This is a genomic window from Nocardioides sp. WJ219 (genome assembly GCF_058559815.1).
Genome location: NZ_JBZUJV010000001.1, coordinates 226207 through 281398, shown reverse-complemented (window position 1 = coordinate 281398; position 55192 = coordinate 226207). Strand labels below are relative to the sequence as shown.

General features: G+C 73.7%; 58 protein-coding genes (2 of these 58 running past the window's edge). 28 read left to right on the top strand and 30 right to left on the bottom strand.

Annotation, left to right across the window (positions count from 1 at the left end; all coding sequences use genetic code 11):
* The 6 genes from AC4MBH_RS01375 to dnaK all read right to left on the bottom strand — a co-directional run.
* Nucleotides 1–698, bottom strand: the 5' portion of a protein-coding gene (locus tag AC4MBH_RS01375) for a FecCD family ABC transporter permease (protein WP_491792536.1). It extends 400 nt beyond the left edge of the window; the window shows 698 of its 1098 coding nt (coding positions 1–698); the start codon lies at nt 696–698; its stop codon lies beyond the left edge, outside the window.
* Between the two features lie 81 nt (nt 699–779).
* The gene (locus AC4MBH_RS01370; RefSeq protein WP_491792535.1) at nt 780–1310 is read right to left on the bottom strand and encodes an arginase family protein; all 531 of its coding nucleotides are present in this window, start codon (nt 1308–1310) and stop codon (nt 780–782) included.
* Between the two features lie 55 nt (nt 1311–1365).
* Nucleotides 1366–1803, bottom strand: a complete 438-nt coding sequence (locus AC4MBH_RS01365; RefSeq protein WP_491792534.1) for a heat shock protein transcriptional repressor HspR — start codon at nt 1801–1803, stop codon at nt 1366–1368.
* Between the two features lie 17 nt (nt 1804–1820).
* Complete coding sequence (dnaJ, locus tag AC4MBH_RS01360) at nt 1821–2996, bottom strand: molecular chaperone DnaJ (RefSeq protein WP_491792533.1); 1176 nt, start codon at nt 2994–2996, stop codon at nt 1821–1823.
* A gap of 54 nt (nt 2997–3050) precedes the next feature.
* On the bottom strand, nt 3051–3635 hold the full coding sequence (grpE, locus tag AC4MBH_RS01355; protein WP_491792532.1) for a nucleotide exchange factor GrpE: 585 nt from the start codon (nt 3633–3635) through the stop codon (nt 3051–3053).
* The gene (gene dnaK / locus AC4MBH_RS01350; RefSeq protein ID WP_491792531.1) at nt 3632–5497 is read right to left on the bottom strand and encodes a molecular chaperone DnaK; all 1866 of its coding nucleotides are present in this window, start codon (nt 5495–5497) and stop codon (nt 3632–3634) included. Before dnaK ends, grpE begins: the two co-directional genes overlap by 4 nt.
* Nucleotides 5498–5639: 142 nt before the next feature.
* On the opposite strand from dnaK, the gene AC4MBH_RS01345 reads away from it, so the two are divergent.
* The 5 genes from AC4MBH_RS01345 to AC4MBH_RS01325 all read left to right on the top strand — a co-directional run bounded on the left by AC4MBH_RS01345 (nt 5640) and on the right by AC4MBH_RS01325 (nt 8778).
* Nucleotides 5640–6344, top strand: a complete 705-nt coding sequence (locus AC4MBH_RS01345; protein ID WP_491792530.1) for a GTP pyrophosphokinase — start codon at nt 5640–5642, stop codon at nt 6342–6344.
* 136 nt (nt 6345–6480) lie between these two features.
* Nucleotides 6481–7224, top strand: a complete 744-nt coding sequence (locus AC4MBH_RS01340; protein ID WP_491792529.1) for a YbaB/EbfC family nucleoid-associated protein — start codon at nt 6481–6483, stop codon at nt 7222–7224.
* A 39-nt stretch (nt 7225–7263) separates the two neighbouring features.
* Nucleotides 7264–7584, top strand: coding sequence for a hypothetical protein (locus AC4MBH_RS01335; RefSeq protein WP_491792528.1), 321 nt, complete (start codon nt 7264–7266; stop codon nt 7582–7584).
* Between the two features lie 40 nt (nt 7585–7624).
* Nucleotides 7625–8341 carry a WXG100 family type VII secretion target gene (locus AC4MBH_RS01330; protein WP_491792527.1) on the top strand — a complete coding sequence of 239 codons (717 nt, stop codon included), beginning with the start codon at nt 7625–7627 and terminating at the stop codon, nt 8339–8341.
* Complete coding sequence (locus AC4MBH_RS01325) at nt 8338–8778, top strand: hypothetical protein (RefSeq protein ID WP_491792526.1); 441 nt, start codon at nt 8338–8340, stop codon at nt 8776–8778. The genes AC4MBH_RS01330 and AC4MBH_RS01325 overlap by 4 nt, the downstream gene beginning before the upstream one ends.
* 13 nt (nt 8779–8791) lie before the next feature.
* On the opposite strand, the gene AC4MBH_RS01320 is transcribed toward AC4MBH_RS01325, so the two are convergent.
* A complete protein-coding gene (locus AC4MBH_RS01320; RefSeq protein ID WP_491792525.1) occupies nt 8792–9694 on the bottom strand; it encodes a LysR family transcriptional regulator in 903 nt (300 codons plus the stop codon).
* A 72-nt stretch (nt 9695–9766) separates the two neighbouring features.
* On the opposite strand from AC4MBH_RS01320, the gene AC4MBH_RS01315 reads away from it, so the two are divergent.
* From AC4MBH_RS01315 to AC4MBH_RS01295, 5 genes are all read left to right on the top strand, one after another.
* A complete protein-coding gene (locus AC4MBH_RS01315; protein WP_491792524.1) occupies nt 9767–10483 on the top strand; it encodes an aspartate/glutamate racemase family protein in 717 nt (238 codons plus the stop codon).
* A 14-nt stretch (nt 10484–10497) separates the two neighbouring features.
* Nucleotides 10498–11487 (top strand): M28 family metallopeptidase, encoded by a 990-nt coding sequence (locus AC4MBH_RS01310; protein ID WP_491792523.1) that lies wholly within the window; start codon nt 10498–10500, stop codon nt 11485–11487.
* Between the two features lie 96 nt (nt 11488–11583).
* On the top strand, nt 11584–12084 hold the full coding sequence (locus tag AC4MBH_RS01305) for a sigma-70 family RNA polymerase sigma factor (RefSeq protein WP_491792522.1): 501 nt from the start codon (nt 11584–11586) through the stop codon (nt 12082–12084).
* Nucleotides 12081–13067 carry a hypothetical protein gene (locus AC4MBH_RS01300; protein WP_491792521.1) on the top strand — a complete coding sequence of 329 codons (987 nt, stop codon included), beginning with the start codon at nt 12081–12083 and terminating at the stop codon, nt 13065–13067. Before AC4MBH_RS01305 ends, AC4MBH_RS01300 begins: the two co-directional genes overlap by 4 nt.
* 333 nt (nt 13068–13400) lie before the next feature.
* Nucleotides 13401–14249, top strand: coding sequence for an aldo/keto reductase (locus AC4MBH_RS01295; protein WP_491792520.1), 849 nt, complete (start codon nt 13401–13403; stop codon nt 14247–14249).
* Between the two features lie 9 nt (nt 14250–14258).
* Here the strand turns inward: AC4MBH_RS01295 and AC4MBH_RS01290 are convergent, their stop codons facing one another.
* Nucleotides 14259–14753, bottom strand: a complete 495-nt coding sequence (locus AC4MBH_RS01290) for a MarR family winged helix-turn-helix transcriptional regulator (protein WP_491792519.1) — start codon at nt 14751–14753, stop codon at nt 14259–14261.
* A 40-nt stretch (nt 14754–14793) separates the two neighbouring features.
* Between AC4MBH_RS01290 and AC4MBH_RS01285 the strand changes: the two genes are divergently transcribed.
* Genes AC4MBH_RS01285 through AC4MBH_RS01275 form a run of 3 tightly spaced genes read left to right on the top strand, consistent with a single transcriptional unit; the run spans nt 14794 to nt 17776 of the window.
* On the top strand, nt 14794–15738 hold the full coding sequence (locus tag AC4MBH_RS01285; protein WP_491792518.1) for a DMT family transporter: 945 nt from the start codon (nt 14794–14796) through the stop codon (nt 15736–15738).
* A complete protein-coding gene (locus AC4MBH_RS01280; protein ID WP_491792517.1) occupies nt 15699–16586 on the top strand; it encodes a hypothetical protein in 888 nt (295 codons plus the stop codon). The genes AC4MBH_RS01285 and AC4MBH_RS01280 overlap by 40 nt, the downstream gene beginning before the upstream one ends.
* Nucleotides 16583–17776, top strand: a complete 1194-nt coding sequence (locus tag AC4MBH_RS01275; RefSeq protein ID WP_491792516.1) for an MFS transporter — start codon at nt 16583–16585, stop codon at nt 17774–17776. The genes AC4MBH_RS01280 and AC4MBH_RS01275 overlap by 4 nt, the downstream gene beginning before the upstream one ends.
* Here AC4MBH_RS01275 and AC4MBH_RS01270 read toward each other — a convergent pair.
* Genes AC4MBH_RS01270 through AC4MBH_RS01260 form a run of 3 tightly spaced genes read right to left on the bottom strand, consistent with a single transcriptional unit; the run spans nt 17769 to nt 19319 of the window.
* The gene (locus AC4MBH_RS01270; RefSeq protein WP_491792515.1) at nt 17769–18344 is read right to left on the bottom strand and encodes a hypothetical protein; all 576 of its coding nucleotides are present in this window, start codon (nt 18342–18344) and stop codon (nt 17769–17771) included. The genes AC4MBH_RS01275 and AC4MBH_RS01270 overlap by 8 nt on opposite strands.
* 49 nt (nt 18345–18393) lie before the next feature.
* On the bottom strand, nt 18394–18891 hold the full coding sequence (locus tag AC4MBH_RS01265) for a nitroreductase family deazaflavin-dependent oxidoreductase (RefSeq protein ID WP_491792514.1): 498 nt from the start codon (nt 18889–18891) through the stop codon (nt 18394–18396).
* Nucleotides 18891–19319: a nuclear transport factor 2 family protein gene (locus tag AC4MBH_RS01260; RefSeq protein WP_491792513.1), complete on the bottom strand. Its 429-nt coding sequence runs from the start codon at nt 19317–19319 to the stop codon at nt 18891–18893. Before AC4MBH_RS01260 ends, AC4MBH_RS01265 begins: the two co-directional genes overlap by 1 nt.
* A 46-nt stretch (nt 19320–19365) precedes the next feature.
* Between AC4MBH_RS01260 and AC4MBH_RS01255 the strand changes: the two genes are divergently transcribed.
* From AC4MBH_RS01255 to AC4MBH_RS01240, 4 genes are all read left to right on the top strand, one after another.
* Nucleotides 19366–20241 (top strand): TIGR03619 family F420-dependent LLM class oxidoreductase, encoded by an 876-nt coding sequence (locus AC4MBH_RS01255; protein WP_491792512.1) that lies wholly within the window; start codon nt 19366–19368, stop codon nt 20239–20241.
* Nucleotides 20242–20244: 3 nt separating this feature from the next.
* On the top strand, nt 20245–21408 hold the full coding sequence (locus AC4MBH_RS01250; protein ID WP_491792511.1) for a hypothetical protein: 1164 nt from the start codon (nt 20245–20247) through the stop codon (nt 21406–21408).
* A gap of 161 nt (nt 21409–21569) precedes the next feature.
* Nucleotides 21570–22403, top strand: coding sequence for an SDR family oxidoreductase (locus AC4MBH_RS01245; protein ID WP_491792510.1), 834 nt, complete (start codon nt 21570–21572; stop codon nt 22401–22403).
* A gap of 7 nt (nt 22404–22410) precedes the next feature.
* The gene (locus AC4MBH_RS01240) at nt 22411–23568 is read left to right on the top strand and encodes a sulfotransferase family protein (protein ID WP_491792509.1); all 1158 of its coding nucleotides are present in this window, start codon (nt 22411–22413) and stop codon (nt 23566–23568) included.
* Between the two features lie 47 nt (nt 23569–23615).
* On the opposite strand, the gene AC4MBH_RS01235 is transcribed toward AC4MBH_RS01240, so the two are convergent.
* From AC4MBH_RS01235 to AC4MBH_RS01190, 10 genes are all read right to left on the bottom strand, one after another.
* Complete coding sequence (locus AC4MBH_RS01235) at nt 23616–25961, bottom strand: PQQ-dependent sugar dehydrogenase (protein WP_491792508.1); 2346 nt, start codon at nt 25959–25961, stop codon at nt 23616–23618.
* A gap of 115 nt (nt 25962–26076) precedes the next feature.
* The gene (locus AC4MBH_RS01230; protein ID WP_491792507.1) at nt 26077–26778 is read right to left on the bottom strand and encodes a hypothetical protein; all 702 of its coding nucleotides are present in this window, start codon (nt 26776–26778) and stop codon (nt 26077–26079) included.
* A 38-nt stretch (nt 26779–26816) separates the two neighbouring features.
* Nucleotides 26817–27659, bottom strand: coding sequence for a sugar phosphate isomerase/epimerase family protein (locus tag AC4MBH_RS01225; protein WP_491792506.1), 843 nt, complete (start codon nt 27657–27659; stop codon nt 26817–26819).
* Nucleotides 27656–28813, bottom strand: coding sequence for a dihydrodipicolinate synthase family protein (locus tag AC4MBH_RS01220; protein WP_491792505.1), 1158 nt, complete (start codon nt 28811–28813; stop codon nt 27656–27658). The genes AC4MBH_RS01225 and AC4MBH_RS01220 overlap by 4 nt, the downstream gene beginning before the upstream one ends.
* The gene (locus tag AC4MBH_RS01215; RefSeq protein ID WP_491792504.1) at nt 28807–29967 is read right to left on the bottom strand and encodes a Gfo/Idh/MocA family protein; all 1161 of its coding nucleotides are present in this window, start codon (nt 29965–29967) and stop codon (nt 28807–28809) included. Before AC4MBH_RS01215 ends, AC4MBH_RS01220 begins: the two co-directional genes overlap by 7 nt.
* Before the next feature lie 43 nt (nt 29968–30010).
* Entirely contained in the window at nt 30011–30769 is a 759-nt protein-coding gene (locus AC4MBH_RS01210) for an ABC transporter ATP-binding protein (RefSeq protein ID WP_491792503.1), read from the bottom strand.
* The gene (locus tag AC4MBH_RS01205) at nt 30759–31493 is read right to left on the bottom strand and encodes an ABC transporter ATP-binding protein (RefSeq protein ID WP_491792502.1); all 735 of its coding nucleotides are present in this window, start codon (nt 31491–31493) and stop codon (nt 30759–30761) included. The genes AC4MBH_RS01210 and AC4MBH_RS01205 overlap by 11 nt, the downstream gene beginning before the upstream one ends.
* Nucleotides 31490–32551, bottom strand: a complete 1062-nt coding sequence (locus AC4MBH_RS01200; RefSeq protein WP_491792501.1) for a branched-chain amino acid ABC transporter permease — start codon at nt 32549–32551, stop codon at nt 31490–31492. The genes AC4MBH_RS01205 and AC4MBH_RS01200 overlap by 4 nt, the downstream gene beginning before the upstream one ends.
* 49 nt (nt 32552–32600) lie before the next feature.
* Nucleotides 32601–33485, bottom strand: a complete 885-nt coding sequence (locus AC4MBH_RS01195) for a branched-chain amino acid ABC transporter permease (RefSeq protein WP_491792500.1) — start codon at nt 33483–33485, stop codon at nt 32601–32603.
* A 7-nt stretch (nt 33486–33492) separates the two neighbouring features.
* Complete coding sequence (locus AC4MBH_RS01190) at nt 33493–34734, bottom strand: amino acid ABC transporter substrate-binding protein (RefSeq protein WP_491792499.1); 1242 nt, start codon at nt 34732–34734, stop codon at nt 33493–33495.
* A 143-nt stretch (nt 34735–34877) separates the two neighbouring features.
* On the opposite strand from AC4MBH_RS01190, the gene AC4MBH_RS01185 reads away from it, so the two are divergent.
* The 3 genes from AC4MBH_RS01185 (at nt 34878) to AC4MBH_RS01175 (ending at nt 37611) form a co-directional block, all read left to right on the top strand.
* Nucleotides 34878–35921, top strand: a complete 1044-nt coding sequence (locus AC4MBH_RS01185; RefSeq protein WP_491792498.1) for a LacI family DNA-binding transcriptional regulator — start codon at nt 34878–34880, stop codon at nt 35919–35921.
* Entirely contained in the window at nt 35918–37048 is a 1131-nt protein-coding gene (locus tag AC4MBH_RS01180) for a glycerate kinase (protein WP_491792497.1), read from the top strand. The genes AC4MBH_RS01185 and AC4MBH_RS01180 overlap by 4 nt, the downstream gene beginning before the upstream one ends.
* A gap of 68 nt (nt 37049–37116) precedes the next feature.
* Complete coding sequence (locus AC4MBH_RS01175) at nt 37117–37611, top strand: hypothetical protein (protein WP_491792496.1); 495 nt, start codon at nt 37117–37119, stop codon at nt 37609–37611.
* Here AC4MBH_RS01175 and AC4MBH_RS01170 read toward each other — a convergent pair.
* Nucleotides 37493–38503: an AraC family transcriptional regulator gene (locus tag AC4MBH_RS01170; RefSeq protein WP_491792495.1), complete on the bottom strand. Its 1011-nt coding sequence runs from the start codon at nt 38501–38503 to the stop codon at nt 37493–37495. The genes AC4MBH_RS01175 and AC4MBH_RS01170 overlap by 119 nt on opposite strands.
* A gap of 81 nt (nt 38504–38584) precedes the next feature.
* On the opposite strand from AC4MBH_RS01170, the gene AC4MBH_RS01165 reads away from it, so the two are divergent.
* Nucleotides 38585–39067, top strand: a complete 483-nt coding sequence (locus AC4MBH_RS01165; RefSeq protein WP_491792494.1) for an anthrone oxygenase family protein — start codon at nt 38585–38587, stop codon at nt 39065–39067.
* Nucleotides 39068–39104: 37 nt separating this feature from the next.
* Nucleotides 39105–39692 carry a TIGR03086 family metal-binding protein gene (locus tag AC4MBH_RS01160; protein WP_491792493.1) on the top strand — a complete coding sequence of 196 codons (588 nt, stop codon included), beginning with the start codon at nt 39105–39107 and terminating at the stop codon, nt 39690–39692.
* Between the two features lie 23 nt (nt 39693–39715).
* Here AC4MBH_RS01160 and AC4MBH_RS01155 read toward each other — a convergent pair whose 3' ends face one another.
* The 6 genes from AC4MBH_RS01155 to AC4MBH_RS01130 form a co-directional block, all read right to left on the bottom strand.
* Complete coding sequence (locus AC4MBH_RS01155) at nt 39716–41122, bottom strand: cytochrome P450 (protein ID WP_491792492.1); 1407 nt, start codon at nt 41120–41122, stop codon at nt 39716–39718.
* A gap of 35 nt (nt 41123–41157) precedes the next feature.
* Nucleotides 41158–44106: a helix-turn-helix transcriptional regulator gene (locus AC4MBH_RS01150; RefSeq protein WP_491792491.1), complete on the bottom strand. Its 2949-nt coding sequence runs from the start codon at nt 44104–44106 to the stop codon at nt 41158–41160.
* 34 nt (nt 44107–44140) lie between these two features.
* Nucleotides 44141–44293: a hypothetical protein gene (locus tag AC4MBH_RS01145; RefSeq protein WP_491792490.1), complete on the bottom strand. Its 153-nt coding sequence runs from the start codon at nt 44291–44293 to the stop codon at nt 44141–44143.
* A 117-nt stretch (nt 44294–44410) separates the two neighbouring features.
* On the bottom strand, nt 44411–45592 hold the full coding sequence (hutI, locus tag AC4MBH_RS01140) for an imidazolonepropionase (RefSeq protein ID WP_491792489.1): 1182 nt from the start codon (nt 45590–45592) through the stop codon (nt 44411–44413).
* Nucleotides 45577–46929 carry a formimidoylglutamate deiminase gene (locus tag AC4MBH_RS01135; RefSeq protein WP_491792488.1) on the bottom strand — a complete coding sequence of 451 codons (1353 nt, stop codon included), beginning with the start codon at nt 46927–46929 and terminating at the stop codon, nt 45577–45579. Before AC4MBH_RS01135 ends, hutI begins: the two co-directional genes overlap by 16 nt.
* Nucleotides 46926–48173: an allantoate amidohydrolase gene (locus tag AC4MBH_RS01130; RefSeq protein ID WP_491792487.1), complete on the bottom strand. Its 1248-nt coding sequence runs from the start codon at nt 48171–48173 to the stop codon at nt 46926–46928. Before AC4MBH_RS01130 ends, AC4MBH_RS01135 begins: the two co-directional genes overlap by 4 nt.
* A 22-nt stretch (nt 48174–48195) precedes the next feature.
* On the opposite strand from AC4MBH_RS01130, the gene AC4MBH_RS01125 reads away from it, so the two are divergent.
* From AC4MBH_RS01125 to AC4MBH_RS01110, 4 genes are all read left to right on the top strand, one after another.
* Entirely contained in the window at nt 48196–48810 is a 615-nt protein-coding gene (locus tag AC4MBH_RS01125) for a nitroreductase family protein (protein ID WP_491792486.1), read from the top strand.
* 21 nt (nt 48811–48831) lie between these two features.
* Complete coding sequence (locus AC4MBH_RS01120; RefSeq protein WP_491792485.1) at nt 48832–49365, top strand: DnaJ family domain-containing protein; 534 nt, start codon at nt 48832–48834, stop codon at nt 49363–49365.
* 144 nt (nt 49366–49509) lie between these two features.
* The gene (locus AC4MBH_RS01115) at nt 49510–50610 is read left to right on the top strand and encodes an HpcH/HpaI aldolase/citrate lyase family protein (RefSeq protein WP_491792484.1); all 1101 of its coding nucleotides are present in this window, start codon (nt 49510–49512) and stop codon (nt 50608–50610) included.
* On the top strand, nt 50607–51476 hold the full coding sequence (locus AC4MBH_RS01110) for an HpcH/HpaI aldolase/citrate lyase family protein (protein WP_491792483.1): 870 nt from the start codon (nt 50607–50609) through the stop codon (nt 51474–51476). The genes AC4MBH_RS01115 and AC4MBH_RS01110 overlap by 4 nt, the downstream gene beginning before the upstream one ends.
* Nucleotides 51477–51609: 133 nt before the next feature.
* Here AC4MBH_RS01110 and AC4MBH_RS01105 read toward each other — a convergent pair whose 3' ends face one another.
* Nucleotides 51610–52752: an acyl-CoA dehydrogenase family protein gene (locus AC4MBH_RS01105; protein ID WP_491792482.1), complete on the bottom strand. Its 1143-nt coding sequence runs from the start codon at nt 52750–52752 to the stop codon at nt 51610–51612.
* A gap of 71 nt (nt 52753–52823) precedes the next feature.
* Between AC4MBH_RS01105 and AC4MBH_RS01100 the strand changes: the two genes are divergently transcribed.
* Nucleotides 52824–53495 carry a winged helix-turn-helix transcriptional regulator gene (locus AC4MBH_RS01100; RefSeq protein WP_491792481.1) on the top strand — a complete coding sequence of 224 codons (672 nt, stop codon included), beginning with the start codon at nt 52824–52826 and terminating at the stop codon, nt 53493–53495.
* A gap of 15 nt (nt 53496–53510) precedes the next feature.
* On the opposite strand, the gene AC4MBH_RS01095 is transcribed toward AC4MBH_RS01100, so the two are convergent.
* The gene (locus AC4MBH_RS01095) at nt 53511–54374 is read right to left on the bottom strand and encodes a patatin-like phospholipase family protein (protein WP_491792480.1); all 864 of its coding nucleotides are present in this window, start codon (nt 54372–54374) and stop codon (nt 53511–53513) included.
* A 405-nt stretch (nt 54375–54779) separates the two neighbouring features.
* Between AC4MBH_RS01095 and AC4MBH_RS01090 the strand changes: the two genes are divergently transcribed.
* On the top strand, nt 54780–55192 hold the 5' portion of the coding sequence (locus AC4MBH_RS01090; RefSeq protein ID WP_491792479.1) for an SDR family oxidoreductase. Its footprint extends 298 nt past the window's final position; only the first 413 of its 711 coding nucleotides appear in the window; it begins with the start codon at nt 54780–54782; the stop codon falls past the right edge of the window.

Sequence of the window (55192 nt, the reverse complement as noted above, 5' to 3'; positions counted from 1 at the left end):
ACGACCACCGCCACCACGGCGAGCGGGACGTTCCACTGGGCGAGCCCCAGCGAGCCGAGGAGCCAGAACATCACCGACCGCGCGCCCTCGGCCGAGCCCGAGGCGAAGATCAGGAAGCTGGTCAGGGCGTACAGCGCGTACCCGACCGCGACGCCGGCGAGCAGCAGCCGGATCGAGGTGACCCGGCCGGCGCTCCGGGCCACGACGTAGACCAGCAGGGACGCCGCCAGCGCCCCGAGGAACGCCGTCAGCTGCAGCGTGTACTCCACGAGCCCGGCGCCGACGCCGAAGAGGATCGCCGCGGCGGCACCGCTCGACGCGCCCGAGTTGACCCCGAGCAGGTAGGGGTCGGCCAGGACGTTGCGCACCATGGCCTGCAGGGCCACGCCACAGACCGCGAGCCCGGCGCCGACCAGGGCTCCCAGCAGCACCCGCGGCAGCCGGACCTGCCAGACGATGGAGTCGAGCGGGGCGCTCCAGGTCCGCTCGGCGGGCCAGCCGACCAGGTGGTGGCCGACGGCCTGGGCGACGGTGCCGACGGGCACCGAGAAGGCACCCACGCCGACGCCGACCAGCACGGTCGCGACCAGCCCCACGAGGAGGGCCGCGACCCAGGACGCCGTCCTCCGGCGACCGGCCGCCAGGCCGAGCGGGTCCCCGGACGGGAGAGCCGCGACCACCCGTGGGGCGTCGCTCACCTGGTCCACCCGTCCACCCGTCCACCCGTCCTCCCGGCTTCTTGCAAGTCACTTGCAACAGCAGGAAGGTAGCGGAAGCGGTCAGCCAGCGGCGTCCCGGGTGCCGTGGCCGAGCACGGAGGCCAGCACCTCGACGAGCCGGGCGAACGACGCCGCCTCGTCGGGGGCGTGGTCGGGGTTGACCTCGCAGAGCGTGAGGGCGCGCCACCGCGGCGACGCCACGAGCCGGGCGAGCACCGTCTGGAGCTCCTCGAGGGTCAGCCCGTCGCGGCGGCGGCTGTTCTCCGCGATCGGGAAGTCGACCCACCGCAGCACGTCGATGTCGACGTGCACGAGCACCTCGTCGTGGTCCGCGGCCCACGCCAGCGCCCGGTCGGCGGCCGTCGCCCGGGCCGCCGAGGCGACCGCGTCGACGTTCATCGCGTCGGGGCGGTCCCGGTCGGGCTGCCAGCGGGAGCCGGCGACGTCGCCCCGGTCGCGCACCTCACGGCCCGCCGCGCGCAGCGCCTCCACCAGTCCGTGCTCGCGGAACGCGGCCGGCGCCCGCTCCTGCCCCGGCGCGTAGGCACCGGCGCTGGACGGGACCCCGACGACGTGCAGGACGCGTGCCACGGACCCGATGCTCGCCAGCAGCGCCCTGGCCGGTCCTCACCCGCAAGGACGACCGTCAGCGGGAGCCGCGGCGCCAGACGACGACCGCCTGGCTGGGGGCGGGGTGGCGCAGGGCGGGGAGCCGGCTGGGGGGTGCCGGCGGGGTGTCGGCCGGGCGGGGGGTCGCGGCGAGGCGCAGGGCCTCGCGGGTGGCGTCGAGCTCGGCGCGCAGCTCGGCGTTGCGGGCCGTCAGGGCGTCGACCCGGTGCTCGAGCTCGAGGATCCGGCGTACCCCCTCGATGCCGATGCCGGCGGAGGTCAGCTCGGAGATCGAGCGCAGCAGCTCGAGGTCGCGGTGGCTGTAGCGCCGCCCGCCGCCGCCGGTGCGGCCGGGGGTGATCAGGCCGAGGCGCTCGTAGGTGCGCAGGGTCTGCGGGTGCAGGCCCGTGAGCTGGGCGGCGACGCTGATCACGTAGACCGGCGCGTCGGGTCCGGGCGGCTGCGTGAAGCTCATCGCGACTCCTCCCGCCCCTACGAGGCGTCCTCGAACAGCCCGGCCCGCAGCGGCTTGCCTGCGGTGGCGGTGCGGTAGGCCTCCACGGCCTCGCGCGCGGCCTGGTCGAGGACGGCCGGCACGTGGACCTCGACGGTGGCGAGCAGGTCGCCGCGGCTGCCGTCGGGCTTGGGCGCCCCGCGGCCGCGGACCCGGAACGTGCGCCCGTTGGGCGTGCCGGCCGGGATGCGGAGGGTGACCGGGGCGCCGCCCAGGGTCGGCACCTTGACCTCGGCACCGAGCGCGGCCTCGTCGAAGGAGACCGGGACGTCGAGGGTGAGGTTGTCGCCGGCGCGCCCGAAGACGCGGTGGGGCCGGACCTTGACGTCGACGTAGAGGTCGCCGGCCGGTCCGCCGTTCTCCCCCGCCGCGCCCTTGCCGCGCAGCCGGATCCGCTGGCCGTCCTTGACGCCGGCGGGGATGCGGGCCTGGATGGTGCGGGCCGAGGTGCCGCGGCCGCTGCCGCTGCAGGTGGGGCACTTCTCGTCGTAGACGAGCTGACGCCCACCGCAGGCCGGGCAGGTCTCGTTGATCGAGAACGCCCCGCCCACGCTCGAGACGACGTAGCCGGCGCCCTCGCACTCGGTGCAGATGCGCGGCCGGGTGCCGGGCTTGCCGCCCGTGCCGGAGCACGTGGGGCAGGCGGCGTCGGAGGTCAGCCGCAGCGAGATCGTGACGCCCTCGAGGGCGTCGTCGAAGGAGATCGTCGCGCTGGTCTCGACGTCGTGGCCCTTGGCCGGTCGGCGGGCCTGCTGCGTACGCCGGCCGCCGGCGGCGCCGCCGCCGAACATGTCGCCGAACATGTCGCCGAACCCACCGCCACCGCGGGCGCGGTCGCCGAGCAGGTCGTCGAGGTTGAACCCGCCCCCGGCACCCCCGCCGCCGCCGCCGAACCCGCCGCTGCCGTAGAGGCGGCGCATCTCGTCGTACTTGGTGCGCTTCTCGGCGTCGCCGACGACGTCGTAGGCCTCGGCGACGGCCTTGAACTTCTCGAGCTTGGCGGCGTCGTCGGGGTGGGCGTCGGGATGGTTGTCGCGGGCGAGCGACTTGTAGGCCTTCTTGATCTCGGCCGCGGTGGCGTCCTTGCCCACGCCGAGCACGGCGTAGAAGTCCTTCTGCGCCCAGTCGGGTCGGAAGCCGTCCTGGTCAGCCATCCTCGTTCCTCCTCTCCGTCGGTGCCGTCAGGGCCGTCATCGGTAGGTGCTCGCTCAGCCGTCGACCGGGTCGACCACGAGCACCTGCGCCGCACGCACCACCCGGTCGCCGATCTTGTAGCCGGCCTTGGCGATCACCTTGCAGGTGGTCACGGTGACCTCGGGGTCCTGGCCGATGTGGCTCAGGGCCTCGTGGACCGTCGGGTCGAACGGGTCACCGACCGCCCCGAACTTCTCGAGGCCGGCGGCGGCGACGACGCGCTCGAGTTGGTCGGCGACCGACTTGAATCCGCTGTCGAGCTCGCCGTGCTCCTTGGCGCGGTCGATGTTGTCGAGCACCTCGGTGATCGGCGCGAGCGCGGCGTACGTCGCGTTCTGCTTGACCAGGTCGCGGTCGCGCTCGACCCGCCGCTTGTAGTTGAGGTACTCCGCCTGCAGCCGCTGGAGGTCGACCAGCCGCTCCTCGGCGAGCCGCTCGGCGACGACGAGACGGTCACCGGGCGACTCGGGGACCTCGTCCTCGACGGCGTCGTCGAGGACACCGTCGGGCGCGGTGGCGGCGGCCTCGGCCGCCGCCACCTGCTCGTCCTCGAGCGAGCCCTGGACGACGTCCGGGTTCTCCTCGGGGACGTCCGTCACTTGTCGCCCTCGGGCTTCTCGTCGTCGACGACCTCGGCGTCGACCACGTCGGCGTCGACGATGTCGTCGTCGGCCTCACCCGTGGCGCCGGTGGACCCACCGGCCGCGGCCTGCTCGGCCTCGGCGGCGGCGTACATCGCGGCGCCCATCTTCTGGCTCGACTCGTTGAGCTTGGTGACGCCGGCCGTGATGGTCTCCGACGACGCCTCGGTGTCCTCGAGGGTGGCCTTGAGCGCGTCGACGTCGGCCTGGACCTCGCTCTGGACGTCCTCGGGGATCTTGTCGCCGTTGTCGGCCAGGAACTTCTCGGTCGTGTAGACGAGCTGGTCGGCCTGGTTGCGGGCCTCGACGGCCTCGCGACGCTTGGCGTCCTCCTCGGCGTACTGCTCGGCCTCCTTGACCATCCGGTCGATGTCGTCCTTGCCCAGCGCGGAACCACCGGAGATCGTCATCGACTGCTCCTTGCCGGAGCCCTGGTCCTTGGCCGAGACGTGCACGATGCCGTTGGCGTCGATGTCGAAGGTGACCTCGATCTTCGGGACGCCGCGGGGAGCCGGCGGGAGGCCGGTGAGCTCGAAGTTGCCGAGGGGCTGGTTCTGCGACCACATCTGGCGCTCGCCCTGGGCGACCTTGATCTCGACCGAGGGCTGGTTGTCGTCGGCGGTGGTGAAGATCTCCGAGCGCTTGGTCGGGATCGTGGTGTTGCGCTCGATGAGGTTGGTCATCACGCCGCCCTTGGTCTCGATGCCGAGGGAGAGCGGGGTGACGTCGAGCAGCAGCACGTCCTTGACCTCGCCCTTGAGGACGCCGGCCTGCAGGGCCGCGCCGATGGCGACGACCTCGTCGGGGTTGACGCCCTTGTTGGGCTCCTTGCCACCGAGCAGGTCCTTGACGACCTCGGCCACGGCGGGCATCCGGGTGGAGCCACCGACGAGGACGACGTGGTCGATCGCGGAGACCGCGACGCCGCCGTCCTTGAGCACCTGCTGGAACGGCACCTTGGTGCGGTCGAGCAGGTCTGCGGTGAGCTTCTGGAACTCGCTGCGGGTCAGCTTCTCCTCGAAGTGCAGCGGGCCGGACTCGCCGTGGGTGATGTAGGGCAGGTGGATCGTGGTCTCCGAGGACGACGACAGCTCGATCTTGGCCTTCTCGGCCGCCTCCTGCAGGCGCTGCTTGGCGATCTTGTCGGCCGCCAGGTCGACGCCGTTGGCGTTCTTGAACTTGGTGACCATCCACTCGACGACCTTGTTGTCCCAGTCGTCGCCACCGAGGTGGTTGTCGCCGGAGGTCGCCTTGACCTCCACGACGCCCTCGCCGATCTCGAGCAGGGACACGTCGAACGTGCCGCCACCGAGGTCGAAGACGAGGATGGTCTGGTCGTCGCCCTTGTCGAGGCCGTAGGCCAGCGCGGCCGCGGTGGGCTCGTTGACGATGCGGCTCACGTTGAGGCCCGCGATCTCGCCGGCCTCCTTGGTGGCCTGGCGCTGGGCGTCGGAGAAGTACGCCGGCACGGTGATGACGGCGTCGGTGACCGTCTCGCCGAGGTAGGCCTCGGCGTCGCGCTTGAGCTTCTGCAGCACGAAGGCGCTGATCTGCTGGGGGGTGAAGGACTTGTCGTCGATGTCGACCTTCCAGCTCTCGCCCATGTGGCGCTTGACCGAGCGGATCGTGCGGTCGACGTTGGTGACGGCCTGGCGCTTGGCGACCTCGCCGACGAGCACCTCGCCGGACTTGGCGAAGGCGACGACGGACGGGGTGGTGCGCGCGCCCTCGGCGTTGGCGATGACGGTGGGCTCGCCGCCCTCGAGGACGGCGACCACGCTGTTGGTGGTACCGAGGTCGATGCCGACAGCTCGTGCCATGGTGGGGTTCCTCCGTTGGTTCGTGGTGTGGTGTCAGACAAGTTGAGTCCGAATGGCTCAAGTCTGGCACAGGGTCCAACGGGGGTCCGGCCGGGGTTGTTCCCGAGGTCGCGACCGACCTGCGCTGGCTACGCTCGAGGACGTGACGCTCCAGGCCCCCGAGACCGGCTCCTACCTCGAGTTCCTCCGCGCCCTGGCCGGACCCGACCTCGCCGCCTGCGAGCCGGAGACGGTGCTCCGCGACCTGCGGCGGCGCCTGGCCGGCTTCCGCCAGGAGTACAAGTTCGGCATCGACGAGGTGCTGACCAAGATCACCATCCTGCGCGAGGAGTTCGAGGAGACCCACGACTACGGGCCGATCGAGCACGTGAAGACCCGCCTGAAGACGATGGACAGCCTGCTCGAGAAGATCGACCGGCTCGGGCTGCCCCCCGACCTGGACGCGATCCGCGACGGCGTCCGGGACATCGCCGGTATCCGGGTGACCTGCGCCTTCGTCGAGGACACCTACCGCTTCGCCGAGATGCTCACCCGCCAGCCCGACCTCACCGTGCTGCAGACCAAGGACTACATCCGCGAGCCCAAGGCCAACGGCTACCAGAGCCTGCACATCATCGTGGAGGTGCCGGTCTTCCTGTCCGACCGCACCGTCCAGGTGCCGGTCGAGCTGCAGATCCGGACGATCGCGATGGACTTCTGGGCCAGCGTCGAGCACCAGATCTACTACAAGTACGCCGGCACCGTGCCTGACCACCTGCGCGAGACGCTCCGGTCGGTGGCCAGCACCGCCACCGACCTCGACGAGCAGATGGGGCGGCTGCGCGCCGAGGTGCAGACGCTCACCTGACCCCCGTGTCGCCGACGGGACGTCGGTGGCGCGAGGACGGGCATGAACGCGAGGAGGGAGCGGGGTTTCCGCCGCTCCGGCGAGGGCATGCGTAACCACCGCAGTGACCCATCCGTGCTCGACCCAGGAGCGGTGCATGCAGGACCCACTCGACCGGATCGCCGACGCCCGCGACGGCCTCGACCGCGTCTCCCAGCGCTTCGAGAAGGCGCAGGCGTCGCTGCAGGAGGCGACGGCCTCCGACGAGAGCGGCGAGGTCACCGTGCGGCTCCTGCCGCAGGGCGAGATCACCGACCTCGTGGTCGGACCGAGGTGGAAGGCGAGCATCGCGCCCGAGGCCTTCGGGGCCGCGGTCGTCGAGGCCTACACCAAGGCCGGCGCGGTCGCCTCCGAGCAGTGGGCCGACTCCCTCGCCGCGGAGGTCGACGCCGACGAGCCGTCGACCCGCTCGATGGCCCCGTCGTCGGAGTCGGTGTACGCCAGGCTCGACGAGGTCACCCGGCCCGACGTGCTCGCCGCCCGTAGCGAGCAGTCGCTGGCCGCGATGGTCGAGATCCTCCGCGAGGCCAACCGCCAGTTCGACGGCGTCGTCGCGGAGGCGAAGAGCCTGGCCGCCGCCCAGCACGTCGGGAGGTCGAGCGGCCTCACGGTGACCCTGTCCGGCGTCGGCACCCTGGCCTCGGTGGAGGTCGAGCCCGCCTGGGCCGAGCGCACCAACGGCCCGGCGCTGAGCCAGCACTTCATGAAGGCCTACCGCGACGCCCTGCGCGAGGCACGCAGCCGGACCACCTCCGACGTGGTCGACCAGAGCATCTTCGGCGAGCTGAACCGACTGGCCGGCGACCCGGAGGCCCTCGCCGCCCGCCTCCGCATGACCTGAGACGAACCTGTTCCCCGACCGCCCACCCCGAGGAGAGACATGACCCTGCAGACCGACCTCCAGGCCCTCGAGACCGACGCCCAGACCTGGGACGACGTCTCCTCCACCCTCAGCACCGCCGCCACCAGCACCAGCGGGCTGGGCCTCACGGTCGGCGAGCTGTCGTGGGCTGCCCAGGTCACCGGGCTCACCACCACCTACGACACCTACGTGCAGTTCGTGAACGACCGGCTGACCGAGGGCACCGAGGAGACCTCCACCATCGCCGCCGGCCTGCGGCAGGTGAAGGCCGCGTTCGAGGGCGCCGAGGGCTCCAACATCAACCAGTTCGACGGCTTGTGGGACGCCGTCTCCGAGTGACCGACGCGACCCCGACCCGACCTCACGAGAGAAGGCACCAGTGAACGAGTTCATCGAGGAGATCAACCGCCTCGTCCAGCGGCTCCAGGACGGCTTCAACGACCTCGTCAACGCCATCAACGACGTGCTGAGCTGGGTGCCGTGGGGCCTCGGCTGGGCAGCCGACCGGGTCCGCGACGCGTTCGGCTACCTGGAGGAGAAGTGGAACGAGTTCTGGGACGCCGCCACCCTCATCTTCGGCAACATGGGTGATCTCGGCGCCGTGGAGCAAGCCGGTCAACAGTGGAGCAGCGACATCGGCTCGCCGGTGAGCGAGGAGGTCGGCACCGTCGACCGCGCGCTCCTGAAGGCCGACGACCACTGGAAGGGCCAGGCTGCCGAGGCGTACTTCCCCAAGGCGGCGCTGCACAAGAGCGCCATGGAGAAGCTGCAGACCTTCACCGACACCGCCGCCGACGCCCTCGACGGCGTCCGGGCCGGGCTCGTCAAGTTCTACGCCGGGCTGATCACCGCTCTCGTCGCGCTCGTGGGCGGTCTCGTCGCCGCCCTGGCCTCGACCGCGACCATCGTCGGCATCCCGGCCGGCATCTTCATCTTCGCCGCCGCGTGCCTGGTCGCGGAGGGGGCGTTCTTCACCGGTGGCATGTTCCTCAAGAGCGACTGCGACTCCGCGCAGAGCAAGCTCAACCGCAAGCTCGGCGAGCTCAGCGGCTTCCCCGACGGCGCCTGGCCCCCGGGCGCCGTGCTCACGGCGTGACCGGAACCCGCGCCCGCGCGGCGCTGCTCGCGGTCGGAGGAGCCACGCAGGCGCTCGCCGGCCTGGCCCTCCTCGTCCTGCTGCCCCAGGCGACCGACGACGACGCCGTCACGTGGTGGCTCCGCCTGGCGACCGCGCTCGTCATCCTCGCCGGGCTGGTCGTGGTGCTCGCCGCCGCCCGCTGGGCGGCCCGGCCGGGTCCGCAGCGCGGGCTGCCGGGGCTGGCCGTGGCACTCGGCGTCGTCGGCGTCCTCGTGGCGGTGCTGGGCGGCATCGCCTTCGTCGTCGACGGGGGACCCGACGGCGGCACGGCGTTCGTGCTCGGGATGATGCTGGTCGTGCCGCTCGGCCTGGGCATCCTGCTCGCCTCGCTCGTACGCCGTGAGAGTGCGGCCGCCGCGCGCACCGCGGGCCACCACGCCCCGGCGTCCCGGTAGTGGCGGACGCCGGTCACCCCGCTCCGGCCGCCCGACGAGCGGCGCCCTCCACCTCCGCCGCCAGCGCCGCGGTCGCCGGTACGGCGTCGGCGCCGGGCCGGTAGGCCAGCCCGACGTGGCGGCGTCCGAGGGAGGCCATCGGCACCACCCGCACGTCGGGGTGGCGGTACGCCGCCAGGGCCGAGGCCGGCAGGACCGTGACGCCCAGCCCCCGGGCCACGAGGTTCTGCACGACCACGTAGTCGTCGGTCGTGTGCCGGATGGTCGGCACGAAGCCGGCCTCGGCGCAGCAGTCGACCAGGTGGGTGCGGCAGTTGACGCACCCGCCGATCCAGTCGGCGTCGGCCAGCGCCGCCAGGCCGCGTCGCCCGGGGCCACGGCGCCCCGGCCCGACCACGAGGTGGACCGGCTCGTGCAGGACCGGTCGCCAGGTGAGGGCGCCGAGGCCGGTCGGCGGACCGTCGTAGCCGAAGACCAGGGCGAGGTCGGCGTCACCGGCCGCGACGGCGGCCACCGCCTCGGGCGGCTCGGCCTCGGCGAGCCCGACCTCGACCTCGGGGTGGGCGGCGGCCAGGGCGCCGATCGCCTCGGGCACCAGGGTGGCCGCGCCCGACGGGAACGCGACGAGCCGCACCCGGCCGGCCCGGAGCTCGGTGAGTGCGGCGACCTCCTCGGCGGCGGCGTGCAGCTCGGCGGCCACCACGTCGGCCCGCCGCAGGAGCGCGCGGCCGGCCTCGGTCGGGGTCACCCCGCCGGGGCCGCGCAGCAGCAGCGGACCGCCGGCCTCGCGCTCCAGCCGGGCGAGCTGCTGGCTGACCGCCGGCTGCGTCCACCCCAGCTCGCGGGCCGCCGCGCTGATCGACCCGGCGCGCGCGACGTCGCGCAGCACGAGCAGCCGGCGCGGGTCGAGAGCCATAGGCACAGGTTATGGCCTCCCCTAGGAGGTCGGGTCTTCCTTGGGGGCTCACTCCCGGGGGAGGGTGGAGCCATGAAGACCATCGGCCTCGTGGGCGGCATGTCCTGGCACTCCACCGCCACCTACTACCGACTGGTCAACGAGCAGGTCGCGGCCCGGCTCGGCGGGCACGCCTCGGCCAGGGTGTCCCTCCAGTCCCTCGACTTCGCCGAGGTCCGCGACTGCCAGGTCCGCGGCGACTGGGCCGGCTCGGCGGCCATCCTGGCCGCGGCCACCGAGCGGTGCGTGGCCGGCGGCGCCGACCTCGTCGGCCTCTGCACCAACCTGATGCACAAGAACTTCGCCGCGCTCGAGACCGCCGCGTCGGCCCACGGCGTCCGGGCGGTCCACATCGCCGACGCCGTCGCCGCGGTCGCCCGTCGCGAGGGCTGGACCACCCTCGGCCTGCTCGGCGCGCGCTGGGTGATGGAGGAGACCTTCTACGCCGACCGCCTCGCCACCCACGGCATCTCCGTGGTGGTGCCCGACGCCGCGGGCCGCGAGCTGGTCGACCGGGTGGTCTTCGACGAGATCACCCAGGGGATCTTCCGCGACGAGTCGCGCGCGGCGTACGTCGACGTGATGCACGACCTCGCGGCGCGCGGTGCCGACGCGGTGGTGCTCGCCTGCACCGAGATCGGCCTGCTCGTCGGCGCCGGCGACGCCCCGCTGCCGGTCGTCGACTCCGCGGTGGCGCACGCCGAGATGCTGGTCGAGCTCGCGCTCGAGCCCCAGGCCGCGGCGGTCTGAGGCACCATCGGGGCATGCGCCTCGCCGCCCTGCTCCTCGCGACCGGGCTGCTCGCGGCCGCCTGCACGTCCGAGTCCGACCCCGAGCCCGGCGCGCCGGAGCCGTCCCCGACCAGCACAGCGGCACCGTCGCCGACGACGCCCGCCCCGTCACCCACCAGCGCTCCCCCACCCGACCCGCCCGACCCGCCGCCGCTCCCCCGCGTCGGTCCCGACGACCTCCGGGTCGCCACCGCCGTGGGTGCCGTGGAGTTCCTGGCCGGCGAGGTGGGGCCGCGACCGGGCCACACCCCGGCGTACTTCCGTGCCGCCCGGTGGGCCGAGCGGCGACTGACGGCGTCCGGCTGGACCGTCGAGCGGCAGCGGTTCCCGACCCCGGCGGGCTTCTCCTGGGACACCCCGGTCGAGGCAGGACCCTCGGTCAACGTCGTGGCCACCCGCGGCGACGTCGAGCCAGGCGAGCCGTGGCTGCTGGTCGGCGCGCACCTCGACACCGTGCCGCGGGCACCGGGCGCCGAGGACAACGCCTCCGGGGTCGGGGTGGTGCTGGCGGTCGCCGAGGCGCTGCAGGAGCGGCGCACCCGGTTGCCGGTGGTGCTCGTCCTGTTCGGCTCGGAGGAGCCGCGCGGGCCCGGCGACGCGCACCACTACGGGTCCAAGGCCTACGTCGCCGCGCTCGGTCGGGCCGAGCGCCGCTCGCTGCGGGCGATGGTCTCGCTCGACCGGGTCGGCGTGGGGTCGGTGGTGCCGGTGCAGACCGTCGGCGAGGCCAACGGCGTCAGCGACGAGCTCGTCGCGGCGGCGCGCCGGGTCGGCGTACGGACCGACCTGCAGACGTTCGAGACCTCCAGCGACCACGAGTCCTTCACCGACGGCGGACTGCCCGCCGCCCGCCTCGGCAGCACGCCGTACGCCGCCTACCACGACCCGACGGACGTGCCGTCGGTCGTCGAGCGCGACCAGCTCGAGCGGGTGGGGCGGATCGTGCTGGCCTGGTTGCGCTGACCCGTCCGGCAGGAGGATCGCCGGGCGACTCAACCTCCGGACCGCCCGGCAGCGTCTCGTCGACGAGGGTCCCCGCGGGGACGGGACGGAGGCAGGGTGCCCGAGCAGGAGTTCAGCGAGGTCGTCGCCGCGGTCACGCCCGCGCTGCGACGGCTCGCCCTCGCCCTGACGGCCGACCCGCACCGCGGCGAGGACGCCGTGCAGGCCACGCTCGAGCGGCTCTACCTCGCGTGGCCGCGGCTGGCCGTGCGCGACCCGGCGGCCTACGCCCGGGCGGCGCTGGTGCGCCAGGTCGCGACCGAGCGCCGACGGGCGTGGTGGGTGCGCGAGGTCAGCGCGGCGCACGTGCCCGAGGTCCGGGCGCCGGTCGTCGACGCCGAGGACCGGCTCGTGCTGCTCGACCACCTCGCCCGACTCCCCGCGCGGCAGCGGCACACGATCGTGCTGCGCTACCTCGAGGACCTGCCGGTCGCCGAGGTCGCCTCCCTGCTCGGCTGTGCCGAGGGCACCGTCAAGCGGGCCGCCCACGACGGGCTGCGCACCCTCCGCGCGGCCCTGACCCCCGACCTCGGCAACGACCGCGAGGAGGCGACGTGACCGACCACGACGACGAGCTGGTCGACCGGCTCCGCGAGGGCTACGCCCGCCTCCCGGCCGGCACCGGACCCGTCGACGTCGACGGCGTGGCGCGGCGGGCGCGCCGGACTCGGCGCCGGCGACGGTTACGGGCGGCGGGGGCCGTCGGATGCGTGGCGGCGGTGGCGGCCATGACCGCCCTCGCGGTCCCCGCGGTGCTCGACGACGGCGACGACGGTGACCTCGCCACCGACGGGATCCCGCCGGCCGCGACGCCGTACGACGGCCCGCTCGACGCGACCGGCCGCTACGGCGCCGCCGGCCGCGCGATCGACTGCGTCCACCCGCCGACCGGCGGCAACAGCGCGGCGGAGGTCTACGAGGGCGGCGCCACCAGCGACAGCCCGCTCGCCGCGGTGGAGACGGCGTACTCGGAGGGGCTGTTCCTGGCGGTGCCGCCCGACCCCGACCTCGCGGTCGCGGCGAGCGAGCCCGACCGGGTGCTCCTCACCCGCGAGGTCGACGGCCGCGTGCTGCTGGCCCTCGTCGTGCGCGACGGCCCGGCGATCGACGGCGCCGGCGGCGCGGGCTGGTACGTCGAGTCGTGGGCCCGCTGCGACTTTGCCGAGTTCCCCGAGGAGGTCGAGATCGCCGGGTTCGCGCGCTACGGCGTCTGGACCGACGCCGACGGCCTGCCCGTCCCGGTCGCGGAGGTCTTCACGTCCCCCGGCCCCGAGCACTGCGGCTGGCAGACCATGCAGATGCTCTTCGTCGACGACGGCGGCCCCCGCGGCCGGGCCTACGTCGAGGCGCCAGACGCCGCGCTGCGCGGCTCCGTCGCCGGCCGCTACCGCACCGACGTGCCCCTGCCGGCCGGCGCGCGCGACACCGGCTGGGAGCGCGACGGGCAGCACCTGTGGCTCTCGGCCGACGGCCGGTTCGCCTACGTCGGCTCCCGCACCTCCGTCGCGACCTGGCCCCGGCTGGACACCGCCTGCGCCTGATGCGCCGTCGCCGGCGGCGCGTCGTACGACGGCCGGTCGCCGACGGTGGTTGAGGAGGTTGCGCTGGCAACCGTCTCGAAACCACGCAGGACGGGCACCTCACCGGGTCTCGACTCGGGCTCGCTGGCGCTCGCCCGGCTCGACCAGCGTGGCATGGTCTCGAGACGGTCGTGACCGACCTCCTCGACCACCGTCGGACCCCGACGCCGGCCTCCTCGACCGCCGTCGGACCCCGACGCCGGCCTCCTCGACCACCGTCGGACCCCGACGCGACGTATCTCTCATCCGGAGGGGTCTGGGAACAACGGGGCCACTCCTGGTGTGGTCCTGGGTATGGCTACGACCATCCCGTCCCTGACCCTCAACAACGGCACGACCATCCCGCAGCTCGGTTTCGGCGTCTACCAGGTGCCTCCGGCCCAGACCGCCGACACCGTGACCAAGGCCTTCGAGGCCGGCTACCGCCACATCGACACCGCCCAGATGTACGGCAACGAGCAGGAGACCGGGGTCGCGATCGCGGCGTCGGGCATCCCGCGCGACGAGCTGTTCGTGACCAGCAAGCTCAACAACGGCTTCCACCGCCCCGACGACGCCCGCCGGGAGTTCGACGCGACGCTGGCCAAGCTGGGCCTGGACCACATCGACCTGTTCCTCATCCACTGGCCGCTGCCCACGAAGTACGACGGCGACTACGTCTCGACCTGGCGGACGCTGACGTCGTTCGTCGAGGACGGCCGGGCCCGCGCGGTGGGCGTCTCCAACTTCCAGCCCGCGCACCTCGACCGGATCGTCGCCGAGACCGGCGTCGTCCCCGCCGTCAACCAGATCGAGGCGCACCCCTACCTCCTCAACGACGAGGCGCGCGCGGCCACCCACCGCCACGGCGCGCTCGTCGAGGCGTGGTCGCCGATCGCCCAGGGTGCGGTGCTCGACGACCCGGCGGTCGCCGGGATCGCCGAGGCCCACGGCAAGACGCCCTCGCAGGCGACCCTGCGCTGGCACGTCCAGCGCGGCGACATCGTCTTCCCGAAGACCATGTCGCCCGAGCGGATGGCGGAGAACTTCGCGATCTTCGACTTCGAGCTCACCGACGAGCAGATGGCGACGATCAGCGGGCTCGACCGCGGCGAGGCCGGGCGCACCGGACCCAACCCGGACACGTTCGACTACGTGCCCTGAGCCGCCTGCTCACGCGTCGAGGGCTCGCCCCCAGGCCTCCAGCAGGTGGGCGAGCCGGGACCTCTCGGCCTCGGTGAGGCCGGCGAGGAGCCGGTGCTCGTTGGCGACGTGCTGCTCGACCAGGCCGTCGACGAGCCGGAACCCCTCGTCGGTCAGCCGGATCAGGCGCGAGCGCGCGTCGTCGGCGCTCACGGTGCGCTCGACGTAGCCGGCCGAGACGAGCCGGTCGACGCGCTTGGTCACCGCGCCCGAGGTGACCATGGTGCTGGCCCCGAGCTGGCCCGGTGTCAGCTCGTACGGCGCCCCGCTGCGCCGTAGCGAGGCCAGCACGTCGAAGTCGCCACGGGCGAGGCCGGCCGCGGCGAACACGGTGCGCAGCTCGCCGTCGAGCCGGTCGGCGAGGCGGTGCAGTCGCCCGATGACGCCCATCGGGGACGTGTCGAGGTCGGGGCGCTCGGCCCGCCACTGCTGCAGGATCCGCCCGACGTGGTCCGGTTCGGTCATGGACTAGACGATATCTCACGCGGAAGATATATTCTCTTCCGTGGAAGACAACAGGCTCCGCGCCACCGCGATCGCCGCCGTCGCCCCCGTCGCCTGGGGCACGACGTACCTCACCACCGAGCAGTTCCTGCCACCCGACCGACCACTCTTCGCCGCCCTGATGCGGGCGCTCCCGGCGGGGCTGCTGCTGCTCGCCGTCGTCCGCCGGCTCCCGAGCGGCGAGTGGTGGTGGCGCGCCGCGCTGCTCGGCACCTGCAACATCGGGCTGTTCTTCCCGCTGATCTTCCTCTCCGCCTACCACCTTCCCGGTGGTCTGGCCTCCACGGTGCAGGCGGCGTCGCCGCTGGCGGTGATGGCGATCGCCTTCGTGCTGCTGCGCGAGCGTCCCGGCCTCCAGCGGGTCGTCGCGGCCCTCGTCGGCCTGGCCGGGGTGGGGCTGCTCGTGCTGCGCTCGCCCGGCGGCGTCTCCGCGCTCGGCCTGGCCGGCGCCTTCGGCTCGGTGGCGGTCTCGGGGCTCGGGTTCGTCCTGGTCAAGAAGTGGGGCCGTCCCGAGGGCGTCGGCCTGCTCACCATGGTGTCGTGGCAGCTGGTCGCCGGCGGCCTGCTGCTCCTGCCGCTCGCGCTCGTCGTCGAGGGCGCTCCCCCGGCCATCGACCTGCCGGCGGCAGGCGGGTTCCTGTGGATCGGCGGCGCGGGGACGATCCTGGCCTACACCTGCTGGTTCCACGGCCTGTCGCGGATGCCGGCCGGGGCGGTGGCGCTGGTCGGACTGCTCAACCCGGTCACCGGCACGGTCCTCGGCGTGGCCTTCGCCGCCGAGGCGTTCGGGCCCGTCCAGGCGATCGGCATGGCGCTGGTGCTCGGCGGCGTCCTCGCCGGGCAGCGTCGTACGACGCCCGCCCCGGCGACCGCTGCGCCCGCGGCCGGGGAGGGCAGGATGGACCCGTGCGCCACACCCGCGCCCTCCTCGTCGCCGCCACGCTGACCGCCGTGGCGGCAGCCGGCGGCTGCACCCACGAGAACGACGGCGACGAGCGCCCGAGCCGGGGTGGCGGCGCCGCGCCGCCGACCGGCGTGTCGCTGTCCTTCATCCAGCTGCGCGCCGACGAGGGCAGCAGCCGGGCCCAGCTGCGGGTGGTCAACGAGTCCGACCAGGCGCTCGAGGTGACCGGCGTCGGGCTCGACTGGCCCGGCTACGGCACCTTCGACACCGACTACGAGACCGTGGTCGAGGCGGGCCGCGTGCTCGACCTGCGCTTCGAGCTGCCGGCGCCCGACTGCTCGGCCCCCGAGACCGCGCTCGCCGAGCCGGTCGTCGGCCGGCTCGGGCTGGCCGACGACGTCGAGGTCACCGACGAGCTCGATGAGAGCGGCACCGGCTACGTCACCCGGATCCGCCAGCGCACCTGCGACGAGCAGCGCGTCGCACAGGCGGTGCAGCTGCGCTACGGCCCGGGCTGGCGGGTCGAGGGCACCGGTCGCCGGGCCGCGGTCGTCGGCACCGTCACCCTGCTGCGGCGCGCCGAGACCGGCCAGGTCACGGTCACCGGGATCCAGGGTTCCGTGCTGCTGCGACCGGTGCTCGACCGACCGCTCGTGCTGCCCGCCGGCCAGGCGTCGGCCAGCGTGCCGGTGCGGGTCGTCATCCCCCGCTGCGACGAGCACGCCCTCACCGAGAGCAGCCAGACCTTCCACCTCAAGCCGACGTTCCGCTTCGGCTCGGGCGCGGACGCCGAGACGGTCACCGTGCTGCGGATCCCCGACGCCGCCAGCCGCCAGGCCGGCCAGCGGCTGCTCGCCGGCGCGTGCGTCGTCGACGGATCGGCCACATGACGCAGGCCGCCGCCGACTTCCGGCTGCGCGACGTCGCACTCTCGGCGTACGGACCCACGATCGTCAGCTCGATCGGGCACGGCGCGGTGATGCCCGTGCTGGCGCTGCGGGCGCGCGACCTCGGCGCCGACGTGAGCACGGCCGCCGCGATCGTGGCCCTCCTCGGCCTCGGCATGCTCGTCGCGTCGCTGCCGGCGAGCGCCGCGGTCGCCCGGATCGGCGAGCGCCGCGCGCTCGTGTACGCCGGCGTCGTCGACGCGGCCGCGATGCTGCTGGGCGCGATGGCCGGGTCGGTGCTGCTGCTGGCGGTGTCGGTGGTGGTCAGCGGTGCGACCTGGACGACGTTCCTGATGGCGCGCCAGGGCTTCATGATCGACGCGGTGCCGCTGAGCCACCGGGCACGGGCGCTGTCGACGCTGGGCGGCTCGCACCGGGTCGGGGTGTTCGTCGGTCCGCTGCTCGGCGCCGGGCTGATCTCCCTCGGCGGCCTCGACGCGGTCTTCCTCCTCGCCGCCGTCGCGGCGCTGGCGGCCGCCGGCCTCGCCGCGCGGATGCCCGACCTCGGCCAGGAGCGCCGTGACGCCCAGCGCGAGCGCGGCCACCTCGGCGTGTGGCAGGTGCTGCGCCGGCACCGGCGCACGCTGCTCACCCTCGGCGTGGTCGTGGTGGTGATCTCGGCGTCACGGTCGGTGCGGACCGGCCTGCTGCCGCTGTGGGCCGACCACGTCGGCATCTCCCCCAGCACGACGTCGCTGATCTTCGCCCTCGCCGGCGCGATCGACATCGTCTTCATCTACCCCGGCGGCTGGCTGATGGACCGGTACGGCCGCACCGTCGTCGCCGTGCCCGTCGTGCTGACGGTGGCGGTCGGCGCCCTGCTGCTGCCGCTGGCGACTTCGGCCGTCGCGGTGGCCGCGGTGGTGGCGCTGATCGCCGCGGGCAACGGCCTCGGGTCGGGGATCGTGATGGTCCTGGGCGCCGACGCCGCGCCCGACGACGGCCGCGCCCAGTTCCTCGGCGGCTGGCGGCTGTGCGGCGACATCGGGCTGTCCGGCGGCCCGCTCGTGGTCAGCGCCGTCGCCGCCCTGGCGCCCCTGGCGGTGGCCTGCGTGGTGATCGGCGGGCTCGGGCTCGCCGGCACGGCGTGGACGGCGTACTGGGTGCGCCGCGAGGACCAGCGGGTCAGGTGACGGTGACCGCGACCTCGTTGGAGGCCTCACCGGTCTCGGTGTCGAGGACGCGGAACCGGTTCTCGCCGGCGGAGCCGGTCTGCACGAAGGTGGAGAACTGGTCGCCGTTGACCAGCACGGTGATCGCGGCGAAGTCACCCCACCTGCCGGCCTCGAACCGCTGCACCAGCAGCACGGCCCCGTCGCCCCCGGGGTAGGTGCCGGTGAGGTCGATCGGCTCCATCGGGCCGACCTCGGACTGCGCCGACTCGAGCGTGATCTCGTCGGCGGGGGCGTCGCTGAACGTCGACGTCGGCAGGTCGGGCTCGGGCACGTCGGAGAGCGTGACGTAGGACTGCGGCTCGTTGCTGTCGGTGGGCGAGGGCAGGAAGAGCGTCTCCTGGGCCGTCGCGTCGGCGGTGGCGGCACCGTCGTCGGACAACCCGGCGGCGCGGCTGGCCACGAGGGCGCCGACGGCGAGGACCCCGCCGACGATCACGGCCACCGCGACCAGGGAGAGCACCCCCCACAGCACGGCGAGCGTCGGGCGCTCCGCCCGGACGACGTCCTCGTGCTGGTCCTCGGTCACCGGGCCATTGTGAGCGACGGCCCGCTGCCGACCAAACCGCGTCGGTCGATCACCGCGGCTCGAGCACGACGACGGGGATCACCCGGTCGGTGGTGGCCTGGTAGGTCTCGAAGTCGGCGTACATCTCCACGAGCCGCGGCCACAGGGCCAGGCGCTCGTCGGGGGTCGCGACGTGGGCACGCACGGGGCGCGTCTCGCGGCGCAGGTGCACGGTGGTCTCGGGGTGGGCACGCAGGTTGGCGACCCACTGGGGGTCGGTGGGCAGCCCGCCCTGTGACCCGACGACGACCAGGTCGGGTCCGTGGGCGAGGTAGAGCAGCGGGGTCGTGTACGCCGTGCCGCTCTTGCGACCCACGTGGTCGAGCAGCAGCGTGGGGACCGGCTTGCGGAACCCCGCTCCGATCCGCCACCTGCTGCCGACCCGCCCGCCCGTCAGCCGGAAGACCCTGACCTGGGCGCGGGCCATCAGCTTGATCGCCCTGGCGGTGGCCGGCCTGGCCAGCGCCTCGCGGCGCTTGGCGAGCCGGTCGGGGGTGAGGTCGGGCATCACAGGCCCCGCTTCCAGACGACCTGCTCGTGCAGGCGGCGGCTCCGCCAGCCGTCCGGCGTCCGCACGACGTCGTGGTGGTACATCCCGCCGATCTCGACGATCCGGGTGCCGCCCTGCCCGTCGTCCATCGGCATCGGGTTGTCGAAGTAGGCCACCACGGCGGCGGCGTCGGGGCCGCCGAAGAGGATCTCGACCTGCCCGATGGTGTGCATGCGCTGCGGGAAGAACGCCGGCAGCATCTCGGCCAGCCACGGCTTGACCTCGGCGTACGACGCACGGATGCCGCCGGACTCGGTGTAGTCGACCTGCGCGTCGGCGGTGAACACGGTGTCCAGCCGATCCCAGTCGCCGGTGTCGATGGCCCGGGTGTAGCGGGTGATCACATCGGTGATCTCGAGGCGGTCGCTGATCTCCTGGAGGTCCACGGCGCCACCCTGGCAGATAACTGAAACACGTTCTAGTCTTCGCCCCGTGAGGTTCTCCTACGCCGAAGCCATGACGCACGCGACCTACTACGCCCCGCTCGCCCGGGCGGCGGAGGCGGCGGGCTACACGTCGATGACGGTCGCCGACTCGCTGATCTACCCGAAGGAGTCGGACAGCACCTACCCCTACACCGACACCGGCGACCGGGAGTTCCTCGAGGGCAAGGAGTTCATCGAGACGATGGTGCTGTGCGCGCACCTGTTCGCGGTGACGACGACCCTGCGGCTGACGCCGTTCGTGCTCAAGCTGCCGGTGCGGCCGCCGGTGCTGGTGGCCAAGCAGGCGTCGTCGCTGGCGTTCCTGTCCGGCAACCGGCTCGGCCTCGGGGTCGGCATCAGCCCGTGGCCCGAGGACTTCGCCAACCTGCAGGTCGACTGGGCCAGGCGCGGCAAGCGGATGGACGAGTGCCTCGACATCGTGCGCGGGCTGACGTCGGGTGAGTTCTTCGGCTACCAGGGCGACTTCTACGACATCGACGTGCTGCAGCAGAGCCCGGCGCCGACGGAGCCGATCCCGCTCCTGGTGGGCGGGCACGCCGACGCCGCGCTGCGCCGCGCCGTGCGCAAGGGCGACGGCTGGATGCACGCCGGCGGCGACGGCGAGGAGCTCGACCGGCTGCTCACCCGCCTGGCCGAGATCCGCGAGGAGGAGGGCGACACCCGCGACGACTTCGAGGTGCACGTCATCTCCTACGACGCCTACACCCTCGACGGGATCAAGCGCCTGGAGGACAAGGGCGTCACCGACTGCATCGTCGGCTTCCGGGTGCCCTACCTCAAGGGCCCCGACACCGAGCCGCTGGAGAAGAAGGTCGAGCACCTGGAGAAGTACGCCGAGAACATCATCGCGAAGGCCTCCTGACCCATGAGCGCCTCGCTCGACCTCACCCGGCCCCTGCAGGACGCGATCGCCGAGGCCGAGGAGCTGATCGCCAACGCGCCGTTCATCCGCACCGAGCAGGACCGGCTCGAGGGCTACGACTACCTCGCCGGCCGCATCCGGATGGCGATGCAGATGGCCTTCGACTACGACCTCGACCGGCCGCTGTTCGTCAACCCGACCCACCAGTTCAGCCGGCAGGGCCTCGACAACCCCGACGCGATCTACCTCAGCGCGTTCCTGCGCGAGGGGGTCGAGTACGTCGTCCGCGGCCGCCGCGGGACGTCGTCCGACCTGTCCTTCCAGGTGATGGGCGGCGCCTACAGTGCGACCTCGGCGGCGACGTCGCTGATGGCCTTTGACGACCGCGAGCTCGACGTCGCCGACGACGGCACCTTCGAGCTCACCTACGTCGCCGAGCCGGGCGCGAAGACGATGATCGTGCGGGAGGTGTTCTGCGACTGGGACACCGAGGAGCGCGGCACCCTCACCATCGAGCGCCCCGACACCCTGGGCCGGCCGGCCAGGTCACTGACCGAGGCGACGCTGCGCAAGAAGTACGAGGTGGCGGCCCGCTCGCTCACCGGCTCGATCCTGACCTGGTTCGAGTTCCCGAAGTGGTTCGAGCGCAAGGAGCCGGTCAACACGCTCACCGCGCCGCAGTCCACGCCCGGCGGCCTGGCCTCGCAGCGCTCCTCGATCGGGCACTACGAGCTCGACGAGGACCAGGCGCTGGTCATCAGCGTCCCGCGCTGCGACGACGGCAGCTACCAGGGCATCCAGATCGGCTCCGACTGGTACGCCTCGACCGACTACGAGACCCACCAGACCTCGCTCACCAAGGCCCAGGCCACCACCGACCCCGACGGGGTGATCCGGGTCGTCGTCTCCGAGCACCAGCCCCGGATCGGCGACGGCGTCCTGGCCAACTGGCTCGAGACCACCGGCCACCGCACCGGCTCGATGATGCTGCGCTGGCAGCGCCTGACCCGCGACCTCACCCAGGACGCCGACGGGCCCACCGTCCAGGTCGTCCCCCTCGCCGAGGTCGCCGAGCACCTCCCCCACGCCGTACCGATCACCCCCGAGCAGTACGCCGAGCGCATCGCCGCCCGCCAGCGCGCCGTCGCCCGCCGGATGATCAGCTGACGGGTCCGCGGGGATACTCCGTGACGCCATCAACGTCCAAAGACCCGTCTTAGGTTGATGACGTCTCGAACTATCCCGGCACCCTCGTAAAAAACTGGAACACGTTCTAGTGTGACCCCACCGCGGGCGACGAGGCCCGCCGACGTCCGGAGGACCCGCCGGTGAGCACCACCTCGATCCACCACAGCACGCCCGTCGCCGACGCCTACGAGGCGCAGCCGCTGCTGCGCGGCAAGGTCGTGGTCCTGTCCGGGGTCGGGCCCGGGCTCGGGCGGGCGCTGGGCGAGGAGGCGGCCCGGATGGGTGCCGACCTCGTGCTGGTCAGCCGGACCGAGAGGCGGCTGGAGAAGATGGCCGAGGTGGTCCGGTCGTACGGCGGCCGGGCGCTCGTCGTCCCGACCGACATCACCGACGAGGAGTCGCGCCGGGCGCTGGTCGACAGGGCCGTGCAGGAGCTCGGCCGCGTCGACTGCCTGGTCAACAACGCCTTCGGCATCCCGCCGATGTACCCGATCAGCACGATCGACGTCGAGGCCCTGCGGGCGGCCAACGAGACCAACGTGTTCGCGCCGCTGCGCCTCACCTCGCTGTTCGCCGACGCGCTGGAGAAGACCCACGGCTCGGTGATCATGCTCAACAGCGCGGTGCAGTTCAGCAGCCAGCCCGAGTACTCCGGCTACAAGCTCTCCAAGGGCGCGCTCGCCCACCTGGCCCACTCGCTGGCCACCGAGCTCGGCCCGCGCGGCATCCGGGTCAACAGCGTCGCGCCGTCCTACATCTACGAGGACGTCAACAAGGCCTACTTCGACTGGCTCGCGTCCGAGGCCGGCACCACCCACGACGACGTGTACGCCGAGAAGGCGGCGCCCTGCGACCTCAAGCGGCTCGCGTCCCCCGCCGAGGTCGCCCGCGCCACCCTGTTCCTGGCCTCCGACCTCGCCTCGGCCGTCACCGGCCAGACGCTGACGGTCGACTGCGGCGAGTTCCACAGCTGAGCGCGCCGTGACCGACAACGTCATGACCCGCGAGCGGGCCGACGTCGGCTCCTACGAGAGCATCGTCGCGGCCGCGCAGCGCACCACCGGCCTCACCGACCTCGGCGGCACCCAGCACGAGGAGGGCCTGCGGATCCTGGTCGACGACCTCGCGTCCCCCGAGGCCGGGCTCACCCCGCGCGGCAACTACTTCCAGCGCTCGGAGGTCAAGAGCGCGCTGGTCGGCGTGCTGCTCACCCACGCCGCCTTCGCCCGGCACCCCGAGCACGCCGACGTCCCGATCGAGCGACCGATCTTCGTGATGGGCCTGCCCCGCACCGGCACGACGGCGCTGCACCGGCTGCTGCACGCCGACCCGGGAGCGCAGGGGCTGGAGATGTGGCTGACGCAGTACCCCCAGCCGCGCCCGCCGCGCGAGACCTGGGACGACGACCCGATCTTCCAGGCGATGCAGGCCGGCTTCGCCGCGCACCACGTCGAGAGCCCCGACTACAGGGGGATCCACTACATGGACGCCACCACGGTCGAGGAGTGCTGGCGGCTGCTGCGCCAGACCGGCAAGTCCAACTCCTACGAGTCGCTGGCCCACGTGCCCCGCTACACCGAGTGGCTGCGGCGCCAGGACTGGACCGACGCCTACGCCCGCCACCGCCAGAACCTCCAGCTCGTCGGGCTCAACGACCCCGACAAGCGCTGGGTGCTCAAGAACCCCAGCCACCTGACGGCCCTCGACGCGCTGATGACGGTCTATCCCGACGCGCTCGTCGTCCACACCCACCGCGACCCGGTGGTGTGCATCGCCTCGTCGTGCTCGCTGTCGGCCGAGACGACCGCCGGCCACTCCACGACGTACGACGCCGCCACCGTCGGCCGCACCCAGCTCGACCTGTGGTCGCGCTCGTTCCACGCCTACCACGACGCGCGCCCGGCCTACGACGACGCCCAGTTCGCCGACGTCGCGTTCGCCGACCTGGTCGCCGACCCGATCGGCACCGTCCGCGGCATCTACGACCAGCTCGGGCTCGACCTCTCCCCCGCCGCGCTGGCCGCGGTCGAGGAGATCGACCGCGAGCAGAAGCAGGGCGGCAAGGCGCCCTCGCACCGCTACGACCTGGCCGACTACGGCCTCACCGAGCGCGAGGTGCGCGCGGCCTTCGACCGCTGAGGGTCCGCCGACCCGTCGCCCGGAGGCGACGGGTCAGCGGGGTGGCCTCAGAGCCCCGCGAGGTAGCGGCGGTACTGCTGCCGCACCTGCGCGGGCGAGGCCGCGGTGTCGAGGAACATCAGCGAGTCGAACCGGCAGTCGCAGGGGTTGCGCTCGCGGGTGTCCTGCGGGAACGAGCCGCCGATCTTGATGCCGCGCGGCAGCGTGTCCGACGTCCCCGTGCCGTCGACGGCCCACGGGTCGCCGGTCGAGGTGTAGAACCCGTCGATCGCGCGGCCGTTGCGGTAGAGCGCCATCTCGCCCGTCGTGTAGTCGAACGTCGCCGCGAGGTGCACCCACCGACCGCGGGGCAGCAGCGTGCGCCAGTCGGCGGAGGCGGCGAACGTCGACGACGACCCGGTGTCGAGCCGGCGTCCCAGCGCGACGAGGCGCAGCTCGCCGTTGACGTCGATCAGCTCGAGCAGGGCCCGCACGCCGTGGCCGTCGGAGTTGCCGGACAGGACGCCGGCGAGCCCGATCGCGTTGTACCGGTCGTCCGGGGCGGGCGTGGTGGAGTCGAGGGCGACGCCGGTGCCGGTCATCTTGAACCAGCCCATCACGGTGGCCTCCTCGGCCCCCGCGAAGCGGGCCAGGGACGGAGCCCCGTCCGGGGCCCAGACGCCGGCCTTCCAGTCGTCGTTGCCGGCGACGGTCGGGTTGACCTGCTGGGTCTGGATGGAGTGCCGGCTGCCGGGGAAGGCCCCGTCGTCGGTCCGCATGTCCTCACCGCCGTTGACCAGGTCGAGGAGCGTGGCGGAGGCACCCTGGTCCTCCTCCTTGGCGCCGTCGACGGCGAACGGGTGCTCGAAGTCCCAGGCGGCCACCACGTGGTCGGCCAGCGAGGGCACCGGCTCGTCCTTCCACGGGGTCCTGCGGGTGCCGACGACCTTCCAGACCGTGCCGTTGGCCTTGGCCAGCAGGTAGAGGTCGCCGCGGGCGTCGGCGCCGAAGCGCAGGTCGATGCGGTGGTCACCGGCGAGGTCGGGCATCCGCAGCCGCTCGCCGTCGGTGTTCCACAGCTGCATCTCGTGCAGGGTCGCCTCGCGGCCGGTCTCCTGCTTCATCCGCGCGGCGTCGGCCCAGAACACGCGACCGTCGACGAGGTCGCCGAAGACGTACTTGCCCGCCAGCTGCGGGAACCGGTCGCCCCGGTAGACCTGGCCACCGCTGATGCCGTGGCCGCTGTCGGACGCGCACGGCCACCCGGCCGGCGGGTCGTGGTCGTAGGCGACGACGGGGTAGACGTAGCCGTACTTCTCGTCGTCCTCGGGCAGCGGGTAGAGGCGGCACTGGTCGGCGTTGTCGTAGACGAACCGGCCCTCCCGCGGGCTCCACCCGAAGTTGTCACCGGGGCGCACCTCGTAGACGGCCTCGATGGCGTGCTGGCCGATGTGGCCCAGGTACATCCGGTGCGGGGCCTTGCGGTCCCACGTGAAGCGGTGCGGGTCGCGCATCCCGATCGCGTAGACCTCACCGAGCGCCCCGGTGTCGCCGACGAACGGGTTGGACCGGGGTACGCCGTAGGTGCCGGTCGGGCCGTTCGTGCCCCGCGGGTCGATCCGCAGGATCTTGCCGTAGGGGTTGCCCTTGTCCTGCGGCTGGTCGGTGTTGAGGCCGATGCCGCCGTCGCCGGAGGCGACGTAGAGCAGGCCGTGGTCGTCGTCGCGCGGGCGCGCCGTCGGGTTGAAGTCGATCTGCTGGATGGCGTGGATCTGGCTGGCGTAGCCGAGCCGCAGCACCTCGCGACGCGTCCCGCGGAAGCGGTTGGCGTCGGGGTCGCGGGCGGTCCACTCGGTCACGACGCTGTGGGCGAAGGTCGGCGTCTGCGCCGGGTACGTCGTGGCCGGCAGGCTGCTCATGTCGGCGGCCTTCTCGGTGTGGACGGTGTAGAACCGCCCGGAGTCCTGGAAGTCGGGGGCGAACGTGACGAACCCGAACCCGCTGCCCATGCCGCGGCCGGAGTAGAAGCTCGGGAACTGCGCCTTGACGTCGAGGAAGAGGTGCTCGCGACCGCGGTCGAGCAGGTAGAGCGGGCCGTTGAGGTCGGGGACGTACTGGCGGCGGGTGCCGTCGGGCACCTCGCCGATGTAGTTGATGCGGTTGTGGCGCATCAACCGGTAGTCGGTCGGCGCCGGGGTGGGCGTCGAGGTCGGGAACTGGTGGTACTCCTCGAGCACCAGCCCGAGCGAGGAGCGCAGGGGGTCTTGCGGGACGGGGTCGGCGATCGGGTCTCCGGCGGCCCTCGCCGCCACCGGGGCCACGGGCGAGGCCGTGGCCGAGGTGGGCGTCGGGGCGAGCAGGCCCGCGACCAGCGCACCGGCCGCGGCGGTCACCCACCAGCGTGAGGTTGCCATGGGAACTCTCTTCCTCCCCACGGCTTGTACCGTGGGGATCTCCTGTTGAAGGACGCTGCCGGTTGCCGCCGGCAGCCCCGTCGGTCCCGCGGTGCTGCCGCGGGACCGACGTGGATCAGGGGTGGCGGACGCCGAGCGCCGCGACGTGGCGCACCCGGCCGTGGTTGTCGAACGAGCCGAAGCCGATCCGGCCGCCGGCGAAGGTGGTGTCGGTGGCCGTCATCAGCGGCTCGTCGGCGCCGTCGACGTGCACCGCGACCTCGCCGGTGTCCGCGCGGTAGTCGAGCCGTACGTCGTGCCAGTCGGTGTCGTCGATGGCGGGCGGCGCGCCCACGGCACCGTCCCACTGGTCGTCGATGCGGCGCCGGTCGGCGTCGTCGACGACGAAGATCCCGTTGTGCGGGTAGATCGTGTTGTCCTGCGAGAGGTGCGCGTAGTAGAACCGCGTCGGCGACCGGTAGTTCCAGATCAGCACGACGTCACGGTCGTTGCGGGTCACCGGCTCGTCGATCCGCACCTCGGCGCGGTAGGTCAGCGACCGCAGCTCGGGGCCCTGGGTGACCACGGCGTACTCGAACGGCCGGCGCGGGCCCGTGGGCGCGACCCCGCGCTCGGTCATCACGACCTGGCCGCGCTCGAAGGCCCACTTGGTGTCGGTGAGGGGGTCCCAGGCGCGGGGCGACGCGGGCGGGACGACGATCGCGAGGCGCGGTCGGTCGGTGGGGTGCTGCGCCGAGACCGGGCCGGGCAGCAGCGTGCAGGCGGCGATCGCCGCGGTCGCCGCGATGGTTGCGGTGGTGGGTCGGGTTGTCTTCATGGGTGCCTGGTTCCTTCCGAGATGTGGCACGCCGTGGGCTACAGGTGCGGCTCCACGAGGTCGAGGTAGCGGGCGCTCAGGGTGGCGACGGTGTCGTCGCCGGGGGCGGCCCAGATGTCGGCGTTGAAGATCTCCACCTCGACGTCGCCGTCGTAGCCGGCGGCGGCGACGGCGGCGGTGAACGCGCCGAAGTCGATGTGGCCGTCGCCGACCATGCCGCGCGAGAGCAGGGCGTCGGGCGGCAGCGGGGTGATCCAGTCGGCGACCTGGTAGGACGCGATGCGCCCGGCGGCCCGCGCGATCGTGGCGTGCACGTCGGGCTCCCACCACAGGTGGAAGGTGTCGACGACGACCCCCACCTGGTCGGCCGGGTGCTGCTCGGCGATGTCGAGGGCCTGGGCGAGCGTGGAGACCACGCCGCGGTCGGCGGCGAAGATCGGGTGCATCGGCTCGATGCCCAGGCGTACGCCGCGGGCCGCGGCCTCGGGCACGAGGGCGGCGACCGACTCGGCCGCGGTGGCCCGGGCGGCGCCCAGGTCGCGGTCACCGGCCGGGAGCCCGCCGGGCACGAGCACGAGCACCGGCGCGCCCAGGGTCACGCACTCGTCGAGGGCGCGCAGGTTCTCCTCGTGGGCCGCCTTGCGGGCCACGTCGTCGCGATCGGTGAAGAACCCGCCCCGGCACAGCGACGAGACCCGCAGCCCGGCCTCCCGCACCCACCGCGCCGCGACCTCGAGGCCGGCCTCGGCCACCGGTTCGCGCCACAGCCCGATGGCCGGCAGGCCGGCGCGCACGCACCCGTCGACGGCCTCGCGCAGCGACCACTCGGCCGTCGTGCGCTGGTTGAGGGAGAGGCGCGCCAGGCGGGGGTCGGCGGTCATCGGCGCACGCCCGCGACGTCGAGCCAGGCACGCATCCGGGCGGCCGCCAGGTCGGGGTCGCGCAGCAGGCCGGCGGCGTCGGCCAGCTCGACGAGCCGGGCGAGGTGCAGCGCCGAGCGCGCCGACTGCAGCCCGCCCACCATGGTGAAGCCGGGCTGGTGGCCGTTGAGCCAGGCCAGGAAGGCGATCCCGGTCTTGTAATGGAACGTCGGGGTCTCGAAGACGTGCCGCGAGAGCGGGAGGGTCGGCGCCATCGCAGCGTCGTACGCCGCGAGGTCGCCGTCGTCGAGTGCGGCCAGGGCGCGCGAGGCCGCGGGGGCGATGGCGGCGAAGGCGCCGAGCAGCGCGTCGGAGTGGTGGGTGCCGTCGCCGCGGATCAGCTCGGGGTAGTTGAAGTCGTCGCCGGTGTAGAGCCGGACGCCGGCCGGCAGCACGGCGCGCAGGCCGCGCTCGTGCTCGGCCGAGAGCAGCGACACCTTGACGCCGTCGATGCGGTCGGCGTGGGCCGTGACCAGGTCGACGAACGTCGCCGTGGCCTCCTCGACGTCGGCGCTGCCCCAGTAGCCGGCGAGCGCGGGGTCGAACGCCTCGCCGAGCCAGTGCAGGATCACCGGGTCGCCGACCTGGTCGAGGATCCGGCCGTAGACCTTGAGGTAGTCATCAGCGTGGCGGGCCACGGCCGCGAGCCGGCGCGAGGCCATCACGATCACCTGCGAGCCGGTCGACTCCACGAACGCGACCTGCTCGGTGTAGGCGTCGAGCACCTCCTCCACCGAGGCTGCCTCGGGGCGGTGGTCGGTGCCGGCCCCGGAGGCGATCAGGGCGCCCAGCCCGCGCGCCTGGTCGGCGCTGCGCCGCACGAGCTCCTGGGTGGCGGCCCAGTCGAGACCCATGCCGCGCTGGGCGGTGTCCATGGCCTCGGCCACCCCGAAGCCGTAGCGGAACAGCTCACGGCGGAAGGCCAGCGTGGCGTCCCAGTCGACGGCCGCGGGTGCGCCCGGCACGTTGTCGCCGCGGGGGTCGGCCGCGACGTGGGCGGCGGCGAACGCCGTCCGGGTGCGGAAGCGGTCGGGGTGGTCGGCCCACTCCCCCGGCGGGCCGAGCTCGAGGGTGCGCCACCCACCGTCGGGCGCCGGCAGGTCCAGGCTCACCACGTGCGGGTCTCCAGCGTCACGCGGCGGCCCTCCGCCGAGGAGGTCAGGCCGGCCTCGACCAGCTCGAGGCCGCGCACCGCCGACATCAGGTCGTAGGGGTGCGGGCGGCCGGCGTCGACGTCGCGCAGGTACTGCTCCCACTGCGCGCGGAACCCGTTGGAGAACTCCTGGTTGTCGGGCACCTCGTCCCACTGCGCCCGGAAGTCCTGGTCGGTGGGGATGTCGGGGTTCCACACGGGCTTGGGGGTGCGCACCCGCGGCTGCACGCGGCAGCCGAAGAGTCCGGCGACGGCGGAGCCGTGGGTGCCGTCGACCTGGAACTCGACGAGCTCCTTGCGCTCGACCCGCACGGCCCAGGACGAGTTCATCTGCACGATCGTGTCGCCGATCTCGAAGATGGCGTACGCCGCGTCGTCGGCGGTGGCGGCGTACGGCCGGCCCTGCTCGTCCCAGCGCTCGGGGATGTGGGTGACCGCCTTGGCGATCACCGAGTCCACCCGGCCGAAGAGGTGCTCGAAGACGTAGTTCCAGTGGCAGAACATGTCGAGGACCATCCCGCCGCCGTCGGCGGCGCGGTAGTTCCAGCTCGGCCGTTGCGCGGGCTGCAGGTCGCCCTCGAAGACCCAGTAGCCGAACTCGCCCCGCACCGAGAGGACGCGGCCGAAGAAGCCGCTGTCGACGAGCCGCTTCAGCTTCACCAGGCCCGGCAGGAAGATCTTGTCGTGCACGACGCCGTTGACGGTGCCGGCGGCGGCCCCGGCACTGGCGACCTCGAGCCCCTCCTCGACCGTCTCGGCCAGCGGCTTCTCGGTGTAGACGTGCATCCCGGCCGCGAGCGCCTTGAGGATGGACTTCTTGCGCTCGGAGGTGACCTGCGCGTCGAAGTAGATCGGGGCGTGACCGTCGGTCGGGCCCTCCGACAGCGCCTCGTCGAGGTCGGTGGTGAAGTCGGTGACGCCGTGGCGCCCGGCGAGCTCGGCGAGCTTGTCGCGGTTGCGGCCGACGAGCACGGGCTCGACCTGCAGCCGGTCGCCGTTGGGCAGCTCGAGGCCGCCCTCGTCGCGGATCGCCAGGATCGAGCGCACGAGGTGCTGGCGGTAGCCCATGCGTCCGGTGACGCCGTTCATGATGATGCGCTGGGTGCGGGTGGCCATGGATGCCTGCTTTCCGAGGTCGGGGGGAGGAGGGGGTGGGCGGTCAGGGCGCCGGCGCACCGGCCGGGCGACCGCCGAGGTAGAGCTCGGCCAGCTGCGGGTCGGCCAGCAGCTCGGGCGCCGGGCCGGTGAGGTGCACGCGGCCGAGGTCGAGCACGCAGCCGATGTCGGCCGTCTCGAGCGCCCGCCGGGCGTTCTGCTCGACGAGGAGCACGGCGATGCCGGCGTCGCGCATCCGCACGACCTGCTCGAAGACCTTGCTGGTGGTCTTGGGGTCCAGGCCCATGCTGGGCTCGTCGAGGAGGACGACCTTGGGGCTGACCATCAGCGAGCGGGCGAACTCGACCTGCTTCTGCTGTCCGCCCGAGAGCGCCCCGGCCAGCGCCGTCCAGCGCTCCTTGACGACGGGGAACAGGGTCTGCACGAAGTCGATGCGCTCGGCGATGACGTCCTTGTCCCGGACCGTGTAGGCGCCGAGCCGGACGTTCTCGGCGACCGACATCTCCTTGAAGACCGAGTGGCCCTGGAGGACGTGGGACAGCCCGTTGCGGAGCATGTCCTGGGGTCCGTCGCGGGTGACGTCGCGCCCGGCGACGCGGATCGAGCCGGAGCGGGGAGTGAGCATCCCGCTGGCGACCTTCAGGACGGTGGACTTGCCGGCGCCGTTGGGGCCGACGAGGCACACGATGCTCGACGGCGGGACCTTGACGGTCAGGCCCCGCAGCACGAGGGCTGCCCGGCCGTAGCCGGCCTCGATGTCGTTGAGCTCGAGCAGGTACTCGGGGGCGGCTTCAGACGCCAAGGTAGGCCTCCAGGACTCGGCGGTCCTGCTGGACCTCGGACGGCGGACCCTCGGCGATGGGCCGGCCACGGTCGAAGACGACGACGTGGTCGGACAGGTTCATCACCATGTCCATGTTGTGCTCGACGATGACGAACGTGCGGCCCTCGGCGTTGAGCTCGCGCACGAGGGTGGAGATGCGCCCGATGAGCGCGGGGTTCACGCCGCCGGCCGGCTCGTCGAGCATGATCGTCTCGGGGTCGGTCATCAGCACCCCGGCGAGCTCGAGCAGCTTCTGCTGGCCGTAGGAGATGTCGCGGGCCTCGGACCGCTCGAGGTGGTCGATGCCGACCCGGCGCAGGAGCTCGCGGGCGCGGCCGATGTCGTCGGCGTTCTGGGCGCCTCTCAGGCGGTGCACCAGCCCGGCCGGCCGGACGCCGACGAGCATGTTGTCGAGGACCGTCATCCGCGGGAAGATCCGGCACAGCTGGAAGCTGCGCCCGATCCCGGCGCCGGCGATGCGGTGCGGGGCCCGACCGGTGATGTCGGTGCCCTGGTAGGTGATCCGGCCCGCGTCGGGCTTGATCATCCCGGTCACGCAGTTGAAGAACGTCGTCTTGCCGGACCCGTTGGGGCCGATCAGGGCGTTGATCTTGCCGTGCTGGAAGCTGACCGTCGCGTCGTTGACGGCGTGCACGCCGCCGAACGACTTGGTCAGGCCCCGGGTCTCAAGGGAGGTGCTCATCGGACGACCTCGTCCTTCTGGGGTGCGGAGGTGCGCTCGGCCTCGATGGCGCGGTTGCGCTCGAGCAGCTCGGCGGCCGTCTCCTCGCGGATGGACGTGCCGCCGCCTCCGGGGCGGAGCCGGTCGACGAGGCTGCCCAGCGCCGGCAGGATGCCGTCGGGCATGAACAGCACCACCAGCGCGAGCATCAGCCCGAGGGCGACGAGGTGGAACTGCGTGTCGCCGTACTGGGCCTTGAAGAACTCCAGCGCGTAGCCGACGACGACGGCGCCGAGCACCGGCCCGAACAGGCTGCGGATGCCGCCGAGCAGCGACATCAGCACCATGTAGGAGCCGATCAGGATCGAGAACTGGAAGATCGGGTCGAGGTAGCCGAACCACAGGGCGTAGAGGCCACCGGCCAGCGCGGTGAAGAACGCCGAGACGACGAAGACGACGAGCTTGTAGGCGAAGGTCGGCACGCCGAGGGCCTGGGCCTTGTCCTCGTCCTCGCGGATGGCCTTGAGGCCGGTGCCGAAGCGGGAGCGGTCGATCGCCCACCACACCAGCAGGGCCACCACGACCAGCCCGACGTTGAGGTAGAAGAACCGCTCGTGCTGCTCGGGTCGCAGCACGTCCTCGCCGAACGGGCGCGGCACCCGCAGCCCGTTGGACCCACCGGTGAGACCGGCCCAGCTCTGGGAGACGAGCAGCAGGATGAGCACCACGGCGATCGAGACGATGACGAACGACGCCCCGCGCACCCGCAGCGACGCGATGCCGATCGGCACGGCCAGCACCGCGACGAGCAGCGCGCTGGCGAGCAGCGCCACCCAGGGGTTGAACCCGAGCTCGATCACCAGCAGCGCGGTGGCGTAGCCACCCAGGCCGGTGTAGGCGGCGTGGCCGAGGGAGATGTAGCCGGTGAAGCCGCCCATGAAGTTCCAGCCGACCGCGAAGGCGGCGTAGCTGGCGATGGTGACGCCGACCGAGAGGATGAACGCGTCCGGCGCCATCGAGGGGAAGGCGACGACGAGCACCGCGACGACGGCGAGGGCCACGACGCGCAGGCCGGTCACCCCCCGGTCGAAGCCGGTCGTGCGCGCCGCCCGCGTGGTGGCGGGTGGGCTAGAAGCGCTGGGCAAGACGACCTCCGAAGAATCCTTGGGGGCGGACCATCAACGTGGCGAACAGGGCGACGTAGAAGACCGTCTGGGCCCAGGTGGTGCCGAGCGGGATCTGCAGCAGGGCCTGGGAGACGCCGAGGATCATCGCGGCGATCGCGGCGCCCGGGATGCTGCCGAGGCCGCCGATCACGATGATCGCCATCAGCGGGCCGATCCAGTTCCAGTGCAGCGACGGGTAGATGGTGGAGTCGAGCGCGAGCGCCGTCCCGCCGACCGCCGCGGTCGCCAGGCCGAGCCCGAAGCCGAGGCCGGCCACCCGGTCGGTCTTGATGCCGAGCAGCTGCGCGGCCTCCGGGTGCTGGATGGTGGCGCGCAGCGCCTGGCCGAACCGGGTGCGGGTCATCAGCAGGAACAGGGCGAGCAGCGAGACCGCGGCCAGCCCGAACGAGACCATCTTGACCACGGCGATCTGGGCGCCGAGGAACTCGACGCTCGAGGAGGAGTACCCGAGCTGGATGCGTCGCTGGGTGCCGCTGAACACGTAGCCGAGCGCGCCCTCGATCGTCAGCGCGATCGCAAAGGTCAGCAGCACCGACATCATCGTCAGCGTCGCCGGTCGCAACCGCGCCAGCAGCAACCGCTGCATGCCGACGCCGACGACGAAGAACAGCGGCACGGTGACCACCAGGGTCAGCAGCGGGTCGATGCCGGTCTCGCGGTTGAACCACCAGGCGAGGTAGGCGGCGAGGATGAGGAACGCCGAGTGGGCGATCATCACCACGCGCATGACGCCGAAGTACAGCGTCAGGCCTGCGGCGAGCAGGGCGTAGAGGCCTCCGAGCAGGATCCCGAGGATCAGGCTCTGGAGCAGGAGCGGACCGGACATCCGCGCGTCACCAGGCCGGCTTGGCGGGGATGAACTCGGCCTCGGCCTGGTCCTCGGGCAGGACGATGCGGATCTTGCCGTCGACGTACTGCTGGATCAGGTGCGCGCTCTCGGGGCGGCCCTCCTCGTCCCAGCTGAGCGGGCCGACGACGGTGTCGACGGTCGCGTCGCGCAGGAAGTCGATCAGCTTCTGCTGGCACTCCGCCGAGGGGTCGGCGCACTCGGCGTCCTCGACCGCCGCGGCCACGACCTCGCCGGTGGTCCAGGCGTTGGCCTCGTCCTCGGCCGGCGGGTTGCCGTGGAGCTCGGTGTAGTACTCGACGAACTCCTGGTTCTCGGGGTAGGTCGCGTCGGGCGTGTAGCCGGTCGGCGACAGGATCCCCTCGGTCTTGTCGCCGATGGCCGCCGGGAACTCCGGGTTGGTCGGCGCCGTGGAGAACGCCGCCATCTTCGGCTGGAAGTCCAGCTGCTGCAGGGCGACGATGAGGTTGACGGCGTCCTGGTACTGGGTGCCCCCCACGACGAGGTCGGCGTCGGAGTCGGCGACCTGGGCCGCGATGCTGCTGAAGTCGGTGGTGTTGGGCGGGTAGACCTCGTCGGCCACCGTGCGCACGCCGCCGGCCTCCAGCTTCTCCTTCAGCCCGTACGCCGTGCCCTGCGCGAAGGGGTCGTCCATCGAGGCGTACGCCGCGGTCTTGGGCCGCTGGTCCTCGGGCATCGCGAGGATCTTGTCGGCGAGCAGGTTGTAGTGGTCGTCGGCCACGGCGGGCGCGGCGTAGAAGAGGTTGTCGAAGCCCTGCTCGAAGACCTCGTCGGCCGCGCCGGCCGGCTCGACGAAGAGGAAGCCGTAGTCCTTGGCCACCTGGGCGGCGGGGACCACGAGCCGCGTCGAGAATGGACCGAAGACCAGGTCGACCTTGTCCTGGTTGATGAGCTTCTCGTAGTCGGACGCGACGCGGTCGGCGCTGGACTGGTCGTCGAGGATCTCGAGCCGGACCTGCTTGCCGAGCAGGCCGCCGGTCTCGTTGACGTGGGAGGCCCAGGCCTCGTAGCCGCGCTGCACCCCCTTGCCCGGCTCGCTGAAGTCGCCGGTGAGCGGCAGGGAGATGCCGATGACGATCTCGTCCTCGGAGCCCTCCGAACCGTTGTCGGAGCTGAGCCCGCAGGCGCCGAGCGGGGTGAGCAGCACCAGGCCGGCGAGGGTGGCGAGCGCGCGCCGGGAGGGGCGCGGCGTTGCGGATGCAGTCATCGGGAAGTCCTTCACTGTGCCGTGGAACCGGATGCGACGAGACATTTGTAAGCGCTTACGTAAGCGGTTACAGTGACGCTACACACAGTGGATCGGCTGTGGCAAGGGTCACTTTCCGCCGGTCGTGACCGACAGGAGTCGTCATGGGACAGCCGGGCACCCGTCCCCGCCTCATCGACGTGGCCAACACCGCGGGGGTCTCCATCGCCACGGCGTCGCGTGCCCTGGCCGGCACCAACGGCGTCAGCCCGCGGGTCGCCGACCGGGTGCGCGAGGCCGCCGCCGAGCTGGGCTACGTGACCAACATGCACGCCCGGTCCCTGGCGGGCGGCACCTCCCGCAGCATCGGCCTGGTGGTCCACGAGATCGGCGACCCCTACTTCTCCGAGATCGCCAGCGGCGTCCTGCAGGTCGCGACCGAGGAGGGCCTCACGGTCCAGATCTGCCACACCGGTCGCGACGTGCGCACCGAGCTCGAGCAGGTCCGCGGACTCGTCGCCAACCGGGTCGGGGCGATCCTGGTCGCCGGCTCGGGCTTCGTCGACCCCGACGTCGAGGCGCCCGTGCGGCTCGAGCTGGAGCAGTACGCGCAGGCCGGCGGACGGGTCGCCCTCATCGGTCGCCACCACCTCCGGGCCGACGCGGTGATGCCCGACAACCGCGACGGGGGACGGCTGATCGCCGAGCACGTGCTGGGGCTGGGGCACCGTCGGATCTGCGTCGTCGCCGGCTCCCGCACCCTCACCACCGTGGCCGACCGGATCGCCGGCATCCACGACGCGCTCGACGCCGCGGGCGTGCCGCGCGACGCCGTGCCGGTGCTCGAGGACGAGTTCACCCGGCACGGGGGACGCGCCTGCATGCGGCGCGTCCTCGACGACCACCCCCGCACCACCGCCGTGGTGGCGCTCAACGACGACATGGCGATCGGCATCCTCGCCGAGGCGCGCCACGCCGGCGTCCCGGTGCCGAGCGCGATGTCGGTGACCGGGTTCGACGACGTGGCCGTCGCGGAGTACCTCGCACCCGGCCTGACCACGATCGCCCTGCCGATGGCCGAGATGGGCGCCAAGGCGCTGCAGCTGGCCCTGAAGGAGCCGGGACAGCGCGTACGCCGCCAGCGGATGCCGGCCACGCTGGTCCGGCGCGGGTCGACCGGACCGGCTCCTGCGGCGCGACCCGCATGAGGGTCGTGCTCGCCAGCGACAAGTTCAAGGGCTCGCTGACAGCCGCCGAGGTGGCCGACGCCCTCGACCGCGGCCTCCACCGCGGTCGACCCGACCTCAGCACGACCCGGGTGCCGGTCGCCGACGGCGGCGACGGCACCCTGGTCGCCTGCGCCGCGGCCGGCTTCGACCTGGTCCCCGTCGAGGTGACCGGACCGACCGGCGAGCGCGTCGCCACCGCCTACGCGCGGCGCGGCGACCTCGCGGTGGTCGAGCTGGCGGACGCCTCCGGGCTGGCACGGCTCGGGTCCGGACCCGCTCCCCTGACCGCCTCCACCGTGGGGACCGGGGAGGTGCTGGCCGCCGCCGTCGCCGACGGGTGCCGCGAGGTGGTGCTGGGTCTCGGCGGCAGCGCCTCGACCGACGGCGGGCTCGGCCTGGTGGTCGGGCTCGGCGCCACCGTGCGCGACGACCGGGGAGCCGTGGTCCCTCCCGACGCGCGGGGCCTGGCGACGGCGGCGTCCGTCGACCTGGCCGCGGTGCGCACCCTGCTCGAGGGGGTGCGGGTCACCCTGGCCTCCGACGTCGACAACCCGCTGCTCGGACCCTCCGGGGCGGCCGCGGTCTACGCCCCCCAGAAGGGCGCGTCGGCCGCCGACGTGACGCTGCTCGAGGGCTCGCTGACCCGCTGGGCCGACCTGGTCGCCGACACGACCGGCGCCGACCTGCGCGACGCCCCGGGCGCGGGTGCCGCCGGGGGTGCGGGTCTCGCCGCCCTCGCGCTGCTCGGTGCGCAGCGCCGGTCGGGCATCGAGGTGGTGCTCGAACTGGTCGGCTTCGACGACGCCGTCGACGGGGCCGCCCTGGTCGTCACCGGCGAGGGGTCGCTCGACGCCCAGAGCCTGCACGGCAAGGCACCGCTCGGGGTCGCCCGCCGTGCCGGCGCTGCCGGGGTCCCGGTGGTGGCGGTCTGCGGTCGCACGTCCCTGTCCCCCGCCGAGGTCCGGCGAGCGGGGTTCGCCCGGGCGTGGGCCCTCACCGACCTCGAGCCCGTCGCGGTCTGCCTCTCCGACGCGGCGCGGCTGCTGGCCGACGTCGGCGCGGAGGTGGCCGGCTGGGGCACCCGCCGGCCTGCGCGACGCCGGTGAGCCGGCGGTCGTCCACAGGCCGAGGGCGACCGGTTTGTCCCCAGGGCGCCGCCGAGCAGGGCTGGTGCATGACCACCATCACCCACGGCCACCTGACCCTGTCCGTCCCCTCGACCTGGCGGCGCCGCTCGCGCCCGCACCTCGGTGTCGTCGTCGCCGCCCGGGCACCGTCGCTGCCGGCCAGCGGCGTCCGGCCCGAGCTCACGATGCGCACCGTGGCCCTCGACGAGGACGACGGCGACGCGGCGGCATGGCGGCGGCGGGCGCTGGCCGAGCTCGGCGGGCTGCTCCACGACTTCGCGCTCGAGGACGACGACACCTACGACCACGGCGGCCCCGGCGGCCCGGAGGTGCGCTACCACCGGTTCGCCCACCGGGTCGGCACGGCCGACGTGCTCTGCGACCAGTGGGCCTGGGTCGTCGGCGGAGCGACCCCGTGGGGCGTCACCCTGACGTGCTCGGCTGCGCGGGTCGACTACCCCGACTACTGCGACCTGTTCGAGGCGGTGGCGGCGAGCGTCGAGCTCGCCACTCCCGCGGCGACTCGCCTCGCCGGCGCGTGAAGGCCGCACTCAGGGCGAACGGCGAACCGTAGCCCACCCGTCGCGCCACCGAGGCGACCGTCGCCGACGGCTCGAGGAGCAGGTCGGCGGCGAGCTCGAGACGCCACTCGGTGAGGAACGCCATCGGCGGCTGACCCACCTGCTCGTGGAAGCGGCGGGCGAAGGCCGCCCGCGAGACGCCCGTCGTCGTCGCCAGCCCGGCCACGGTCCACGGGTGCTCGGGGTGCTGCTGCATCAGCCGCAGCGCCGGGCCGACGACCGGGTCGGCCTGCGCCGACCACCACCCGGGCGGCACCGCACCTGGGCGGTCGAACCACGCCCGCAGCACCGCGATCAGCAGCAGGTCGAGCAGCCGGTCGAGGACCGCCTGCTGGCCCGGCGCCTCGCGCACCATCTCGACCGCGAGCAGGTCGACCAGGGGTCCCTCGAGCTCGGCCGCGCGCACCACCACCACCACGGGGAGCGCCCGCAGCAGGCGACCGCCGACCTCGCCGTCGACGGCGTACGCCCCGGTGAGCAGCACGGTCTCGCCGACGGCGGCGTTGCCCCAGCTGCGCACGCCCTGGTGCATCTCCTCGTGCAGCTCGCGGCCGTCGGGGGCGCGGCACACCTGGCCGGGGTGGATCTCCACCTGGACCGGCGTGGCCGGGTCGTCGGCGATCACGGCGTACGGCGTGCCGGGCGCGCCGCGCAGGACCGCGAGGTCGCCCGGCCCGAGGCGGACCGGCTCGGCGTCGGCCGGCAGCAGCCAGGCGTGGCCGCGCACCACCGCGGTGACCGACAGCGGCGCGTCGTCGCGCAGGGCGACCGACCAGGGCGGGTCGAGCAGGCAGCGCAGCAGGAAGGCGCCGCGTGCGCGGGGTCCGTCGAGCAGGGCGGCGAGGTCGTCCACCCGACCACGGTAGACGCTGACGCATGCGCGCGCGACCATGCGCCATGGATCGTCTCGTCGTTCCGGGGTGGAGTGGGTGCCATGATCGACGCACTCGAACCCTTCCGGACTCCCCTCCTCCTCGGCGCGCTGGTCGCCGGCGGTCTGCAGGCCGGCACCTACTTCACCTGGGCCAGCGGCGTGATGCCCGGCCTGGCCCGCGCCGACGACCGGGTGTTCGTGCACGCGATGCAGGAGATGAACGTCGCCATCGTCAACCCGGTCTTCCTGGCCACCTTCGTCGGCGCACCGCTGCTCGCGGGCCTCGCCGTGGCCGGGGCGACGGGCTCGGCCCGCCCGTGGGCCGTCGCCGCCCTGGTGCTCGCCGCCTCGACGGTGGTGACGACCGTGGCGCGCAACATCCCGCTCAACGACGCCCTCGCCGCGGTCGACCCCGCCGCCGGCAGGGCCACGCTCACCGCCGCCCGCGACGCCTTCGAGGGCCCGTGGGTGCGGTGGAACGTCGTCCGCGCGGTCACCTCGACCGCCTCCCTCGCCTGCCTCGGGGTCGCCCTCTCCCGGTGACCCGATGAGTCGGCCGGGTGCTGGCAGTCTGAGTGGCATGCGCAGCGACGTCGACCCCGCCACCTTCCACCGCGAGATCGCGGGCGGCTTCACCGCCCGCGTCGACGGCGCCAGCCCCGGGACCTGGGACGCCCCGGCACCGGTCGAGGGCTGGACCGCCCGCGACGTCGTCCGGCACCTGGTCGAGTGGTTCCCCGCGTTCCTCGAGTCGGGCGCCGGGATCACCCTGCCGGCCGGGCCGTCGGTCGACGTCGACCCGGTCGCGGCGTGGCGGGTGCACGCCGACGGCGTCCAGGCCCTGCTCGACGACCCCGCCACCGCCGACCGGGTGCTCAGCAACCCGCACCTCGGCGACGTGCCGGTGCCCCGGGCGGTCTCGCAGTTCTACACGGCCGACGTCTTCATGCACACCTGGGACCTCGCCCGCGCCACCGGCCAGCCCGCCGACCTCGACCCCGAGCTCGCGTCCGAGCTGCTCGCCGGCATGGAGCCGATCGAGGACCTGCTCCGCTCCAGTGGCCAGTACGGCCCGCGCGTCGAGGTCCCGGCCGACGCCGACCCCGTCACCCGCCTGATGGGGTTCATCGGCCGCGACCCGTCGTGGGGTTCGCCGGCCGCGGGATAGTCCCGCCGTCGTCGGGCCGCCCGTCAGGCCCGGCGCGTCACCCGGACCCGGGCCCCGAGGCGAGGGACGGAGGTGATGTTGCGGACCCGCGGCTCGTCATCGCCGACGGTGGTGACGTCGTGGGCGGCGAAGACCTCGCGGAGCACCGCGACGCCCTCCATCTGCGCGAAGCCGGCGCCGATGCAGCGGCGGACGCCGCCGCCGAAGGGGATCCAGGTGTTGGTGGGCGGGTTCTGCCCGAGGAAGCGCTCGGGGCGGAACGCGTCGGCGTCGGCGTGGTGGTCGTCGCGCCCGTGGGTGACGATGATCGAGGGCCCGACGGTGACGCCGGCCGGGAGGTCGCGGCCGGCGACGGTGGCCGGCTCCATCAGCGTGCGCACCACCATCGGGATGACGGGGTGGAGCCGCATCGACTCCTTCATCACCGCGTCGAGCCAGGCGTCGTCGCCGTCGCGGACCGCCTGCACGGTGCGGGCGTGCAGGTCGGGGTGCCGGCCGAGCTCGTGGAGGGCCCACGCCAGGGCGGTGGCGGTGGTCTCGTGACCGGCGAGCAGGAGGGTGACGAGCTGGTCGCGCAGCTCGGTGTCGCTGAGCCGGTCGTCGCTGTCCGCCGACCCCGCGTCGTCCGGCTCGGTGCCGACCCGGACCAGCCGCGAGAGGACGTCGGTGCGCTCGGCGAGGTCGGGGGCCTCGCGGCGCTCGCGGATCTCGGCGTACATCAGCCGGTCGAGCTCGTACTGGTTGTCGACGGTGCGCTTCCACGTGCCGTACCGCTGCAGCCGCGGGTAGCCCCAGCCGAGCAGCACGATCGGTGAGATGTCGACGGTGGCGTTGACGCGGGGCCGCAGCTGCCGCAGCCGCTCCTCGTCACTGACGCCGAAGACGACCCGCAGGATCACCTCGAGGGTCAGCGCGTTCATCCGGTCGAGCGAGCGGAACGTCGCGCCGTCGGGCCAGTGCGCGACCTCGTCGCGGGCGAGGTCGCTGACGAGGTCGGCGTAGCCCTTGAGCGCCTGGCCGTTGAACGCCGGCATGATCAGCTTGCGGGCGCGCTTGTGCTCGGCGCCGTCCTGCAGGAGCAGGGAGTGCAGGCCCATCACGGGCCCGAGGATCGAGTTGCCCTTGCCGGCGTGGAAGACCTCGGGGTCCCCGGCGAAGACCTCCTTGGTGTGCTCGGGTCGCGTCACCAGCACCAGCGGGCGTCCTCCGGGGATGAGCCGGACGGTGAAGGTGTCGCCGTAGGTGCGGTGCAGGTAGGGGTGGAACCAGTGCCGGAACCGCACCAGCGCGACCGTCTGCACCAGGGCCGGCCACCGCGGGCCGGGCGGCAGGTCGGCGTCGCGCGGAGGGGACGGCGTGCTGCCCCCGACCGGGTTCGTCTGCCGGAACCGCTGGCGGGTCAGGGCGGCGACGTCGTCGAGCGCGGACACGCCCCCACCCTACGTTTCGTGCAGCGTGTACGCGATCAGTCGAGCAGGCCGGTACGCCGGGCGATCGCCGCGGCCTCGGTGCGCCCGGAGGCGTCGAGCTTGCCGAGGATGTTGGACACGTGCACCGAGACCGTCTTGGCGCTGATGAAGAGCAGCCGGGCGATCTCGCCGTTGCTGCGCCCGTCGGCGACGTGGGTGAGGATCTCGCGCTCGCGCGCGGTCAGCGCGACCGTGGCGGCCGGTCGGGCGGCCGGCGCGGAGCCGAGCGTCCGCAGCTCGTCGAGCAGCGGCTGGGCCCCCAGCCGGTGGGCGCTCTCGCGGGCCAGGTCGCCGAGCACGCGGGCCCCGGCCAGGTCACCGGTCGCGCGCAGGATCCCGGCCAGCCTGGTGCGCACGACGGCCAGCTCGTGCACGTGCCCGAAGTCCTCGAACAACGCCTCGGCCTCGCGCCAGGTCTCGACCAGCACGTCGAGCGGCGGCGCGTCGACGCCGGCCTGCCAGCGCGCGCGCAGCGTCTCGGCGTCGAGCCGCTTGACCCACGCCCGTCCCTCGGGTCCCCAGTGGCCCGACGGGTCGGTGTAGCGGTCGAGCACGACGTGGCCGTCGGTGTGGAGGCGGTCGACGTCCTTGAGGAAGGTCTCGCGCTCGGCGGCGCTGCGGTGGGCCATCGCGTCGGCGAGCACCCCGATCGCGACGGCGGCGAGGCGGATGCGGGCGCTGAACCACCCGTGCCAGATGCGGGAGAGCACCGTCACCGCCTCGTCGTAGGACGCCACGGCACCGCCCGGCTCGCCCTTGCGCCCGGCGGCGACCATCTCGAGCGGGGCCGCGTGGATCGCCACGGCGCCCTCGCGACGCCAGAACGGACGCAGCCCGGTGGCCCGCGCAGCGACGTCCTCGCCGCGGTGCTGGAGGATCTGCAGCCGCATCGAGGTGAGCAGTGCCCGCGGGATGGGGGGCGGGAACGGCCCCTCGACGACGAACAGGTCGAGGGCGCGGTCCCACTCACCGCGCACCAGGTGCACCCACGAGAGCTGCCAGCGCGCCTCGAACCCGTACGGCGCCCACGGCAGCCCCGCGGCCGTGGCCCGCTCGATGCCCGAGGAGAACCAGTGCTCGGCCTCGTCGAACTCGGCCCAGTCCTCGTAGGAGCGGCCGAGCAGGAAGCGGGCGCGCAGCTCGGCGTGGATCGCGTCGGACTCGGCGGCCCGGTCGACGGCCTCGGCCAGCGCGGCTCGCAGGGCCTCCTTGGGCCCGGTCTTCTTCAGCCCCGACAGCGTGGTCACCGCGTCGCTGGCCAGCTCGTGCAGGTCGAGCCGCTCGGCCAGCTCGAGCGCGTCGAGACCGACCTGCTCGGCGTCGTCGTAGCGGCCGTAGGCGGCCAGGATGCGGGCGTGGGTGGCCAGCACCCGGGCCCGCAGCCCGCTCTCGCCCGGCGGCACCAGCGCGACGGCCTCCTGCGAGACCACGATCGGGTCGGTCTCGGCGTCGAGCTCGGTGATGTAGAGCGCGGCCGCCTGGGCGCTGAGCATCCGGGCGCGCCAGGTGTCGCTGGTGTCGGCGGGCAGCCGCTCCAGCTGCTCGTCGATGACCGCGATCGCGCGCTCGGGGTCGCCGGAGGCCACCAGCGCATCGGCCGCGCGGACCACGAGCTTGGACAGGTCGATCCCGTGGTCGCCGAGGTCGCCGCGGTCGAGGTCGCCGCTGAGGATCTCCAGTGCCTGCTGGTAGTGGTACGCCGCCTCACCGGGTCCGCCGACCGCGGCCGCCTCGTTGCCGGCGCGGACGCTGGCCTGCAGCGCGGTGGTGCGGTCGAGCGCGAGCCGGGCGTGGCGGGCGAGCTCGGCGGCGGTGCCGCGGGCGGTCCCGTCGCGCAGGGCGGCGACGTAGCGGGCGTGCAGGCGGGCGCGCTCGCCGGGCAGCAGGTCGTCGTACACGGCCTCGCCGAGGAGTGCGTGCCGGAAGGCGTAGCTGCCGCGGCCGGCGACCAGGACGTTCATCTCGACCGCACCGCGCAGCCCGGCGTCGAGGGCGTCGCCGGCCAGGCCCGACGTCGCCTCCAGCAGCTCGTGGGTGACGCGCCGGCCGCTGGCGCTGGCGGTGCGCACCACCTGGCGGGCGTCGTCGTCGAGCCGGTCGAGGCGCACCAGCAGGACGTCGGCCAGGTCGGCCGGCACGAACGTGCCGGGCTCGGCGGCGGCGCTGACGAGCTCCTCGACGAAGAACGCGTTGCCCTCGGCCCGGGCGACCACGCCGGCGAGCTCGGTCTCCGGCAGCCCACCGGGCACGAGCTGATGGACCAACGAGCGCACGTCGTCGTCGTCGAGCGGTGACAGGTTGACGCGCTCGACGCCGCGCAGCCGCGACCACTCGGCGACCTGGCGGCGGAGCGGGTGGCGGCGGTGCAGGTCGTCGGAGCGGTAGGACGCCGCGATGGCGAACCCGCCGGCGTCGACGCGGGAGAGCAGGAAGCTGAGCATGTCGCGGGTGGACCGGTCGGCCCAGTGGGTGTCCTCGATGACCAGGAGCAGCGGCGCCCGCTGCGCGGCGGCCTCGAGGACGGCCAGCATCGCGCGGAACAGGTCGGCGCGGTCGAGCGCGGAGGCCTCGGCGTCGACCGGGTCGGACTCGGCCATCTGGCGGCGCACGGGCTGCAGCCGGGCCAGGGCCGGGTGGGCGGCGGCGGTCTCGGCGACCACCTCGGGCTGCTCGGTGGCGAGCCGGCCGAGCATCTCGGAGAAGGGCAGGTAGGGCAGGGCGCTGTCGCCGAAGTCGAGGCAGTGGCCGGCGTAGACCTGCCAGCCCTCGTCGACGGCGACGTCGCGCAGGGCGCGGAGCAGCCGGGTCTTGCCGACGCCCGCGTCACCCGAGAGCAGCACGTCGACCAGCCTGTCGGCCGGTCGGGACGGACGAACGCCGAGCGACGAAGCGATCTCCGTCAGCTCGGCGTCTCGTCCGACCATGGTGCTGGACTGGATGGCCACGGGCCCCATTCTGTGCCTGCCAGCCGCCGGCGCGTCAGCGGACGCGCCTGGTCTCGCTCTCCGACCCCCCGATGAAGGGGATCCGGACTCCGTCGGCGGAGCGCCGGCGGCGGCGCGGGCTGATCGCGCGGGTGACCCGCTCGCGTCGGTAGTCGGTCTCGGCCTGGATGATCATGCGGTCCCACATGGCGGTGCTCCTCGCTACCTCAGCGACCGACCTGGTGCCGGCGTCGTAGGAAGAGACTCGCTTCCTGAGGTAGGCGGCCACATCGGGCAACCGCCCTAGGTGTGGCGACGGGCTACCTCAGACCGGGGTGACGGCGCTCACCGGGCGGCCCCCGAGCCAGGTGCCGGCCACCAGCGGCACCCCCGGCCGGTAGGCCAGGTGCCGGTGGCTGGGGGCGTCGAGGACGACGAGGTCGGCGCGGCTGCCGACCGTGAGCCGGCCGACGTCGTCGCGGTCGAGCGCGGCCGCGCCGCCCGCGGTGGCCGCGTGCAGGGCCTCCGCCGGGGTCATCCCCATCTCGCGCACGGCCAGCGCGATGCAGAACGGCAGCGAGGAGGTGTACGACGAGCCGGGGTTGCAGTCGCTGGCGATCGCCACCCGCACGCCGGCGTCGAGGAGCCGGCGGGCGTCGGGGTAGGGCTGGCGGGTCGAGAACTCCACACCGGGTAGCAGCGTCGCGACGGTGCCGGAGTCGGCCAGCGCCGCCACGTCGGCGTCGTCGAGGTGGGTGCAGTGGTCGACGGCGACGAGTCCGAGCTCGCACGCCAGCCGCACACCGGGGCCGGGGCCGAGCTGGTTGGCGTGCAGCCGGCCGCGGAGCCCCGCGGCGCTGCCGGCGGCGAGCACCGCCCGCGCCTGGTCGGCGTCGAACGCGCCGCGCTCGCAGAACGCGTCGATCCAGGACGCGTACGGCGCAGCCGCGGCGAGCATCGGCCCGGTCACGAGGTCGACGTACGCCGCCGGGTCGTCGGCGTGCTCGGCCGGCACGACGTGCGCGCCGAGGAACGTGGTCTCGTCGGTGAACTGGCGGGCCACCGCGAGGCCGCGGGCCTCGTCGTGCACGGTCAGCCCGTAGCCGCTCTTGGTCTCGAACGTCGTCGTGCCCTGGCGCCGCATCTCCGCGACCAGCCGGGCGACGTGGGCGGTGAGCTGCTCGTCGGTCGCGGCCCGGGTGGCGGCGACGGTGGTGCGGATCCCGCCCGCGGCGTACGGCGTGCCGGCCATCCGCGCCTCGAACTCGGCCGCGCGGTCGCCGGCGAAGACCAGGTGGGCGTGGGAGTCGACGAACCCCGGGATGACGGCACGCCCGCCGACGTCGACCGCGACGTCGGCGGCGGGCGCCGCGTGCGCGGGTCCGGTCCAGGCGACGGCTCCGCCCTCCACGACGAGCGCGGCGTGCTCGACCAGGCCGAGCAGGTCGGGGGCCTGCGGGTCGAGGGTGGAGAGCTCGGCGATGCCGGTGATCAGGGTGCTGGCCACGACGTCCTCCACAGTGCTCCGATCGCGTCGTCGAGCTCGCGCCCGATCTCCTCGTCGTCCGCGGACGTGTAGACGACCGTGCCGCTCACCACCACCTGGACGACGTCGGCCGCGGTGGCGGCGAAGACCGCCGTGTGCTCGTCGGCACCGGTGCCGGCGGTGCGTGGGGAGGACGTGTCGAGGGTGACGAGGTCGGCCAGGCGGCCGACCTCGATCGCGCCGGCGTCGTCGATCCCGAGCACGTCGTGGGCGGTGCCGACCGCGAGCAGCTCGACGGCGCTCCAGTGCCCGCGCCGCTGGGTCGCGAGCCGCTCGTCGAGCTCGACGGCGCGGAGCTCCTCGAACGGGTCGACCACCGCGTGGCTGTCGCTGCCGATGCTCACCCGGCAACCGGCGTCGTGGAGGCGGCGTACGGGCCCGATGCCGTCGGCGAGGTCGCGCTCGGTGGTGGGGGTGACGCACACGTGGGTGCCGGTGCCGCCGAGCAGCGCGACGTCGTCGTCGGTGAGGTGGGTGGCGTGCACGACCGTGGTGCCCGGCCCGAGCAGGCCCTCGTCGTGCAGTAGCCGGGTGGGGGTGACGCCGTACGCCGCCAGGCAGGCCTCGTTCTCGGCGACCTGCTCGGAGAGGTGGACGTGCAGGGGCGCCCGCCCGCGGAAGACGTGGAGCTGGTCGCGGGGCACCGCCCGCACGGAGTGGATCGCAGCGGGTCCGCCGCCGGCGCGCTCGGCCCACCGCGCGGCCGTGCCGTCGCTGTAGCGCACCTGCACGCCCTCCGGCGGCGCCCCGAACCCGCTGCTGAGGTAGCAGGCGTCGAGCAGGACGAGCCGGAGGCCGGCCTCCTCCGCGGCCTGCCGCAGCGCGGCCCCCATCTCGTCGACGTCGTACGGCGTGCCGTCGGGGCGGTGGTGCAGGTAGTGGAACTCCCCCACGCTCGTGTAGCCCGCCGCGACCATCTCGCGGTAGGCGGCCCGCGCGAGCCGGAGGTAGCCGTCGGGCTCGAGGCGCTCGGCGACGGCGTACATCTGCTCGCGCCAGGTCCAGAACGTGCCGCTCCCCCGCTGGGTGCGCCCCCGCAGGGCGCGGTGGAACGCGTGGCTGTGGGCGTTGGCGAGGCCGGGGAGGGTGAGGCCGGGGAGGCGCGTGGGGCTGGTGCAGGATTCCCCGGTCCACCGGGGAATCCCGCGCTCCGGGGCCGAAGCTTCGCCCCCGAACCGCCAGCTCTCCCCCCGAACCCCCGCCTCGACGCGGGTGAAGCGGCCATCCGCGACCTCGACGAGCACGTCGTCGCGGACGGCACCGTCGACCCAAGCGCGCTCGAGCAGGTACGCCGTCACCGGCCCGGCTCCGCCACGGTGAGCCGCTCGAGCGACGTCGCCAGCGCCTCGACGCCGGCCAGGCAGTCGGGCACCTCGGCGTGCTCGGCGGGCGAGTGGGAGACGCCGGTCGGGTTGCGCACGAAGAGCATCGCGCTGCGGATGCCCCGGCCGCTCAGCACCCCGGCGTCGTGGCCGGCCGCGGTCGGCAGCACCGGCCAGTCGCCGCCGGCGTGGCCGCGGGCCAGCCCCGTGGCGAGCTCGTCGTCGAAGAAGACCGCGGGTGAGACCGACTCGGCGGTGACCCGCACCGACGTGCCGTCGCGCCCGGCGCGCTCGCCGGCCTGCCGCTCGATGACGGCGACCAGGTCGGTCACCGCCTCCTCGGTGTCGCCGCGCGCGTCGAGCCAGGCCGTGACCCGCGACGCGACGGCGTTGGTGCCGTTGGGCGTGACCTCGAGGCGGCCGAACGTCGCGCGCTGCCCGGCCAGGCGCGCCTGCTTGGCCGCGGCCAGCGCGGTCATCGCGTAGGTCAACATCGGGTCGGCGCGGTCCTCCATGCGGGTCGTGCCGGCGTGGTTGGCCTCGCCCTCGAAGTCGAAGCGCCAGCGCCCGTGCGGCCAGATCCCGCTCGCCACGCCCACCGCCGCGCCGCGGTCGACGAGGTCACGGCCCTGCTCCACGTGCAGCTCGACGTACGTCGCCACCTCGTCGAGCAGCGTCGAGCCGGCACCGGCCCCGTCGCCGGTGTCGGTGTCGTCGACGGACGGGCCCTCGACCACGTCGCCGAGCGCCACCCCGTCGCGGTCGCGCAGCTCACGGGCGACGTCCCACGACACCGCCCCGCTCGCCAGCCGCGAGCCGAGGCAGGCCTGGCCGAACCTCGACCCCTCCTCCTCGACGAAGACCGCGACCCCGAGCGCGCGCAGCGGGACGACGCCGCGCTCCCGCAGTCGGTCGACGGCCGCCAGCGCGGAGACGACGCCGAGCGGGCCGTCGTAAGCGCCGCCGTCGAGGACCGAGTCGAGGTGGCTGCCGGTGAGCACCGGCGCCACCCCCGCGTCGTGCGGCGGGTCCCACCAGGCCACCTGGTTGCCGAAGCGGTCGGTCTCGAGCCGCAGGCCCCGCGCCGCGGCCTGCTCGGCGAACCACGCGGCGAGCTCACGCTCGGCGGCACCGAAGGGCTGGCGGAAGTAGCCGCCCGACGTCGCCGACCGGCCGACCGGCGCCAGGTCGGCCCACATCCGCTCGAAGTCGTCGGGCACGCTGCCTCCCTAGGATCGCCGGATGGAGTTCCAGGACGTCGTCCGACGCCGCCGGATGGTCCGCAGCTACGCCGACCGTCCGGTCGACCCTGCCATCATCGACCGCGCGCTCGCCAACGCGACCCGCGCCCCGAGCGCCGGGTTCAGCCAGGGGTGGGCGTTCGTCGTCCTCGACGCCCCCGACCAGACCGAGCGCTTCTGGCGGGCGAGCAGCGACGACGTCGACACCCCCGGGCCGTGGCTGGCCGGCATGATGCGCGCCCCGGTGGTGGTGCTGCCGTGCAGCAGCAAGGCCGCCTACCTCGACCGCTACGCCGAGCCGGACAAGGGCTGGACCGACCGCGACGAGACCCGCTGGTCGATGCCGTTCTGGCACCTCGACGCCGCGATGGCGAGCCTGCTCATCCTGCAGACCGTCACCGACGCCGGGCTCGGCGCCTGCTTCTTCGGCGTCGTCCCCGAGCGCGAGCACGCCGTCCGCGCGGCGTTCGCGATCCCCGACAGCCACGACCCGATCGGGGTCATCACCATCGGCCACCCCGCCGAGGGCGGCGCACAGGGCTCACCCGCGCGCCGCCGTCGTACGCCGTGGCAGGAGGTCGTCCACCGCGGCGGCTGGGCTGGATCGCCTTCCTAGACTGGCTGCGAGGTGAGGCCGATGAGCGAGCACGTACGACGACCGTCCGACCCCGACCGCGAGCGCGACGACCGCACCGGGCAAGCGGCCGCCGCGGCACGCATCCAGCACCAGGGCCGGTGGGTCGAGGAGCAGCTGCGGGTCGCGATGGCCCGCGGCGACTTCGACGACCTGCCCGGCGCCGGCAAGCCGATCGAGGGCCTCGGCGAGAGCCACGACCCCGACTGGTGGCTCAAGAAGCTGGTCGAGCGCGAGCGGATCGCCGTCCTCCCGTTCACCCTGCAGCTGCGCAAGGAGGACGCCGAGCTCGACGACCAGCTCGACGAGATCGCGTTCGAGGCCGAGGTACGCCGGGTCGTCACCGACTTCAACGAACGCGTCGTCGCCGCGCGCTACCGGGCCCCCGAGGGGCCACCGCTGATCACCATGCCGCGCGACGTCGAGGAGACCGTCGCCGCGTGGGCCGAGCGACGGGCCGCCCGACGCGCCGCCCGGATCGCGGCAGCCGCGCCGGCGGAGCAGCCCCGCCGCCGGTGGTGGCAGCGCCGCCGCTGAGCTTTTCCGCTGACCCGTCGCACCGATGCGACGGGTCACCGCGATCTCCACGCTGACCCGTCGTACATGTACGACGGGTCGGCGTCGGTGGGAGGAGAGATCGGTCATACCCCGGCGTGGTGAACGACTGCTAACTTCCGCGGCATGCCCGCATCCCAGAGCGCCAAGGACTTCTTCCGCCCGCTCGCGGTCGGCGCGCCCGCGCCGCTGACCTCGATCCCGTTCCGGCCGAGCCGGGCGATCCACTTCTTCGACCCGAGCAACGCCAAGATGGCGGCGAAGATCCCGACGATGGTCGGCACGGTCGACGTCCTGCTCGGCAACCTCGAGGACGCCGTCAAGGCCGACAACAAGGTCGCCGCCCGCGAGGGCCTGGTGCGGATCGGGCAGGACACCGACGGCCTCGGGCACGGCGGGCCCACCCAGCTCTGGACGCGGATCAACAGCCTCGACAGCCCGTGGGCGCTGGACGACCTGACCACGCTGGTGCCGGCCATCGGCGAGAAGCTCGACGTGATCATGGTGCCCAAGGTGCAGGGCGCCGAGGACATCCACTACGTCGACCGGCTGCTCGCCCAGCTCGAGGCCAAGGCCGGGCTCGACCGGCCGATCCTGGTGCACGCGATCCTCGAGACCGCGCGCGGGGTCGCCAACGTAGAGGAGATCTGCGGCGCGTCGCCGCGGATGCAGGGCCTCTCCCTCGGCCCCGCCGACCTCGCCGCCGACCGTCGGATGAAGACCACCCGCGTCGGCGGCGGCCACCCCGGCTACCTGGTGCGCCAGGACCCGCCGGTCGACGACCTCGGCGTGCCGCAGTACGACGCCGCGCGCACGACGTACCAGCAGGACCTGTGGCACTACACGATCGCGCGGATGGTCGACGCGTGCGCGATGCACGGCATCTACCCCTACTACGGGCCGTTCGGCGACATCACCGACGTCACCGCCTGCGAGGACCAGTTCCGCAACGCCTTCCTGCTCGGCTGCGTCGGCACCTGGAGCCTGCACCCCAAGCAGATCGCCATCGCCAACCGGGTCTTCGCGCCCAGCGTCGAGGACATCGCCCACGCCCGTCGGGTCGTCGCGGCCATGGGCGACGGGACCGGCGCGGTGATGATCGACGGCAAGATGGAGGACGACGCCTCGCTCAAGCAGTGCCTGGTGATGGTCGAGCTCGCCGAGCAGCTGGCCGCGATCGACCCCGACCTCAAGGCCGCCTACGACGCGATCGAGGTGCAGGTGTGACCGACGACTTCACGCCCCTGCGCTCGGTGCTCTACATGCCGGGCTCCAACGAGCGCGCGCTCGAGAAGGCCAAGTCCATCCCGTGCGACGCGCTGATCCTCGACCTCGAGGACGCGGTCGCCCCCGACGCCAAGCCGGCCGCCCGCGAGGCGGCGTGCGCCGCGGCCGCCTCGGGCGACTACGGGCGCCGTACGGTCACGATCCGGGTCAACGGCATCGGCACCGCGTGGCACGACGCCGACCTCGCCGCCGCCGCGGCCGCGGGTCCCGCCGCGGTCGTGGTACCCAAGGTCGGCAGCGCCGAGGAGGTGCACCGGCTCGTCGCGGCGCTGGAGCAGGCCGGCGCCCCCGACCACACGAGCCTCTGGGCGATGATCGAGACGCCGGTGGCGATCCTCGACGCCCTGTCGATCGCCCGTGCCTCCGAGCGGCTCACGACGCTGGTGATGGGCACCAACGACCTCGTCAAGGAGCTGTACGCCGAGCACGTGCCCGGCCGCGCCCCGATCCTCCCGTCGCTGCACACCGCCCTGCTCGCCGCGCGTGCCGCCGGGATCGCGATCGTCGACGGCGTCTACAACGACGTCAAGGACACCGAGGGCTTCCTCGCCGAGTGCGACCAGGGCCGTCAGCTCGGCTTCGACGGCAAGACCCTCATCCACCCGGGCCAGGTCGAGGGCGCCAACACCGCCTTCGCCCCCTCCGCGCAGGCCGTCGAGGACGCCCGGGGGCTCATCCAGGCCTGGGAGGACGGCCGGGGCTCCGGCGTCGTCACGTTCAACGGCCGGATGGTGGAGAACCTGCACGTCGAGTCCGCCCGGCGGACGCTGGCGATCGCCGACGCGGTGGCGGCGCTCGAGGGCTGAGGGTCGGCGGCGGCGCCGGCGGCGGGATGGCGGCGGCGATGTAACTCACCGTTCGGTGCACTTACCCGCCCATCTACGGGCGGGGAAGTGCTGCGGACGGTGAGTTACATCCGACCCACCCCGACCCGCCCCCTCACCCCCCGAACGCCCGCCGCCCGACCAGCTCCAGCGTCGCCTCGGGCGTGAGCGGGTGGAACGGGCCACCGCGGACGTCGCGGTAGGCGCGCTCGAGCGGGGAGGCGCGGAAGAACGCCGCGCCGCCAGCCGCCTCGAGGGCCTCGTCGACCACGGCCCGGGCGGCGACCACCGCCTCGCGCTTGGCGGTCATCAGGGTCTCCAGGGTCGCCTCGTCGGCGGCGAGGTCCTCGCCGGTCTCCGCCAGCGCCCCGAGCAGCGCCCAGTGCGCGACCCGGAGCCGGTGGCGCATCTCGCCCACCTGTCGCTGCGCGGCGGGCGCGACCGACGGGCGCGCCGAGAGCAGGCGGACCGCCTCGTCGCAGGCACCCCGGGCCACCCCGAGGTACGCCGCCCCGACGAGCGGCGCGAAGTGCACCGCCGCCACGAGCAGGGGACCGGACAGCGTGCCGTAGGGCCGTCGGCCGACGACCTTGTCGGCCGGCACGAACACGTCCTGGAGGACCAGGTCGTGGCTGGCGGTGCCACGCATGCCGAGGGTGTCCCAGGTCTCCACGACGCTCACGCCGGGCGCCGACAGCGGGACGCCGGCGTGCAGGACCACCGCGTCGGGCCCGGGGTCGCCCAGCACGGCGCAGGTCGAGACCACCGAGGCGACCGGGGCCTGGGAGCAGAAGACCTTGCGGCCGGTGAAGTGGAAGCCGCCCTCGACCTCGGTGGCGACGGTGGTCGGCGAGACCCAGTCCGAGCCGCCGCTGGTCGCCATCACCAGCCGGTCGTGGGCGACCTTGCCGAGCACGCCGGCGGCGTCGGGGGCGCCGCGCCGGTGACGCCAGCACTGCACGAACGTGAGGTAGAGGTGCATCGTCGAGGACAGGGCCGCGGCGCCCGACCAACGGCCGAGCTCCTCCTGCGCCAGGACGACCTGCCGCAGGGTGGCGCCGCCGCCACCCAGCTCGGGCGGCACCGGGAGCCGGAGGTAGCCGGCGGCGTGCATGGCGTCGTACGCCTCGGTGACGAAGGTGGCGTCGCGGTCGTGCGCGGCGTCGTGGCGGGCCGCGACCTCGCCGACGGAGGCAGCGAGGGCGACGACGTCGGCGTCGGTGACGCCGGTGCGGGGTGGGGTGTCGATGACGGTCATGCGTCGAGGGTGCGGCGATCCGCGTCGCCCGGATAGTTCACAAACTGAACCGGCGGACGCACCATGGACGGATGTCGCGCTACGGCCAGTACTGCCCGATCACCCGGGCGTTGGAGATCCTGGGTGACCGGTGGACCCTGCTCATCGTGCGCGACCTGATCGTCGGCGCCACCCGGTTCAACGAGCTCAGCCGCGGGCTGCCGGGCATGTCGCGCGCGATCCTCTCCAAGCGTCTCGACCACCTCCAGCGCCACGGCCTGGTCGAGCACACCGACGACGCCTACCGCCCCACCCCGGCCTGCCTCGAGCTGCACCCCGTCGTGTTCGGGCTCGCCGAGTGGGGCGCGCGCTGGGCGTTCGGCGAGCCGCGCGCCGACGAGCTCGACCCCACGGTGCTGATGTGGTGGATCCGCGGCGGCATCGACCCCACGCCGTTCGCGACCCCACGCACCACGCTGCACGTGCACCTGCCCGACGGACGCCGCACCCGCTTCTGGCTGGTGATCCAGCCGCACGACGTCTCGCTGTGCTTCACCGACCCCGGCTACGACGTCGACGTGACCCTCGAGGCGTCGCTGGCGACGCTCTACATGGTCTGGGAGGGCGTGATCGAGCTGGGTGCGGCCGTGCGCGACGGCCTGGTCACGCTGCACGGCCGCCGCGACGTGCTGCTGCGGCTGCCCGAGGCGCTGCTGCTCTCGCCGGTCGCGCCCGCCGTACGCCGGGCCGCGCTGGCGCCGTAGCCGACCCGCCGACGCTCAGCCCCAGAGCTCGCGCAGCTCGTCGACGTGCGCGGCGGCCTGGTAGCGCCCGGCGCGCGCCGACGGCGGCCGGGCCGCGGGGTCGAGGACGTTCTTGCCGATGGCCATCCGCGAGACGCCGTCGGGGGTGATCACGACGTGCTGCACGCCGAGCTCGCGCAGCTGCTGGGCGGCGCTGCGCACCGGGCCGAACCCGCGGTCGAGCGGCGAGAGGACGACGACCGGGTCGAAGCCGGCGGCCAGGTCGGCGTTGGCGCCCGAGCGGACCCCGCCGTCGACCAGGGTGCGCCCACCGATCGGGATCGGCGGGTAGACGCACGGCACCGAGCACGAGGCGTTGACGGCGTCCTCGAGCGAGACCTCCGGGACGTCGCCGCGCGGGCCGAACGTCGCCAGCTCGCCGGTGTGCGCGTCGACGGCGGTCACGACGAGGTCGCGGTCGGTCCACTCCAGGCCGCCGATCCGCTGGGCGACCTGCTGGTAGCGCTCGGCGACCGTCGGCACCTTGCCGCGCGCGGCCTGCGCCATCGCCTGCCGGCCCAGGAGCCGGCCGAACCGCTCGACGTCGCCGCGGGAACGGACCGCGGACGCGGCGAAGCGCAGCGCCACCGACGGACCGACCGAGGCCGGGGGTGCGGTGTCGCCGAGCTCGGCGGGCGGGAGCAGCTGACGGCGGTAGAGCTCGTCGAGCGGGATGCCGGACGTGACCTGGGCACCCACGATCGACCCGGCCGACGTGCCGACGACGCGGTCGGCGGTGGTCAGGTCGACCCCCGCCTCGGCCAGGCCCGCCAGGAGCCCGGTCTCCCACGCGATCCCGGTGATGCCGCCGCCGCCCAGGACCAGTGCTCGCCTCGTCACCGGGCCAGTGTGCCGGAGTGGTGGGTCGGTCGTGGTTTCGAGACGGTTGCCAGCGCAACCTCCTCAACCACCGGTGACCCACGCTGGTCGAGCCGGGCGAGCGCCAGCGAGCCCGAGTCGAGACCTCTCCCCCACGCTGGTCGAGCCGGGCGAGCGCCAGCGAGCCCGAGTCGAGACCCGGCGAGGTGCCCACCCTGCGGGGGTCTCGACTCGCAGAGACTTCGTCCCCGCGGCTCGACCACCGTCGGACCCACGCTGGTCGAGCCGGGCGAGCGCCAGCGAGCCCGAGTCGAGACCCGGCGCGATGCCCACCCTGCGGGGGTCTCGACTCGCGGAGACGTCGTCCCCGCGGCTCGACCACCGTCGGCGAGCGGCCGTCGTACGGCGCCGCGCTAGCGTCGAGGCATGAGCCGTATCGCGATCGTCGGTGGCCACGGCCACGTCGCCCTCCAGCTGCACCCGCTCCTGCGCGAGGCCGGGCACACCCCCGTCGCCCTGGTACGCCGGGAGTCCTACCGCGGCGAGCTGGAGACCCTCGGCGCGGAGGTGCGCCTCCTCGACATCGAGAACGCGACCGTCGACGACGTCGCCGCGGCGTTCGAGGGCTGCGACGCCGTGGTCTTCGCCGCCGGCGGCGGCGCCGACGGCAACATCGAGCGCAAGCGCACCGTCGACCTCGGTGGCGCGGTGCTGTCGATCCAGGCCGCGCAGCAGCGCGGCATCCGCCGCTTCGTGCAGGTCTCGGCGTGGGGCGTCGACGAGCCGCTGCCCGACGATGTCAGCCCGGCGTGGCGCGCCTACGTCGAGGCCAAGGCCGG

What these genes read in the sequence shown, in the direction of transcription:
- dnaJ (WP_491792533.1), bottom strand. Translation starts at nt 2,996, where the DNA reads ATGGCTGACCAGGACGGCTTCCGACCCGACTGGGCGCAGAAGGACTTC.
- AC4MBH_RS01115 (WP_491792484.1), top strand. Translation starts at nt 49,510, where the DNA reads ATGCCCGCATCCCAGAGCGCCAAGGACTTCTTCCGCCCGCTCGCGGTC.
- AC4MBH_RS01335 (WP_491792528.1), top strand. Translation starts at nt 7,264, where the DNA reads ATGACCCTGCAGACCGACCTCCAGGCCCTCGAGACCGACGCCCAGACC.
- AC4MBH_RS01320 (WP_491792525.1), bottom strand. Translation starts at nt 9,694, where the DNA reads ATGGCTCTCGACCCGCGCCGGCTGCTCGTGCTGCGCGACGTCGCGCGC.
- AC4MBH_RS01125 (WP_491792486.1), top strand. Translation starts at nt 48,196, where the DNA reads ATGGAGTTCCAGGACGTCGTCCGACGCCGCCGGATGGTCCGCAGCTAC.
- AC4MBH_RS01105 (WP_491792482.1), bottom strand. Translation starts at nt 52,752, where the DNA reads ATGACCGTCATCGACACCCCACCCCGCACCGGCGTCACCGACGCCGAC.
- AC4MBH_RS01145 (WP_491792490.1), bottom strand. Translation starts at nt 44,293, where the DNA reads ATGTGGGACCGCATGATCATCCAGGCCGAGACCGACTACCGACGCGAG.
- AC4MBH_RS01235 (WP_491792508.1), bottom strand. Translation starts at nt 25,961, where the DNA reads ATGGCAACCTCACGCTGGTGGGTGACCGCCGCGGCCGGTGCGCTGGTC.
- AC4MBH_RS01340 (WP_491792529.1), top strand. Translation starts at nt 6,481, where the DNA reads ATGCAGGACCCACTCGACCGGATCGCCGACGCCCGCGACGGCCTCGAC.
- AC4MBH_RS01120 (WP_491792485.1), top strand. Translation starts at nt 48,832, where the DNA reads ATGAGCGAGCACGTACGACGACCGTCCGACCCCGACCGCGAGCGCGAC.
- AC4MBH_RS01275 (WP_491792516.1), top strand. Translation starts at nt 16,583, where the DNA reads ATGACGCAGGCCGCCGCCGACTTCCGGCTGCGCGACGTCGCACTCTCG.
- AC4MBH_RS01190 (WP_491792499.1), bottom strand. Translation starts at nt 34,734, where the DNA reads ATGACTGCATCCGCAACGCCGCGCCCCTCCCGGCGCGCGCTCGCCACC.
- AC4MBH_RS01175 (WP_491792496.1), top strand. Translation starts at nt 37,117, where the DNA reads ATGACCACCATCACCCACGGCCACCTGACCCTGTCCGTCCCCTCGACC.
- AC4MBH_RS01295 (WP_491792520.1), top strand. Translation starts at nt 13,401, where the DNA reads ATGGCTACGACCATCCCGTCCCTGACCCTCAACAACGGCACGACCATC.
- AC4MBH_RS01165 (WP_491792494.1), top strand. Translation starts at nt 38,585, where the DNA reads ATGATCGACGCACTCGAACCCTTCCGGACTCCCCTCCTCCTCGGCGCG.
- AC4MBH_RS01310 (WP_491792523.1), top strand. Translation starts at nt 10,498, where the DNA reads ATGCGCCTCGCCGCCCTGCTCCTCGCGACCGGGCTGCTCGCGGCCGCC.
- AC4MBH_RS01160 (WP_491792493.1), top strand. Translation starts at nt 39,105, where the DNA reads ATGCGCAGCGACGTCGACCCCGCCACCTTCCACCGCGAGATCGCGGGC.
- AC4MBH_RS01215 (WP_491792504.1), bottom strand. Translation starts at nt 29,967, where the DNA reads ATGGCCACCCGCACCCAGCGCATCATCATGAACGGCGTCACCGGACGC.
- AC4MBH_RS01205 (WP_491792502.1), bottom strand. Translation starts at nt 31,493, where the DNA reads ATGAGCACCTCCCTTGAGACCCGGGGCCTGACCAAGTCGTTCGGCGGC.
- AC4MBH_RS01195 (WP_491792500.1), bottom strand. Translation starts at nt 33,485, where the DNA reads ATGTCCGGTCCGCTCCTGCTCCAGAGCCTGATCCTCGGGATCCTGCTC.
- AC4MBH_RS01250 (WP_491792511.1), top strand. Translation starts at nt 20,245, where the DNA reads ATGAGCGCCTCGCTCGACCTCACCCGGCCCCTGCAGGACGCGATCGCC.
- AC4MBH_RS01265 (WP_491792514.1), bottom strand. Translation starts at nt 18,891, where the DNA reads ATGCCCGACCTCACCCCCGACCGGCTCGCCAAGCGCCGCGAGGCGCTG.
- AC4MBH_RS01365 (WP_491792534.1), bottom strand. Translation starts at nt 1,803, where the DNA reads ATGAGCTTCACGCAGCCGCCCGGACCCGACGCGCCGGTCTACGTGATC.
- AC4MBH_RS01180 (WP_491792497.1), top strand. Translation starts at nt 35,918, where the DNA reads ATGAGGGTCGTGCTCGCCAGCGACAAGTTCAAGGGCTCGCTGACAGCC.
- AC4MBH_RS01100 (WP_491792481.1), top strand. Translation starts at nt 52,824, where the DNA reads ATGTCGCGCTACGGCCAGTACTGCCCGATCACCCGGGCGTTGGAGATC.
- dnaK (WP_491792531.1), bottom strand. Translation starts at nt 5,497, where the DNA reads ATGGCACGAGCTGTCGGCATCGACCTCGGTACCACCAACAGCGTGGTC.
- AC4MBH_RS01290 (WP_491792519.1), bottom strand. Translation starts at nt 14,753, where the DNA reads ATGACCGAACCGGACCACGTCGGGCGGATCCTGCAGCAGTGGCGGGCC.
- AC4MBH_RS01230 (WP_491792507.1), bottom strand. Translation starts at nt 26,778, where the DNA reads ATGAAGACAACCCGACCCACCACCGCAACCATCGCGGCGACCGCGGCG.
- AC4MBH_RS01315 (WP_491792524.1), top strand. Translation starts at nt 9,767, where the DNA reads ATGAAGACCATCGGCCTCGTGGGCGGCATGTCCTGGCACTCCACCGCC.
- AC4MBH_RS01185 (WP_491792498.1), top strand. Translation starts at nt 34,878, where the DNA reads ATGGGACAGCCGGGCACCCGTCCCCGCCTCATCGACGTGGCCAACACC.
- AC4MBH_RS01225 (WP_491792506.1), bottom strand. Translation starts at nt 27,659, where the DNA reads ATGACCGCCGACCCCCGCCTGGCGCGCCTCTCCCTCAACCAGCGCACG.